Below are 57,671 nucleotides of genomic sequence, written 5' to 3' on the forward strand. Positions count from 1 at the left end.
CGCGTAACTCTTTGTTTACCAAGGAGTTTTCCATTTCGGCTGCGCCGGAAGTGGGGCGAATTATAGACACCTGAGATCTGCCGTCAAGCACTGATTTTGCCTTTCTAGCATGACACTCAAAATCACTGCTTATATATAGACGCGCCGATGACTAATGCGCAACATATTGCCCAAGTACGTAGAAACGCCCTGATTTCCTACCTTGGACGGTGTCACGCAATGAACGACCAGCAACGCAGCCTAGCCTCCACCCTATTCTCGGTTGGGCTGTTACTTATAGCCATGGCCTCGATCCAGACCGGAGCGTCCCTGGCCAAAAGCATGTTCCCGGTCATTGGCCCTCAAGGGACCACCACACTGCGCCTGATTTTCGCCAGCGTGATCATGATGCTGATACTGCGCCCATGGCGCGCGAAACTCACCGCAAAATCCCTGCGTACCGTCGTCGTCTACGGGATGGCACTGGGCGGCATGAACTTCCTCTTCTATATGTCCTTGCAAACCGTTCCCCTGGGTATCGCGGTAGCGCTGGAGTTCACTGGCCCACTGGCGGTTGCGATCTATGCCTCACGCCGTGCAATCGACTTTTTGTGGATCGCGCTGGCAGCGGCAGGATTACTGCTATTAATACCGTCAGGCGAAGCGGCAGCGGGGATGGATCTGACAGGCGTCGGTTATGCTTTGGGCGCCGGGGTATGTTGGGCGCTATACATTCTGTTCGGCCAGAAGGCCGGCGCCGACAACGGAGTTCAGACTGCCGCGCTGGGAGTAATGATTGCCGCGTTGTTTGTAGCACCGATCGGAATCGTCCATGCGGGTTCTGCTCTGTTGACGCCTGCCTTGATCCCGATAGCTCTCGGCGTCGCCATCTTGTCCACCGCCCTGCCCTACACCCTGGAGATGGTCGCATTGACTCGCATGCCGGCCAGAACTTTCGGCACACTGATGAGCATTGAACCTGCCGTCGGAGCGCTTTCGGGGCTACTGTTCCTTCACGAGTTCCTTTCACTGTCACAATGGATGGCCATCATGTGCATCATTTTGGCGTCGGTAGGTGCGACGTTGACCATGGGCAATGCTGCCAAACCAGCGATAGCGGCAGATTGAAGCAGAAATAACGAAGCTCTGGCATTTACCGCTTAATTAGGCCATGTTTAGGCCCGCAACCCAGAGTCAGGCAGGGCGATTTCAGACAGGGATATCAGGACGCTTCAAGTAAAAGCGATTAGAGCCAGACCCGGGCACAAGACCCGGGACGCTATAAGGATAGTAATGAAACGAATTTTGATACTGATCGCCGCTCTTGCAATTGCAGGCTGCGCAGCGACATCAGAAACCAAGATCAAACACGGCAAGAAAGGGCTGCACATCAACTGTTCAGGACTGTCGTCGTCTTGGGACAAATGCTACGCCACCGCTAGCAACTTGTGCGCTCCCAAGGGTTACAAGGTCATCGCCAAGTCGGGGGATACCGTGGAAGAACCTGGCGACTATCCGTTTGGCCTCAATCCCGCGGGCTATACCAGCCGAAGCATGATTGTCATCTGCAAATAGACAGGTCGCCGCGTCAGGTTCTCGGACTTGCGATTTGGCGACCGATTTCATCGTAACTGGACTTCAGCACCTCGCGCTGAACATCCGGAGTTGCGAGCATCCGGGCGACGACCAGTGCACCAATGCATTGCGACAGAATCGCCCAGGCCAAGCTGTCACTGTGCAAAATCTCCGCCCAGCTTTCCTGGAGCCGACAGATCCAGTGTTCCGCCTGTTGGCGAACGCTCACGTCTGACCGGGCGATCTCGGCCCCCAAGGCTGGCAGCGCACAACCGGTTTCCGGATGCTCGACATGGGACATGCTCAGATAAAGTTTGAGACAGCGTTCAAGTTTGTCTCGGTCCTGATCCGCTCCCAATCGTGCCAGGCTTTGGCGTAGCTCACGCTCGACAATGGTTGCGAACAGCTCATCCTTTGACGAGAAGTGGCTATAGAACGCGCCGCCACTCAAGCCGATCGCTTTCATCAAGCCATCGACGCCTACCGTTGAGAAACCCGACTTCTTGGCCGAAACCGCGCTGCTTTCCAGCAGCTTCTCCTTGGTTTCCAATTTGTGGCTGGTCGAATAACGCATAGCCTTCTTCCCGATTTGAATACCTTGACGATTATCGAATCGTAGCATAACGTCCGTTTAGTTAACGATCGTTTACCAAAGGGATCTACCCATGAATAACAAGAAGGTCGTACTGGTTGTCGGCGCTGGTGATGCCACGGGTGGCGCAATTGCCAAACGCTTTGCTCGGGAAGGTTTTGTCGCCTGTGTCACTCGCCGCAGCGCGGACAAGCTTCAACCGCTGGTGGATGCCATCAAGGCCGACGGCGGTGAAGCACACGGGTTCGCTTGCGATGCGCGAAAAGAAGAAGACGTGATCGCGCTGGTCGAACAGATTGAAAACCAGATCGGCCCCATTGAAGCGTTCGTGTTCAATATCGGCGCCAACGTGCCGTGCAGCATTCTCGAAGAAACGGCCCGCAAGTATTTCAAGATTTGGGAGATGGCCTGCTTCTCGGGTTTTCTCAACGCCCGGGAAGTGGCCAAACGCATGGCCAAGCGTCAACGAGGCACGATTCTGTTCACGGGTGCCACGGCGGGTATGCGTGGCGCCGCCGGATTCGCCGCGTTTGCCGGCGCCAAGCATGGGATCCGGGCACTGGCCCAAAGCATGGCCCGTGAGTTGGGACCGATGAACATTCACGTTGCCCATGTGGTCGTCGATGGCGCCATCGATACCGATTTCATCCGCGAGAGCTTCCCCGAGAAGTATGCGACCAAGGATCAGGACGGCATTCTCAACCCCGAGCACATCGCCGAGAACTACTGGTATCTGCACGCCCAGCCCCGCGACGCCTGGACTTTCGAGCTCGATCTGCGTCCCTGGAGCGAACGCTGGTAAGCCCTTCCCCACAACAATAAAACGAGCACCTTCGACCATGAGCAAAACCGTGGAGTTCTACTTCGACCTCGGCAGCCCCGCCACTTATCTGGCCTACACCCAGCTACCGAAGATCTGCGCGCAGACTGACGCGCAGTTGATCTACATTCCAATTCTGCTGGGCGGAGTATTCAAAGCCACCGGCAACGCCTCGCCAGCGACCGTTCCGGCCAAGGGTCGTTACATGTTCCAGGACCTGGATCGCTACGCGAAACGCTACGGTGTGCCGCTGAAGTTCAATCCACACTTTCCGATCAACACGCTGATGTTGATGCGTGCGGTGACCGGCATCCAGATGCGTGATCCTGAACGTTTTTGCGCATTCATCGAATGCCTGTTCAAGGCGCTGTGGGTCGACGGCCGCAGCCTGAATGAGCCTGCCACCGTTGCGGCGGTGTTGATCGAAAACGGTTTTGATCCTCAAGCGATACTGGCTCTGACCGCCGATGAAGAAGTCAAAGCCACACTCAAGGACAACACCGAGAAAGCAGTGCAACGGGGAGTGTTTGGTGCACCGAGCATGTTTGTCGGCAATCAGCTGTACTTCGGTCAGGACCGCTTGGAATTCGTCCTTGAAGCCCTGAGCTGATTTCTCGGTAACCCGCCACTCCAGGGTTCAGGGTGGCGGGCAATGCCCTTGATCAACCGAATCGCATTACAACAACCTGCTAAACCGCCGCCGTACGAGCATTCAACCACGCAAGGGCTGCCCCCTCGACCAACGGACTCAAGCGCTCGCGCACTTCGGCGTGATAGGCGTTGAACCATTGCTTCTCGTCTTCAGTCAGCAAAGACGTTTCCAGGCAACGCGTGTCGATCGGGCACAGGGTCAGGGTTTCGAACTTGAGGAACTCGCCGAATTCGCTTTTGCCCGCCTCACGGTTCATCGCCAGGTTTTCGATCCGCACGCCCCAGCGGCCCGGACGGTAGGTGCCAGGCTCGATGGACGTGATCATCCCCGGCAGCATCGCTGTCTGTGGTGCAGGTGCAGCCTGATAGGCAATCACTTGCGGACCTTCGTGCACATTAAGGAAATAGCCCACACCATGACCGGTGCCGTGACCGTAATCGACGCTTTCCGCCCAGATCGGTGCGCGAGCGATGGCATCGAGCAACGGCGACAGGATGCCTTTCGGGAACTGTGCACGGGACAAGGCAATCACGCCTTTGAGCACACGAGTGCAATCGCGCTTCTGTTCCGCGGTCGGTGTGCCGACCGGCACCATCCGCGTGATGTCGGTAGTACCGCCCAAGTATTGACCGCCGGAGTCGATCAACAACAGACCGTCACCTTCAATCACCGCGTGCTCTTCCTCGGTGGCGTGGTAATGCGGCATCGCACCGTTGGCGTTGAACGCAGCAATGGTGTTGAAGCTCAACGACACGTAATCGGGACGGCGCTCACGAGCAGCGGTCAGGTGTTCGTCGATGGTCAGTTCGGTGATGCGTTCGCGACCCAATGCCGAGTCCAGCCAGGCGAAGAACTCGCACAGCGCCGCGCCGTCCTGCTCCATGGCCTGGCGGATATGCTCGGCATCCGCCAGGCTTTTCTGCGATTTGGCCAGGGTGGTCGGATTCAAGCCTTCGATCAGCTTGACGCCGCTGCCCAGGTTTTCCAGCAGGCCGGCCGTGACCCGTGCCGGGTCGACTTGCAGGCTTGCTCCTTCTGGAACAGCCTTCAGCGCCGCAGCCACTTCACTGTAATCGCGCAGGGTCACGCCATCCTGTTCAAGGATTGCGCGCAACTCGGCGCTCACTTTACTCAGCGCCACGAACAGCGTGGCCTGCTGCTGGCTGATCAAGGCGAAGGAAACGAACACCGGGTTAAACGACACATCGCCGCCACGCAGATTGAACAGCCAGGCGATGTCATCGAGGGTGGCGATAAAATGCCAGTCGGCGCCACGGGACTTCAGGGTTTCACGCAGCTTGGCGAGCTTTTCGCCACGGCTGACGGTCGCTTGCGGCGGCAAGTGTTGATAGATCGGTTCATTGGGCAACTGCGGACGGTCACTCCAGACATCGCTCAACAGGTCGATGTCCGTGCGCAATCGGGCGCCGCGCTCTTCAAGCTTGCGTCCCAATGTCCGCGCCGAAGCCACGGCCATCACCGCGCCATCGACCGCGACAACGCCACCCTCTGGAGTTTGTTCGGCCAACCATTCCAATGGGCCGGGTTGACCCGGTTGCAGCTTGACCAGTTCGATACCGCTGCCATTGAGCTCTTTGGTCGCCTGCTCCCAGTAACGGCTATCGGCCCAGACGCCGGCAAAGTCCGGAGTCACGATCAAAGTGCCGACAGAACCATGGAAACCCGACAACCATTGGCGTCCTTGCCAGTAACCCGGCAGGTATTCCGACAGGTGCGGGTCGGCCGACGGCACCAGCAAGGCATGAATGCCCTCCCGGCTCATCAGTTCGCGGGTTTGCGCCAGGCGCTGGGGCACCGATCCATTGATCGAAGACTGCATATTCATCATGACTCCTGCTAACCACTCATCATTATTGTTGCGCGCCGATCAGCGTCGGCACTTTATCGCCCTATTGCCAGAATGCCGGAGCACTGGCGCAGGCTGTTCTGATCAGTTCTACCGCTTGGTCGATATCCTGTTCGGTCGTGAAACGCCCCAGGCTCAAGCGAATCGTGCGACCGGCCGCGTGGGCATCAAGCCCCAAGGCCAGCAGCACGTGGGATGGGGTATTGCTCGCGGAATTGCAGGCCGAGGTCGCGGAAAACGCGATCGAATGGCTCAACGCCGCCGAGTTGAACTCGCCTTCGCCGAAAGTCAGGCTCAGGGTATGGGGAATGCGTCGGGTCGGGCTGCCATTGAGGCGCACGCCGGGCAGGCTCAGCAGTTGCTCCAGCAGGCGTTCACGCAAGCGCACGATCTGGGCTTTTTCTGTTTCGAACAGCTTCGCCGCCAATGTGAAAGCCTCACCCATGGCAACGATCTGATGGGTCGCCAAGGTACCGGAACGCAAACCGCCTTCGTGGCCGCCGCCGTGGATCTGCGCCTGCAATTTTTGCTGCGCGCGCGGGCCGACGTACAACGCGCCGATACCTTTGGGACCGTAGAGTTTGTGAGCGGAGAACGACATCAGGTCCACCGGCCACTGCGCCAGGTCGATCGCCACTTTACCCGTGCCCTGTGCGGCGTCGACATGGAACAACGCAGCGCGCCCGCGCACCACTTCTCCGATCGCCGGGATGTCATTGAGCGTGCCCAGTTCATTGTTGACCAGCATCAGCGACACCAGGAACGTGTCCTCGCGCATGGCTTCGCTGACGGCTTGCGGAGTAATCAGACCTTCGGCGTCCGGCACCAGATAGGTCACCGCAACGCCGGCATCCTGCAATTGCCGGGCAGTGTCGAGAATCGCCTTGTGTTCGATCTGACTGGTAATGATGTGGCCGCCGGAAATCCCGCGAGCCTGGGCCACACCCTTGAGCGCCAGATTGTTGGATTCGGTGGCGCCGGATGTCCAGACGATCTGTTCAGGTGTCGCGCCGACCAGCTCGGCGACCTGACATCGCGCCTGTTCGACCGATTGCCGGGCCTGCTGGCCGAACGCGTGGGAGCTTGAAGCCGGGTTGCCGAAATTGCCGGTAAAGCCCAGGCACTCGACCATGACCTTGATGACCCGCTCGTCCACCGGCGTGGTGGCGGCGTAATCGAAATACAACGGACGTTTATTCATAAAAGACTCGCAGAGCGTGTTCCGGGATCAGGAAGCTCGTGGCTGGAAACGGCAAGGCGCAGCCTCGTGAGCTGCGCGCAGTTTTCAGAACGTTACCAATACCTGATCGGATGCCGTTAAAGAAGTACAACTTCATTTAAAAGTGCGTAGGAACGCTCCTGAAAAGCCAGCTTAACAGGCATCGGGCGACCGGTCGAAGCAGCGCGTCAGCTGAAGCTTTCGAGCAACAACGGATATAGCGAAACCACCAGCAACGCGGCCATCCCCCAATTGAACAGACGCAACCAGCGGCGGTCTTTCAAAACATTGCGCAACAACGTGCCGCACGCGGCCCAGACACCGACACTCGGCAGGTTGATGATCGCGAACACGGCCGCAATCACGATCACATTGGTGAAATAACCCTGCATCGGCGTGTAGGTGCTGATGGCACCGATGGCCATGATCCAGGCCTTGGGATTGACCCACTGGAACGCGGCGGCGCCCAGATAGCTGATCGGTTTCGCTTCGCCGTGCTGACTGTCCGACACCGGCCCGGAATGAGCGATTTTCCACGCCAGGTACAACAGGTACGCCGCACCGACGTAACGCAGAACGGTGTAAAGCAAAGGGTAAGTCTGGAATACCGCTCCCAACCCGAAACCCACCGCGACGACGAGCACAAAGAAGCCGCAGGTGATACCCAGCATGTGCGGAATGGTACGGTTGAAGCCGAAGTTCACGCCGGATGCCAGCAACATGGTGTTGTTCGGGCCGGGGGTGATTGAGGTGACAAGGGCAAACAGGGCGAAGCCCAGCAGCAGATCAAGTGAGAGCGTCATGAGTGGCAGTCCATCTGGGTCAGTCAGGTGTTGACCCTATCGCACACCTTGGGTGAAACCCACGGACAGTTGCGTGAACTTCAAGCAGTACAGTTCTGACTCAGCTTGAGCGACCGTGAAGCTGTACAGATCGCTCGGCGTTCATTTCGCCCTGGCTGTCGAAGCGGAACGACTTCTGCGGTTCACCGAGCAATTCGGCTTTTTTCGCGTGGTACTCGTCAAAGGACAAACCGCGACGATTCAACGCCTCCAGCGCCAGTTCCTTGCTTTCCTCTGCGGTGTAGGGCCGCAGTTCAGGAGAAACATGACTGGCACACCCGGCGAGTACGCAAAGGGCAAACAGCAGGAAAGTGGCGATTAGAGGTTTCATTTCTGGCGTCCGGCATCTGGGTTCGGGGGCAATGAACACAGGCTACCCGTGCCGTCGAACGGGTAGAAATCAACACGTTCGATAGTGGCTATCAGGTTTACAGCATCCGCTGGAACGTTCGCCACACCACGGACCACTGCTGCTCGTCGGGCGTTCAGTAGCGCAAAAGTAGCTGGCCTATATTTATCCAGCCGGCTAACGGCATAGAACCTCTTTCTCACAACAAAAACAGGGAGATTCATCATGAGCGTCAAACCGATTCCAGAGGGTTATCACAGCATCACCCCCTATCTGGGCATTCAAAAAGCCGCTCAGGCTATCGACTTCTACAAGAAAGCCTTTGGTGCCATCGAAGTGATGCGGCTGGCCATGCCTGATGGCGGCATCGGTCATGCCGAGCTGCGCATCGGCGATTGTCCGATCATGTTGGGCACACCCTGCGATCAAGGGCCGTTGAGCAATCCGGACAACTCGCCGTCCGTGGGCCTCCATCTGTATGTGACGGATGTCGATAAATCCTACAAACAGGCCATAGAGGCCGGTGCAACCGTCATATCCGAGGTCAAGGATCAGTTTTACGGCGACCGTTCCGGGACGTTGAGGGACCCCTATGGGCATCTGTGGTTCCTGGCCACGCGTAAGGAAGACCTGACCCAGGAACAGATTGAGCAACGGGCCAAAGAGATGTTCAGTCAGGGTTGAAGCACGAAAAGGTCGCAGCCTGTGACAGCAGCGATGACCTGCGGCAGCAATCGCAGGCTGCAACCCTTTGCGTCAATTGATCATTGTGGCAATAATAAGAAACATTTACTTTTGCATTGCCGTTCGGGTTTTTCGGTCATCATTCGTCTTATCTAGATGCAGTCGGTCGCGTAGGCAAAAGCCACGACCGAACTTTCCAGGGACATCGTCGCTGTGAAACCCGCAGCAGAGCCCCTCTCATCCAGGCAAGACCTCACATCATGTCAAAGAAGTCCCGTTCAAAAATCTGGTTTCTGGTCCATAGCTGGCTGGCGTTGCCGATCTGGTTTTTCGTACTCATCGTTTGTGTAACCGGCACTCTGGCCGTCGTCAGCCAGGAAATCGTCTGGCTGGCCAACCCGTCGATGCGCGCCAGCCAGCCTTCCGATGATGCACCGCTGCTCAGCTATCAACAGGTCCTCGACGCTATCCACAAGGCTGAACCGCAGACCGTGGTGGAAAGCATCAGCCGACCCGACGAGTCGCATTTTGCCCTCGACGTACAAGTCAGCTACCCCGACGGACGCTCCGTGGTGGTGTACGTCAACCCGTACAGCGGCGTCATTCAGGGGGTAGCGCCGGAATTCAATTTCCAGGCATTCACCCGTGCGTTGCATGGCTGGTGGCTGGTGCCGTTTACCAACGGCTTTAGCTGGGGCTGGTATCTGGTGTCGTTTCTCGGTTTGCCACTCTTGGCTTCGCTGGTGACCGGGCTGGTGGTCTACAAACGCTTCTGGAAAGGCTTTTTCAGTCCGACTCTGCGCATCCGCCATGGCGCACGGATTTTCTGGGGCGACTTCCACCGCTTGAGCGGCATCTGGTCGATCTGGTTCATTGCGGTCATTTCCATCACCGGCACCTGGTTTCTGATCCAGGCATTTCTATTCGATAACCAGGTGTCGATTTCCACCGAGAAAATCATCCCGTCGATGTCCCGTGAAGCCGTACCGATGTCGGCCGACGGTACGCCGCCACCGCGCATCGATCTCGATCGCGCGATTGAAATCGCCTCGCAACAGATTTCCGGGCTTGAGGCCAGCTTTGTCAGCCTGCCGGGCAATGCCTATAGCCATATGGATATCGGTGGACGCGGTTGGTATCCGCTGATGTTCCAGACTGCCACCCTCAACCCGTACAGCGGCGAAATTGCGGCCACGCGACTGATCTCGGACCGCTCGGCGCTGGAGTTCGTCACCGAGTCGATGCGTCCGTTGCACACCGGGGATTTCGGCGGGCTGTGGATCAAGTTGATCTGGGCCTTCTTCGGCCTGTTGTTGAGCATGATGGTCCTGAGCGGCTTGTTGATCTGGACCAAACGCACCGCACTGGCCACCGCCAATGCCTTGAAGCGCAGCAACAAGAAGCAACACGCCACGAAAACCCAAACAGCCCTGAGCAACGAACCGTCGGAGGCTAACCTGTGAGCAACGTCACTGCTGCCCCTCAAGCCTCCCGCCTGCGCGTGTTCTGGCACAAATGGCGCTTCCACCTGAACATCCTGTTACTCCTGATTCCGTTGGGTTTCATGCCCAAGTACTTCGCCGACGAGGCGTTGCAGCGTGGTGACAACGGTCTGGGCGAGCGGGAGGTTGGCGAAGTGCAAGTCGGTCCCTGGAGCCTGCGTCTGGCGGAACTGCGCAATGAAGCTCCGCTCAATAGCCCGTCCGGCCACATGAAGAACTTCAACGCAGCGCTCTGCGACGCCTGTATCGACCAGGTCAAGGCGACTTACCTGCGCATCGGCAAGCCCCGCAGCCTGCGCGCCGCCGGGGTGATTTTCTTCGGCACGCCGTACCGCATGAGCGCCCAGTTGCCGGTGCCGGACAAGACCAAGACCGACGCTCAACTGTGGATCACCATGGAAGGCTGGGACGGCAGCATGCATCAGGCATCCATTCCTTTGAACCAGGCATCCCCCGCCACCGTCGCCTGGCTGAGCAAACAAGGAGGCAAACCATGACCCGTATTTCCCGCCCTCTCCATGCGGTTTTGCTGCTGTGTGCTGGCTTCAGTGCCAGCGCCCTCGCCCACAACCCGATGTGCGAATGCAAAGCCATCGACGCCGAGCAGATCAAATGCACCGGCGGTTTTTCCGATGGCAGCGGTGCTCCGGGTGTCACCCTTGATGTGGTCGGTTACGACGAAACCATTCTCGTGCCAGGCAAGCTCGGCGCCGACTCGACCCTGACCTTCAAGAAACCCGGCGCGGAATTCTACGTGCTGTTCGACGCGGGCCCCGGCCACGTCGTCGAAATCGACCAAGCGGACATCGAGGCACCATGAGTACGCCAACCACCCAGGTCGTCCGCCCGGCTGGGGCCGGTCACGAAACCCTCTACGTCCTGCTGCTGTGCCTGATGATTCTGGCCGTTGCCGGCTCGGTGGTGCTCTGGCGCGGCGAGTCCCATGAGGTGAGCAGCATCAGCAGCCATCAACTGGACGCCCGCCGCGACCTCAGTGCTTCCGAGCAAGGCATCTATGCCGACCTGCGTGTGACGCTGGACGAAATTCACCTGCTGCGTCAGGAACAACAAGCGCTGCCGACGCCCGAAACCCTCGCCGATGAGGGTTTTGCGCCGTTCGCTCAGGACGCCAGTTCCGTCAGTCGCGGCGGACATGCCTGGCAGTTGCTCGATAGCAAAGCCTACTTCGGTCAGAGCCAGGCGAAGGGTGTCGCCGGTTCCTTTCTGATGCGCTTGACCGCTGCGGATGACGCGCCAGACATCTGGCTCAACCGCGCGACCGACCTCAAGGCCCCTGCCGACCTCAGCGACGCCGCGCTTGAAAGTGCCGGCTGGCAGCAGATCGTCGCGCAATTCGATGCCGGCGTGACCCGCCAGCATAAGCATTGAACCCTCGCCTTCACCCGAGAGAAGACCGCTTTCCCATGCCCATTTCATCTCAACGTTCGTTCTTGCGCCTGCTGCTGGTCGGCCTGCTTGCCTGCCTGCTGCCCACCCTGGCCAGTGCCGACGAGGCCAAGCGCCTGCGCATCGGCATCACCCTGCACCCTTATTACAGCTACGTGGCCAATATCGTCGGCGACAAGGCCGAGGTCGTGCCGCTGATTCCGGCCGGGTTCAACCCCCACGCCTACGAGCCGCGCGCCGAAGACATCAAGCGCATCAGCGGGCTGGACGTGATCGTGCTCAACGGCGTCGGTCATGATGACTTCGCCGACCGCATGATCGCCGCCAGCGAAACCCCGAACGTCAAGGTCATCGAAGCCAACGAAAACGTACCGCTGCTGGCCGCCACGGGTGTTGCCGCACGCGGCGCGGGCAAGGTGGTGAACCCGCACACGTTCCTGTCGATCAGCGCGTCCATTGCCCAGGTCAACAACATCGCCCGGGAACTGGGCAGGATCGACCCGGCCAATGCCAAGACCTACACCGAAAACGCCCGAGCCTACGGCAAGCGTCTACGCAAAATGCGCGCCGATGCCCTGGCCAAACTGACCCAGGCACCGAACGCCGAACTGCGCGTGGCCACGGTGCACGCTGCCTACGATTACCTGTTGCGCGAGTTTGGTCTGGAAGTCACCGCCGTGGTCGAACCGGCCCACGGCATCGAACCGAGCCCGAGCCAGCTGAAAAAGACCATCGACCAACTGCGTGAACTGGATGTGAAAGTGATCTTTTCGGAGATGGATTTCCCGTCCTCTTACGTCGACACCATCCAGCGCGAATCCGGGGTGAAGCTGTATCCGCTGTCGCACATTTCCTACGGCGAATACACCGCCGACAAGTACGAAAAGGAAATGACCGGTAACCTCGACACCGTGGTGCGGGCGATCCAGGAGTCGGGCGCATGACTTCGAAAGAAACGATCATCGCCCAAGACGCCGAGAATCCTGTGGGAGCCAGCCTGCTGGCGAAGGGGTCTGGTCAGTCAGCATCTTCCTTGAATGATGCAGCGCAATCGCGAGCAAGCTCGCTCCTACAGGGGGCGGGCCCGACGCTGGATTTCGCCGGGGTCAGCCTGACGCTGGGGCGCACGACAATTCTCGACAACGTGACCTTCAAGGTGCAGCCCGGCAGCGTGCATGCGCTGGTCGGCCCCAATGGTGGCGGCAAGAGTTCGCTGATCAAGACGTTGCTCGGGCAGATGCCGCATCAGGGCCGTTTGAGCCTGCAATGGCCCGCTGAACCGGGCACCATCGGCTACGTGCCGCAAGCGCTGGAGTTCGACCGCGGCCTGCCGATGACCGTCGACGATTTCATGGCCGCCATGTGCCAGCGGCGCCCGGCGTTCCTCGGTTTGAGCAAGCACTACGCGGCGGCGATTGGCGAGGCGCTGGAGCGCGTCGGCATGCAGGACAAACGCAAGCGACGCATGGGCGCGTTGTCCGGCGGCGAACGTCAGCGGGTTTTACTGGCTCAAGGGTTGATCCCTTCGCCGCAATTGCTAGTACTCGATGAACCGATGTCTGCGCTCGATGAGGCTGGCATTCAGGTGTTTGAACGCTTGCTCGGCGACTGGCGTTCAGCCGGAATTACCGTGCTGTGGATCGAACACGATCTGGAAGCCGTCGGGCGTCTGGCCGATCACGTTACAGGGCTCAATCGTCGGGTGCTGTTCGACGCCACGCCGAAACAGGCACTGACCCCGGAGCGTCTGCTGACGCTGTTTTCGACCCATCCCCGGAGCGTTGCCTGATGAGTTACGAAGCTTTCCGTTTGATGGTCCAGGGTTGGGCTTCGTCCGGGTATCTGCCCGAAGCCCTCGCCTACGGATTCGTAGTCAACGCGTTGCTCGCCGGTCTGCTGATCGGTCCGGTGCTCGGCGGCCTGGGCACATTGGTCGTGGTCAAGCGCTTCGCGTTTTTCTCCGAGGCTGTGGGGCACGCGGCATTGACCGGCGTGGCCATCGGCATTCTGCTCGGCGAACCCTACACCGGTCCATATGGCAGCCTGTTCGGCTACTGCCTGTTGTTCGGCATCCTGCTCAACTACCTGCGCAACCGCACGGGCCTGGCGCCGGATACGCTGATCGGCGTGTTCCTCTCGGTCTCTTTGGCGTTGGGAGCCAGCCTGCTGCTGATTCTGGCGGGCAAGATCAATGTGCACATTCTGGAGAACGTGCTGTTCGGCTCGGTACTGACGGTCAATGGCAATGACCTCGCCGTACTGGCGATTGTCGGCTCGCTGGTGATGGCGTTGGCGTTGCCGCTGTATAACCGCATCATGCTCGCCAGTTTCAACCCGCAACTGGCGGCGGTACGCGGTGTGGCGGTGAAGACCCTGGATTACCTGTTCGTGATCCTGGTGACGCTGATCACCGTCGCCGCAGTGAAAGTCATTGGCGCCATTCTCGTAGGCGCACTGTTGGTCATTCCAGCCGCAGCGGCACGCTTGCTCAGCCAATCGTTGAAAGGTTTCTTCTGGTGTTCGGTGCTGATCGCCACGGTCAGCACCCTGTGCGGGATTCTCGCGCCGATTGTCTTCGACCTGCCGATCCCGTCCGGTGCTGCGATCATTCTGGTGTCCGGCATTGCCTTCGCCCTGGCCGCCATCGCACGCGGCGTCGTCCCCAGCCTGAAAGGGAACCTTGGATAAATGTCATTCTCTCTGCGTCAACTGACCCTGGCCGTCGCGCTGTGCGGGGTGTCCACCGCAACCTTCGCCGCCGACAGCGGCAAACCGCTGCGCGTATTGGCGTCGCTGCCAATCACCTACGGACTGGGCGAAGTGCTGCTCAAAGGCACCGATGTCAGCCTCGAACGCGCGGCGCCGGCCAATCTGCCCGGCAGCCGCCAGACCGCCTACTTCACTGGCCGTGGCGCTCCGGCGCTGGCCAAACTGGCGACGGATGCCGATGCGGTAATTGGCCTGCGCTCGCTGTGGCCGGACGATCCGCTGTATCCGATTTCCCGTCGCAGCAATATTCGTATCGTTGAAGTCGATGCTGCCCGCCCGGTCGACGGCGCCCTGCCCGGCATTGCCGTGCAGCCAGGCATCAAGGTCGATGGTCTGAACAGCCAGCCGTGGTTTTCCAGCAACAACATGGGACGCATGGCAGATGTGATCGCGGCGGACCTAGTGCGTCTGGCGCCCGAGGCCAAGCCGAAAATCGAGGCGAACCTGGCGGCACTCAAGCAGCGTTTGCTCAAACTCAGCGCCACCAGCGAAGCGCAGTTGGCCAGCGCGGACAACCTCAGTGTGATGAGTTTGAGCGATCACTTTGGCTACCTGATTGGCGGACTGAACCTGGAACTGGTCGGGCTCGATGCACGACCGGATGCCGAGTGGACACCTGAGGCGCTCAAGGAATTGGGCGTACAGCTCAAAGACAACGATGTGGCGGTGGTGCTGCATCACCGGCAGCCGTCGGAGGCCCTGAAAACGGTGATTACCGAAGCGGGTAGCCGGTTGGTGGTGTTGAGTACCGATGCCGAGGATCCGGTGACTGAGCTTGAGGGGAATGTGGATTTGCTGATCAAGGGTTTGAGCGGCGTTTAAGGTCAGGACCGCGTTATCGTTCATCGCGAGCAAGCTCGCTCCTACAGGGAGCGAGCCTGCTCACGAAGGCAATCCAAATACAGACTCCAGACCTGAAAAAGCCCGCTGACTGTCACCAGTCCAGCGGGCTTCTTTTTGCCGCGACGACTCAGTGCGCCACAGACGCCTGCTCTTCCATTTTCTGACGCAGGCTCAACGGACGCATGTCGGTCCAGGTCTCTTCGATGTAGGCCAGGCATTCCTTTTTCAGCCCGCTTTTGCCCACGGTGCGCCAGCCTTGTGGCACGGCTTTGTAGTCGGGCCAGATCGAGTATTGCTCTTCGTGGTTGACCACGACCTGAAAGAGGATGTCCTCGCGGTCGAATACTGACGTCATGCTATGTCTCCATCGTTGTAGGGCGGGCTGCGCTGTGTGCGCAGCCGGTATGTAGAAGGAACGATGTACGCGCCGGAAAATTTAGAGTGTGCCGGTGGCAGCGGCCAAAGCCCGGCCGAAAATCTCGGCGACCCGATCTATTTCCGCAGCGGTGATCACCAGTGGCGGCAGGAAACGCACCACCGCGCCATGCCGACCGCCGAGTTCCAGGATCAAGCCCCGCTTGAGGCATTCACGCTGAACCAGCGGCGCCAGGCGCGCGAAAGCCGGTGGATGGCCCAGAGCGTCACGCGCCCCGGCCGGATCGACCAGTTCCACTCCCAGCATCAAGCCGCGACCGCGAATGTCGCCCATTTGCGGGAAGTCGCGCTGCAGGATGCGCAAGTGCTCGGTCAGACGCTCGCCCATCGCGGCGGCGTGTTCGCACACCTTGTGCTCAACCAGATAGCGCATGACGGCGGAACCGGCGGCCATCGCCATCTGGTTGCCGCGGAAAGTCCCGGCGTGGGCGCCCGGCAGCCAGGTGTCCAGCCAGTCGCGGTAGACCACCACCGCCAGCGGCAGGCTGCCGCCGATGGCTTTGGACATCACCACCACATCGGGGGTGATCCCGGCGTGTTCGAAGGCAAACATCTTGCCGGTGCGGGCGAATCCGCTCTGGATCTCGTCGACGATCAACGCCACCCCTGCCTTTTCGGTGATCCGGCGCAAACCGCGTAACCAGTCCAGATCGGCCGGAATGACCCCGCCCTCGCCCTGCACCACTTCCACGATCACGGCCGCGGGTAATTGAACGCCAGCCTCGGGATCGTTGAGCAGGTTTTCCAGGTAGTTCAGGTTGGCCTTGATGCCCTGCGTACCGCCCAATCCGAACGGGCAACGGTAATCGTAGGGGTACGGCATGAACTGCACGCCGCTGCTGAGCAACGCGCCCAGTGGTTTTTTCGGACCCAGGCTGCCCATCAGGCTCAGCGCGCCCTGGCTCATGCCGTGATAACCGCCCTGAAACGACAGCACGGTGCTACGACCCGTGGCGGTGCGCACCAGTTTCAGTGCGGCTTCCACGGCATCGGTGCCGGTCGGGCCACAGAACTGGATCTTCGCTTCGGCGGCCAATGCCGGTGGCAGCAGGCCGAACAAATCCTGAACAAACTGATCTTTCACCGGTGTCGTCAGGTCGAGCGTGTGCAGCGGTAGTTCATCGCTCAGCACTTGCTGGATGGCTTCGATCACGACCGGGTGGTTGTGTCCAAGGGCCAGTGTTCCGGCGCCGGCCAGGCAGTCGATAAAAGTGCGGCCTTCGACATCCTCGACATACAGGCCCCTGGCACGCTTGAGCGCCAGGGGTATGCGTCGCGGGTAGCTGCGGGCGTTGGATTCCTGCCGGCTCTGGCGGGCCAGCAAGGGCGTTTCTTCGAATTGATAAAGCGTTTCGGTCGGGGCGACCCGGGCCGGCTGATCTTCGATAAGGCTGGTAGCGACTGACATCTCTCGACCCCTCAATACGCTGTGATAGTGACCAAAACTGCACACCAGGCAGGTGCGCATTCCGCTCACGGGGCGCACTTGTCAGGTTTTCCTGTTCTGGAAACGCATCAGCGTCGAGAGGATTTAGACTTTTGAGCGGCTTTCTCGGAGGCACCCCAAGCCCTTGTAGGAGCGAGCCTGCTCGCGATAGCGGTGTATCAGGCAACATTGATGTCGACTGACACGACGTCATCGCGAGCAGGCTCGCTCCTACAAGGGGTTGGGTGTTTATCAGGCTGGTTGTAGCGGCATGGTCAGCTCAACGCGCAAGCCGTCCGGGCGGCTGTCGAAATGCAGGGTGCAGCCGCAACGCTGGACGATGGCCTGGACAATCGCCAGCCCCAGACCGCAGCCGGTGCTCTGGCCGTTGCGCCAGAAGCGTTGGGTCAGGTTCTGCAAATCTTCTTCGGCAATGCCCGGCCCGTGATCGCGAACCACGAACTGCACGCGATCACCGGTTGTTTCCAGGCTCAACTCCACTGCCTTGTCACCCGGCGTATGGCGCAGGGCGTTATCGAGCAAGTTGCGCAGCGCCGCAATCGACAGCACGGCAGGCATTTGCACCGGTGCACTGGAAGCCTTGGTCGGCGGTTGGAAGCGGATACGCTGGCGATCACCACTGGCCGCGTCCTGAATCGCCAGTTTCGCGACTTGTTCAGCGCTGCATTGCACACCGTCGTCGAACGACAGACTGCCTTCGACCCGTGCCAGCAACAGCAATTGTTCGAGGGTCCGGTGCAGGCGGTCGGCGCCCTCCTCGGCGCGGGCCAGGGACTGATCCCGGGCAGTGCCTTCGGTCATGCGCGCCACTTGCAGGTGGGTCTTGATCGCGGTCAACGGGCTGCGCAGCTCGTGGGCGGCATCACCGGTCAGGCGGCGCTCGCGTTCGATGGTCTTGCCGATGCGCAGCAGCAACTGATTCTGGGTTTCCAGCAAGGGTTGCAGCTCACTGGGCAATGGGTGGACATGCAAGGGTTCCAGGGAGTCGGGGCTGCGGCGCATCAAGGCATCGCGCATGCGGTTGAGCGGCGCGAGCCCCTGGCCGATACCCAGCCAGAGCAGGCACAGGCAACCGAGCAACGCCACGCCCACCGGCACCGAAGCGGCCAGCAGGATCGACATGTTCAACGCTTCGCGCTCGATTTGGCGGTCGGCCGTGGTGATGCGCAAATCGCCCCGGGCCAGGGTGAAACTGCGCCACGGTGCGCCGTCGATCATCTGATCGTGGAAGCCCATTTTCTCGGCTTCCAGGGTTTGCTGCGGATCGGTGTGGCTGCGGGCCAGGATTTCACCGCGCAACGAGCTGACCTGACAGGCCATGCCACCGGGAATGTTCAACTGCTCGGCGCTGAAATGGGTGCCCTCGCCCTTGCTCGACACGGGCGGCAGTTGCTCCATCAGGCCGGCGACCATGCGTGCCGATGCCACCAGCCGCTGGTCGAGGGAAAACATCATCTGATTGCGCAGGTCGCTGAGCATCCAGGCCGCAGCCAGTGCCCAGATCAACGCAAAAGCGGCGCCGAGCGTCAGGCTCAAGCGCAAACGCAGGCTCATCACTTCGACTCTTCTCCCCCATCAGCCGGCCCCAGGCGATAACCCAAGCCGCGCACGGTCTCGACAATCCCGTTGCCGAGTTTGCGCCGCAGGTGATGGATGTGGACGTTGAGGGCGTTGCTTTCCAGTTCGTCGTTGAAACCGTAGACACTGTCCTTGAGCTGCTCGGTCGACAGCACGCGGCCACGGTTGTGCAACAAGGCTTGCAGCAGCGACTGTTCGCGGCGCGAAAGGTCTACGGGCTGACCGGCGAGCAGGGTTTCGCGGCTGCTGGGGTCGTACGTCAACGCGCCATGTTCGATCAGGTTGACGCTGCGCCCCGCCACCCGGCGCAACAGGGTATGCAACCGTGCAGCGAGTTCGCGCAAGTCGAAAGGTTTGAGCAGGTAGTCGTCAGCGCCGGCCTGCAAGCCATCAACACGATCAGTGACCGAGTCCCGCGCCGTGAGAATCAGCACCGGCAATTCCAGACCGTTGTGGCGCAACTGCTGCAACAATTTCAGGCCGTCTTCATCGGGCAATCCGAGGTCGAGCACCATCACGTCGAATTCGGCCACCTTGAGCATGGCCCGGGCCGCCGACGCCGTGGCGACGTGTTCCACCGTCAGGCCCTGGGCGGTCAGGCCGGCAACGATGCCGCTGGCGATCAGCTCATCGTCTTCGCAAACCAGTACGTGCATGGGGAGCCTCTTGTAAATAAAGCAGATTAAGCCTTTGACCGATTAAGCGGACATTATGCCGCAAGCGCCACCGCCACAAGGCCGCCACGGTTAATCATCGGTTAATCGACACCACCCATTGTGCACCTCACTTGCACAGGGCAAAGGCTTACCCATGCGTCGACTGTTTTTACTTTTCGCTTTCTTGATCTCGGGCCTGGCCCAGGCAGGGACCAATCCGTTTGACACAAAACCCGATTTTCTCCCTGTCGAGAAAGCCTTCACGTTTACGTCTGAACGTCTGGAATCTGGTGAAACCCAGCTCTATTGGCAGATTGCCGACGGTTATTACCTGTACCAGCAGCGCCTGAAGTTCGACGGTCTGCCGACCGAACACAAACCGACGTTGCCCGTGGGCGAAGATCACAGCGACGAGTTTTTCGGTCAACAGCAAGTCTACCGCCAAGGCCTGGAGCTGAAGGTTCCGGTGGGTGCCAGCGGTCAGGTCAAAGTGAGCTATCAGGGCTGCGCGGATGCCGGCTTGTGTTATCCGCCGCAAACCAAAGTTGTCGATCTGGGCAACACCAACGTCACGAATGCAGGCGCCGAAGCTCCGGATCAAGCCTTGGCCAGCGGCCTGCAACAGCGTGCTCTGGGCTGGAGCCTTCTGGTGTTTTTCGGCCTCGGCCTGTTACTGGCCTTCACCCCTTGTTCATTGCCGATGCTGCCGATTCTGGCCGGTCTGATCGTGGGCAGTGGCGCCACGCCCAAACGTGGTTTGGCCCTGGCCAGTAGCTATGTGATCAGCATGGCGCTGGTGTACGCGGCGATGGGTGTTTTGGCCGCCATGCTAGGGGCGAATCTGCAAGCGTTGCTGCAGAACCCTTGGTTGCTCGGCAGTTTCGCAGCGATTTTCGTGCTGCTGGCCTTGCCGATGTTCGGTTTCTTCGAATTGCAGTTGCCGGTGGCCGTACGTGATCGCCTGGAAAACGTCTCGCGCAATCAACGCGGTGGCAGCCTGATCGGCGCGGGAGTGCTGGGGGCGTTGTCCGGTCTGCTGGTCGGCCCGTGCATGACCGCTCCGCTGGCCGGTGCCCTGCTCTACATTGCGCAGAGCGGTAACGCGCTGCACGGCGGGTTGATTCTGTTCGCCATGGGGATTGGCATCGGCGTGCCGCTGCTGTTGCTGGTCACTGTCGGCAACCGCTTCATGCCAAAACCCGGCGCCTGGATGAATTTGGTCAAAGGTATTTTCGGCTTCCTGTTCCTCGCCACGGCATTGCTGATGCTGCGTCCGGTACTGGATGAGTCGCTGTGGATCGGACTCTGTGGCGCCCTGCTGTTGGTCGCAGCCTACAGCGCCTGGAAACAATCGGACGGTTTTGGACGGATCGCCCACCTGTTCGGTGCCAGCTCGTTGCTGCTCGGTGTGTGGGGCAGCCTGTTGATGATCGGCGCGGCGGGCGGCAGCGATGATCTGTTCAAGCCGTTGCAGGTGTTTCGCGCTTCAGGCACAGCGGTTGCCGCCGCTCCGGTCGGTCACGACGCCTTCACCACCCTCAAGGATCCACAAGCGTTGCAGCGTGAACTCGACGCTGCGCAGGCTCAGGGTCAATGGGTGCTGCTGGACTATTACGCCGACTGGTGCGTGTCGTGCAAGGTCATGGAGAAACAGGTGTTCGGCAAAGCCAAAGTCATGGAAACCCTGAGCGACGTACGCTTGCTCCGGCTGGACGTCACCGCCGACAATGCCGCCAGCCGCGAACTCCTCAGCCGTTACAAAGTGCCGGGGCCACCGAGCCTGCTGTGGATCGGCGCTGACGGTGAGGAGCGTCGCAGCCAGCGCATCACCGGCGAGGTCGATGCCGATACGTTCCTGCAACGCTGGACCACCACCCGAGACGCCCGTTAATGCTGACACTCACCCTCGGCACCTTTGCCATCGCGCTTAATCACCTGCTGCTGATCAGTGCATTGGCGCTGGCGACTTTTGTCGGCTGGCGGGTGGCCAAGCGTGGCGGCGAGAATCCCGAGTCGGCGCTGTTCAGCCTGTTTCTACTGGGCATGCTCGCGGCCCGGGTCGGTTTCGTGGTTGCTTACTGGATGCACTATCGCAACGATCCGTGGCAGATCATTGACTTGCGTGACGGCGGTTTCCTCGCCTGGCCCGGTGTGATCGTGGTGCTGCTTGCGACCTTGTATCGTGGCTGGCGACGCCCAGGATTGAGACGCCCATTGGGGTTTGGCGTGGCCAGCGGCCTGGCGTTCTGGGTACTCGCAACGTTTTCCCTGTCGATTTACGAACAAGGCACGCGCCTGCCGGAAATCACTTTGCGCAACGCCGCCGGTGAAACCGTGAAACTGGCCGACTACAAGGGCGGCCCGTTGGTGATCAATCTCTGGGCGACCTGGTGCCCACCGTGTCGCCGGGAAATGCCGGTGCTGGAAAATGCCCAGCAAGCCCGGTCGGACCTGACCTTTCTGTTCATCAATCAGGCCGAAAGCATGCAAAGCGTCGCGACCTTCCTGGAAACCCAGGGCCTGAGCCTGTCCAACGTGCTGTTCGACGGCGGTGGTCGTTTGGGTCAGGCCGTTGGCTCCATGGCGTTGCCGACTACGCTGTTCTACAGCCCCGAAGGTCGCCTGCTGGGCAGCCATCTGGGCGAACTCTCGGAAGCCAGCCTGGCTCGCGCCCTGGAAAACTTCGACACTGTCCCCGCCACTTCTTCAAGGAAATTGCCATGCCCCGCCTCCGCCACCTGCTGACCCTGAGCCTCGGTGCCGCCCTGCTGCACCTGCCGTCGGTGCAGGCCGAAGAGCTGCCCGAGGCGATCAAGAAGATCGAAGCCAAAGGCGCGAAAATCGTCGGCCGGTTCGACGCCCCTGACGGCTTGCGCGGTTACGCCGCGCAATACCAGAACCGCGGCATGGCGTTGTACCTGACCCCGGATGGCAAGCATGTGCTGCTGGGCAATCTGTATGACGCCGAGGGCAACGACTTGACCAGCGCGCCGTTGCAGAAGCTGGTGTACGCGCCGATGTCCAAGGAGGTCTGGAGCAAGTTCGAAGCGAGCAACTGGATTGGCGACGGCAACAAGGACGCCCCGCGCGTGGTGTACCTGTTCAGCGATCCGAACTGCCCGTACTGCAATGTGTTCTGGGAACAGGCGCGGCCATGGGTCAAGTCCGGCAAAGTGCAGCTGCGCCACATCATGGTCGGCATCATCCGCGAAGACAGCCCGGGCAAGTCCGCCGCACTGCTCGCCGCCAAAGACCCGCAAAAAGCCCTGCAAGAACATGAAGCGGCGGGCAAGAGCAGCTCGCTCAAGGCGCTGAAGGAAGTGCCGCCAGCCGTTCAGGCCAAACTGGCGGCCAACATGCAGTTGATGGAAGAGTTGGAGCTGCAGGCCACTCCGGCGATTTTCTATATGGACGCCAAGGGCGAGTTGCAACAACAGCAAGGTGCGCCGTCGCCGGAAACGTTGGGGAAGATTCTCGGGCCGAAGTAACACGCATCGACGCCTTCGCTGGCAAGCCAGCTCCTACAAGATCGGTGGTGTTCACTAAATTTGTGTTCACCACCAACCCCGTAGGAGCTGGCTTGCCAGCGAAGAGGCCAATCCAGACGCTAGAGAATCAAAGCCCCTCCAGCTCCGCCATCAAATCATTCAATCGATCCACCTTCTCTTCCGTGATATCGCTGGCCGCCAGCCCTTCGATGTACCCGGCCAGTTCTTCCACCGTACTGCACTCGAACATCGCCCGCAGTGGCACATCCCGTTGCAGGGTTTTCTGCACACGGGAGGCGATCTGCGTGGCCAACAGCGAATGCCCGCCCAGTTCGAAGAAGTTGTCGCGAATGCCGACTTTCTCGACCTTCAGCACCTCGGCCCAGATAGCGGCCAGGGTTTGCTCCAGATCACTGCGCGGCGCTTGATAGTCCTGGCTCTGCGTCTGGCCGATGTCCAGCGCCGGCAGGGCCTTGCGGTCGAGTTTGCCGTTGGCGTTAAGCGGCATTTTGTCGAGCCACAACCAGTGCAGCGGCACCATGTATTCGGGCAGTTCGGCGCGCAGGCGTTGCTTGATGCGCTCCAGTCGTTCGACGGGATTGAGCGTTGAATCAGCCGCCACCAGATAACCCACCAGATGCTTGCCATTCGTGCCTTCCTGCACGCCAACGGCAGCATCACGGACTTCGGCTTGCTCATGCAGGCGCGCTTCGATTTCGCCCAACTCAATGCGGTAGCCGCGAATCTTCACCTGATGGTCGATGCGCCCGACGTATTCCAGTACGCCATCACTGCGCCGACGAGCCAGGTCGCCGGTGCGGTACAAACGATCACCCGGCGCGCCGAACGGGTCCGGTACAAATACCTGCGCAGTGCGCAGCGGGTCACTGACATAACCGCGCCCTACCCCCGTGCCCGCAACGCACAACTCACCCACCGCACCCAGCGGCACCAGCTCCTGCGCGCCGTCCAGCAAGTACAAACGGTTGTTGTCGGTCGGCGTGCCGATCGGCAAGTAGCTGCCGCGTGTCGAGGCGATATCAACACGGAAAAACGCCACGTCATCCGAGCATTCCGCCGGACCGTAGGCGTTCACCAAACCGATCTGCGGGTAACGCAACAGCCATTGATGTGCGAGTTCTGGCGGCATGGCCTCACCGGTCGCCAGCATCCAGCGCAAGCCGTCGAGGCTCATGCGTTCCTGGGCGAGCATGCCCTGGATCAGCGACGGCACGCTTTCCAGCACGGTGATGCCCTGGCTCTGCACGTGCGCCAACAAACCCTGCGGATCATGGGCGATGGTGTTCGGCACAATGTCGACCCGCGCGCCGAACAACGGCGCAGCAAGGAACTGCCAGACGGAAATGTCGAAGCTTTGCGACGCAGTTTGCGCGATCACGTCGGCTTCACTCAGATTCAGATACGGCACCTTGCTCAACTGGTTGTTGAGCATGCCGCGCTGTTCGACCATCACGCCCTTCGGCAACCCGGTAGAACCGGAGGTGTAGATCACGTAGGCGAGGTTGTCCGCCGCGCTGTAGATACCCGGGTTGCTTACCGAAACATCACTGGCCTGCACCTCCTCCCAAACCAACAAGCGAGGGCGATTGGCGCAGCCGAATTCTTCCAGCAGCGCGACAGCCTGCTCGCGACACGCTTCGGTGCAGACCAGCAACGGTGTGCGGCTGAGGTCAATGATGCGGCTCAAACGCTGGCTTGGAAGACCCGGATCCAGCGGCAAGTAACCCGCCCCGGCCTTGAAGCTACCGATGATCATGCCGAGCAGGTCGAGATTACGTTCCGCCAGCAACGCCACCGGTTGATCCAGCCCGACACCGGCGCCGATCAGCGCATGTCCGAGACGGTTGCTGCGCTGGTTCAGCTCGAAATAACTGTGCTGTTGCGTGAGGCAACTGGCGGCAATCCGCTGCGGATGCTCGGCAACCTGCGCTTCGAACAACTCGACGTAACTGGTCTGCAGTGGATACTCGCGGTCGCTCTGGTTACAGCCATGGATCAGAAAATCCTGCTCCTCGACGCCGAGCAACGGCAGGTCAGCCATGTCACCGTGGAAGCCTTCGACCAACGCCAACAGCAACCTTTTGAACTCGCCGAGCATGCGTTCAACCGTCGACTCATCGAAGTAACGCTGGTCGTAGGACAGGTGCAAGCCCAGATCATCCCCCGGATAGCACACCGCTGTCAGCGGGAAGTTGGTGTGAGTGCGGCCCGAATCGGAAGTCGCGTTAAGGCGCTGCGCACGGTCCAGCACCGAGACTTCCACCGGGGCGTTTTCGAACACGAACAAGCTGTCGAACAGCGGCTGGCCCTTGGGCAATTCGCTGTTTTCCTGAATGCTCACCAGCGGCAGGTATTCGTACTCGCGCAGTTGCATGTTGCTGTCGAGCAGCCCGGTCAGCCACTGGCGCACGCTGCAACGCTGATCGTCCTCAGGCATTTTCACCCGCAGGGCGATGCTGTTGATGAACAGGCCGACGGTGCGCTGCATCTGCGGCATGTCCACCGGACGACCCGCCACCGTGACGCCGAACAGCACGTCGCGATCACCGCTCAAGCGGCGCAGCACCAGCGCCCACGCCGCTTGGGCGAAGGTGTTGATGGTCAGTTGATGAGCCTGGGCCAATTCGCGCAACTGTGCACCGTCGCGGGCATCGAGCCTGGTGTAGCGGTCGCCGACGATCATGCCGCCGCTGTCACCGGCATGTTCACGCAGGAACGGCCGGTCGCTCGGGATTGGCGTGGTCCGCTCGAAGCCTTGCAGATTGGTTTTCCACCACTGCCGCGCTTCGGCCAGGCTCTGGCGTTGCAGCCAACCGATGTAGTCGCGATAGCGCGGCGGCACGGCCAATTGCGCCTCGCGGTGTTCACCGAGGGCGGTGTAGATCTCGAAAAAATCGTTCATCAGCAACGAGCGGCACCAGGCATCGATGAGGATGTGGTGATTGCTCATCATGAACCAGTAGCGCGCCGCGCCAACCCGGATCAGGCGCAAGTGGAACGGTGCCTGATTGAGCAGATCGAACCCGGCCTCGCGTTCGGTCTTGAGCAAGGTTTGCAGCTTCGGCTCTTGTTCGGCTTCGGCGATATCACTCCAGTCGAGGTATTCGATCGGCGTACTGCCCGGTTTGTGGATCACTTGCAGCATGTCTTCGCCGACGTTCCAGCAGAACGACGCACGCAGTGCTTCATGGCGGGCGATCACCGCTTGCCAGGCCTGGGCGAAACGCGCCGGTTCGAGCTCGCTGTTGATGCGGTAGCGGTCCTGCATGTAATACAGGCCGGTGCCCGGCTCCAGCAAGGTGTGCAACAGCATGCCTTCCTGCATCGGGGTCAGCGGGTAGACGTCTTCGATGACAGCGGCCGGAATCGGCAGTGCATCCAGTTGCGTCTGGCTGAGTTTCGCCAGCGGGAAGTCCGACGGCGTCAGGCCTCCGGCATCGTCGCGCAGGCAATGTTCGATCAGGCTTTGCAGTTCACCAACGTACGCGTCCGCCAATTCATTGATGGTTTGCGGATCGTAACGTTCAGCGCTGAAGGTCCAGCGCAACAGCAGTTCACCACCGTAAACCTGACTGTCGACACTCAACTCGCTAGGCAGCGGTGCTTTCGGATCGTGGGCCGCGCCGACAGGTTCATCGAGCGGATGGAACAACGCCTCCGCGCCAAAACTCTGGTCGAACTGACCGAGGTAGTTGAAGGTGATCGGCGCCACCGGCAACTTGGCCATGCGCTGGCGACTCAAGTCATCGGCGAGGTAACGCAGCACGCCATACCCCAGGCCTTTGTGCGGCACAGCGCGCAGTTGTTCCTTGATGGCCTTGATCGATGCGCCCTGCCCGGCTGCCTCTTCAATGTTCGAAGGCGTCAGACGCAGCGGGTAAGCACTGGTGAACCAACCAACGGTGCGGGTCAGGTCGATCTCGTCGAACAGCGCTTCGCGGCCGTGGCCTTCCAGTTGAATCAGCGCCGACGCATGACCGCTCCAGCGACACACCACGCGGGCCAACGCCGTCAGCAGCAAGTCGTTGACCTGGGTGCGATAGGCGCTCGGCGCCTGTTGCAGCAATTGCCGGGTGCGCTCGCTGTCGAGGCGTACGCTGACGGTTTGCGCATGCCGGTTCTGCCGACCGCCCTCGGGATGATCACAGGGCAACTCGGCACTCGGCCCCGCCAGTTGAGTCTGCCACCCACCCAGTTCTTCACGCAGGGATTCGCTGCCGGCATACGCGTGCAAGCGTGCGGCCCAGTCTTTGAAGGCGCTGGTTTTGGCCGGCAGTTTCACCGACTGTTGCGTGTCGAGTTGGCGGTACACGGTTTGCAGATCGTCCAGCAGAATGCGCCAGGAAACGCCATCGACCACCAAGTGATGAATCGCAATGAACAGGCGTTGCCGACCCTCGGGGCCATCGACCAGCAGCACACGCATCAACGGTCCTTCGTTGAGGTCGAGGCTGCGCTGGGCGTCGGCGAACAGCGCTGCACATTTGTCCAAGGACGAAACCCGCACCTGCCACAACACCGGGGTATCGGCAATCGCCTGATGGGCCGCATGCCATTGGCCACCCATTTTGTCGAAGCGCAGGCGCAAGGCATCGTGCTGTTCGATCACAGCCAACAGTGCTTGCTCCAGGCGATGCGGCTCCAAAGGCGCGGTCGGTTGCAGCAACAACGCCTGGTTCCAGTGTTGACGCTGCGGGATGTCGGTGTCGAAGAACCAGTGCTGGATCGGCGTCAGACGCGACTCACCGCTGAGCAAACCCTGTTCGGCGGTGATCTGTTCGGTGCGGGTCGCCACGGCGGCGAGGGTCTGCACGGTCTGGTGCTGGAACAGGTCGCGCGGACTGAAATGAATACGCTGCTGCCGCGCCCGGCTGACCACTTGGATCGAAAGGATCGAGTCGCCGCCCAGTTCGAAGAAGTTGTCGTTGAGGCCGACTTGCCCGACGTTCAGCACTTCGCACCAGATCTGCGCCAGCGTGACTTCGAGCTCGTTGCTCGGCGCCACGTAGCGTTGACGGTTCAGCTCCGGATCCGGTGCCGGCAAGGCGCGTCGGTCGAGTTTGCCGTTAGCGGTCAGCGGCATGCTGGCCAACAGGATCAGGTGCGTCGGCACCATGTAGTCCGGCAATTGCGATTTCAGATGCGCCTTGAGGGCTTCGCGCAAAACCGATTGCTGCGCTTCGTCCTGTTCGGCGACGTCCGTCACCAGATAGCCAACCAACTGTTTGCCGCTCGGTGCGTCGAACGCCAACACAACGGCTTCGCGAACCGATTCATGCTCCAGCAGCCGGGCTTCGATTTCGCCCAGCTCGATACGGAAACCACGAATCTTCACTTGATGGTCGATACGACCGAGGTATTCCACCAGGCCATCGGCGCGCTGGCGCACCAGATCGCCCGTGCGGTACATGCGCCCGCCATTGCCGGCAAACGGATCGGCGACAAAGCGTTCTGCCGTAATCCCCGCACGTTGGTGATAACCCTGCGCCAGGCCAGCGCCACCGACGAACAGTTCGCCCGTCGCACCCTGCGGAACCAATGCCATGTCGGCGTCGAGGATGTACGCCACACGATCGCCGATCACGCTGCCGATCGGCACACTGCCCAAGCCTTCTTCCAACACCTCGGGCGCAAGGCTGGCCAGCGGCATGACCACGGTTTCGGTTGGACCGTAAGCGTTGAAAAACAGATTCGGTTTGAACGCTGCACGAATACGCGCCAGGTGTTCGCCGGTCAGCGCTTCGCCACCGGTGATGATCATGCGTACCGGCAAGGTATCGCCCTGAGTCGCCAGCCATTGCGCTAACTGGCTGCCATAGCTTGGAGTGAAACCGAGCACGTTGACGTGGTGGGTACGGATCAGTCCGCAGATTTCTTCGGCATCCCATTGGCCCTGAGCGCGCAAGACGACCTGCGCGCCACAGAGCAACGGCACCAGCAGACGCTCCGTCGCGGCGTCGAAGTTGATCGAATAGAAATGCAGTTCGCAGTCGTCCGGGCGCATGCCGAAGCGCTCGATCACGGCGCGGCAGTGCATGGCGATTTCGCCGTGGGACACCACCACACCTTTCGGCTTGCCAGTGGAGCCCGAGGTGTAGATGAGGTACGCCTGATGCTGCGGCAGGTTGATGTATGGCAGCTCAGTGTCCGGGTAATCGGCCAGTTTTGCCGCGTCTTCTTCCAGGCTCCAGCGACCCACCGTCGGCGGCAATTCCCCCAGGGCTTTGAACATCGCCGCATCACTGAGCAGCAAACCGATGCCACTGTCTTCGATCATGTAATGCAAACGGTCGAGCGGGTATTCAGGGTCCAGCGGCACATAGGCGCCGCCGGCCTTGAGGATCGCCAGCAGACTGACGACCATTTCCAGTGAACGCTCAAGCGCCAGCCCCACGCGCACCTGCGGACCGACGCCACGTTCGCGCAGCATCCACGCGAGACGGTTGGCGCGACGGTCGAGTTCGGCGTAGCTCAGGGTTTGCCCGGCGAAGGTCAGTGCCAGTGCATCGGGGCGCGCCTGGGCCTGCTCGCTGAACAGCTGATGAATGCACTGGTCGAGTCGATGCTCGCCCGGCTCGACGCCAAGACTGTCGAGCAGATGTTGTTGTTCGCTGGCGTCCAACAGCGGCAATTCACTGAGACGCTGCTGCGGACCGGCAATCAGCGCTTCCAGCAGATTGCGCCAGTGCGCGGCCATTTGCGCGATGCGCGGCTCGTCGAACAGATCGGTGCTGTAAGTCAGGCAGCAACCCAGGCGATGGTCGAGATCGGTGACTTCCAGGTTGAGATCAAACTTGGTCGCCCGGGCATCGTTGGCCAAGTACTCGACGGTCATACCCGCCAGGGTGCGGCTTTGCTGGAATTCCCAGCGCTGCACGTTGCACATCACCTGGAACAACGGGTTGTAAGCCGCACTGCGCGGCGGCTGCAAGGCTTCCACCAGATGATCGAACGGCAGGTCCTGATGGGACTGGCCTTCGATCACGGTGTGACGGACCTGCTCGAACAATTCGCCCACGGACATCTGCCCGTCAAGTTGGCAACGCAGCACTTGGGTATTGAGGAACGCACCGATCAGCCCTTCGCTTTCCGGGCGAATTCGGTTGGCCACCGGCGCACCGATGCGCAAATCGGTCTGGCCGCTGTAGCGGTACAGCAAAGTGGCCAACGCAGCGGTCATGGTCATGAACAACGTCAGGCCGTTTTGCGCGTTGAAGGCGCGGACCTTGGCGGCAAGCTCATCGCTGAGGTCGAAACGGTACAGTTCGCCCTGATGGCTTTGCACCGGTGGACGCGGGCGGTCGGCGGGCAACTCCAGCAGCGGATGCTCGCGGCCCAGTTGTGTGGTCCAGTAATCGAGCTGACGCTGACGTTCACCGGATTCCAGCCACTGACGTTGCCACACGCTGTAATCCAGGTATTGCACCGGCAGCGGTTGCAGCGGCGACGCGCGATCATCCACGAACGCTTCGTACAACACGCTCAGTTCGCGGGCGAAGATGTCCATCGCCCAGCCTTCGGTGACGATGTGGTGCAAGGTCAGTACGAAGTAGTGTTCCTGCTCGGCAGTCTTGACCAGGCACGCACGCAGCAGCGGTCCGGTTTCCAGATCAAACGGCTGATGCGCTTCGTCGTCAGCCAATTGCTGGACCTGCCACTCGCGGCCTTCGGCATCCAGCGCGGTGAAATCCTTCCATGCCATGCGCACACCGGTTTGCGCGTGCACGTGTTGGCGAGCGACGCCGTCGATGCTCGGGAACGTGGTGCGCAGGGTTTCGTGACGCATGATCAACGCTTGCAGCGCCGCTTCGAAACGCGCGACATCCAGCACCCCGCGCAACCGCGCCATGCCACCGACGTTGTAGGCCGGGCTGTCCGGCTCCATCAGCCAGAGGAACCACATGCGTTGCTGGGAATAGGACAACGGCAAAGGTTGGCTGCGGTCGACTTTCTCGATGGGCGGCTGCTTGTTGGTGCTGCCGCTGGCGTGGATCCGACGCACCTGTTCGGCAAACTCGCCCAGCTCGCTGTTCTCGAACAATGTACGCAGGGGCAACTCGACGTCGCAGGCCTGGCGAGTGCGGGAGATGATTTGCGTGGCCAATAGGGAATGACCGCCGAGGGCGAAGAAGTCATCGCGCAAACCGACTTGCGCCAGCCCCAGCACTTCGCGCCAGATACCGGCAATCTGTTGCTCCAGTTCCGTCACTGGCTCGACGTGCTCGCGAACCTGCCACTGCGGTACCGGCAAGGCGCGGCGGTCGAGTTTGCCGCTTGGGCTGAGGGGCATTTCGTCCAGGCGCATCAGCTGCGCAGGCACCATGTATTCCGGCAGTTCGGCGGCAAGGGCAATTTTCAGGCGCGCCGTTTGAGCGTCTTCGCTTTCGTCGCCATCCATCGCCGTGTAGTAGCCGATCAGTCGACCTCCCGCCGCGGTTTCGCGCACCAGCACCACGGCTTGGGTGACGCCTGCTTGGGCCAACAAACGCGCTTCGATTTCCTCCGGTTCGACGCGAAAACCACGCAGCTTCACCTGCTGATCGAGGCGACCGAGGTATTCGATCACGCCCTCGGCGGTCCAGCGCGCACGGTCACCGGTACGGTAGAGACGTGCGCCCTGCTCACCCGATGGGTCGACCACGAAACGCTCGGCAGTCAAACCCGCACGGCCCAGGTAACCTCGCGCCAACCCAACGCCGCCGATGCACAACTCACCCGGCACCCCGGCCGGGACAGGGTTGAGATCACTGTCGAGGATTCGGCAGATCACATTCCCCAGCGGCCGGCCAATCGGCGAGCGTTCACCATCGGCGCGGGTGCAATGCCAGTGGGTGACGTTGATCGCCGTCTCGGTCGGGCCGTAGCGGTTGTGTAATTGCACGGCCGGCAGTTGTGCCAGCACGCGGTTGCGCAGTTCGGCGGGCAATGCTTCGCCACCCGAGAACACGCGACGCAGGCTGCTGCATGCAGCGGTCAGCGCTTCGTCGATAAACAGCGAAAGCAGCGGCGGCACGAAGTGCAGCGTGGTCACGCCGAACTGCTGGACCAACTGCGCGATGCGATGGGGATCGCGGTGTTCTCCAGGCCCGGCGATCAACAAGCGTGCGCCCGTGATCAGTGGCCAGAAGCATTCCCACACCGACACGTCGAAACTGATCGGCGCCTTTTGCATCAGCACGTCGGTGTGGTTCAGGCGATAGGTGTCCTGCATCCAATGCAGTCGTTCGGCGAGTGCCGCATGGGTGTTGCCGACGCCTTTGGGTTGCCCGGTGGAACCGGAGGTGTAAATCACATACGCAAGGTTGTCGCCGTGCAGGTGCAAGCCCGGGGCATGGCTCGGCCAGCCGTCCAGATGCAGGGCGTCCATGGCGATCACGCTGACGCCACCGCTGGCCGGCAAGCGGTTGAGCAATGGCGTTTGGGTCAGCAGCAATTGCACGCCGCTGTCGCCGAGCATGTAGGCCACGCGCTCGGCCGGGTAATCCGGGTCCAGCGGCACGTAGGCGCCACCGGCCTTGATGATCGCCAACAGGCCGATGAGCAATTGCGGCGAACGCTCGCAGGCAATCGCCACGCAGACATCCGGGCCGACGCCTTTGTCGCGCAGGTAATGGGCCAGGCGATTGGCCCGAGTGTGCAATTCGGCGAAGTCCATCTGGCCGCCGTCCCACAGCAGCGCAGTACGCTCGGGCGTCTGGCGTGTTTGCTCGTTAAGCAATTCCGGCAACCACAGGCTGGCCGGCGTGCACGGTGCAGCAGCCCAATCCGCTTGCTGATCAATCTCGGACTCAGTCAGCAATCGCAAATCGCCGAGGGCGCTTTGCGGACGCTCACAGACGTCACGCAACAGGTTGTTGAAGTGCACCGCCAAACGCTCGATGGTCACGGCATCGAACAACTCACTGGCGTAGTCGAAGGACAGGCTAAGGCGACCGTTGCGGTCTTCTTCACTGTGCAACTGCAAATCAAACTTGGCTTCGCGGCTGTGCCACGGCAGCTCTTCGGCCAGCAGGCCCGGCAAGCGTTTCAATGCGCTGAGGTCGCGCTGCTGGTAATTGAACATCACCTGGAACAGACCGTGTTCGCGAGCCTGCGGGAACGCTTCGAGCAGTTGTTCGAACGGCAGATCCTGATGGGCTTGTGCGCCCAACGCCGCCAGACGGGTTTGCGCCAGCAGTTCAACGAACGGCAACCGCGGATCCACCTCGGCGCGCAGCACCTGAGTGTTGATGAAGAAGCCGATCAGGCCTTGGGTTTCCAGGCGCGGACGGTTGGCGTTCGGCACGCCGATGCGGATATCGCGCTGGCCGCTGTAGCGGTGCAACAACGTCTGGAACGCGGCGAGCAACAGCATGAACGACGTTGACTCATGAGCCTGCGCAGTCCGACGAATCGCCGCGCTCAGGGCCGAATCCAAGCGCACGGTGTGACGCGCAGCGCTGTGCTGTGGTTGTGCCGAACGGGGATGGTCGGTGGCCAGACTCAAGGTCGGATGTTCATCGCCCAGTTGTGCTTTCCAGTACGCCAGTTGCCGCTCGCCTTCACCCTGCGCCAGCCATTGGCGTTGCCAGCTGCCGTAATCGGCGTATTGCGTGGGCAACGGTGCCAGTGTCGCGGGCTGCCCTTGGCTGGCTGCCGCGTACAAACGGGAAAACTCGTCAATCAACACGTTCAGCGACCAGCCGTCCGCGATGATGTGGTGCATCGTCACCAACAACTGGTGATCCTCGTCGTCGAGACGCACCAGCGTCACCCACAGCAAGGGGCCTTTCTCCAGATCGAACTGGGTGTGTGCTTCGTCCTCGCGGATTTGTTGCGCGCGGGCTTCACGCTCGGCCATCGGCAGATCGCTGATGTCGATCATTTGCAGGTTGAAGTCGCCCGCCGCAATCACCTGCTGCAACGCCACGCCGTCACGCTCGAAGAACCGCGTGCGCAGGGATTCGTGACGCTCGATCAACTGCTGGAAACTGGCGCGCAAGGCGTCTTCATCCAGTTCGCCGCGCAGGCGCAAGGCACCGGGAATGTTGTAAGCGCTGCTGTGCGGGTCGAGTTGCCAGGTGATCCACAGACGGTTCTGGGCCAGGGATTGCGGCATCGCTTCGACGCGTGACAACGGTGTGATCGCGCCTTGGGCCAGTCCGCCATCCTGTTGCTGCCGGGCCACGACCTCGGCGAATGCGCCAAGGGTCGGTGCTTCGAACAACAGGCGCAGGTTCAGCTCCAGAGCGAGTTCTTCGCGCAACCGCGCAACCACTTGGGTGGCCGCAATGGAGTTGCCGCCGAGCAGGAAGAAATGATCATCCGCGCCGATCTGCTCGACCTGCAACTGCTCGCACCAGATCCGGGCGATCAGGGTTTGCAGTTCGGATCCGGATTCGCTGTTGCCGGTGCTTTCAGCCGCCACCGCCGGAAACACTGCGTAGCTGTCGAGGCTGCCGTCCGCCAGGCGGTTGCGGCACGCCGAGCGTTGCAGCTTGCCGCTGGACGTCTTGGGCAATGCGCCCGGATTTAGCAGCACCACCACGCTCGGCGCTTCCTGACAGGCCTCGGCAACGGCCTGACGAATCGCTTTGATCACCGCGTCTGGCGGCAGAATTTTTTGCATGCTGCGACTGATTTCGGCGGCAATGCCGATGCCTTCCAGTCCGTCGATGGAAACCGCAAATGCGGCGACGCGACCTTTGCGCACCACCCCCACTTCACGCTCGATGGTTTGCTCGATGTCTTGCGGATAGAGGTTGTGGCCGCGCACGATCAGCATGTCTTTCAGGCGACCGGTGATGAACAGTTCACCGTTGCGCATGAAGCCCAGGTCACCGGTGCGCAGCCAGGTGCGACCGGCATGCTGGACAAAGGTTTTGGCCGACGCCTCAGGGTTGCGCCAGTAACCTTGGGCGATGCTCGGCCCGCTGGCCCAGACTTCTCCAACGCTGTTGTCCGCCCGTTCACCGAGCGACGCCGGATCGATGATCAACACCGCATGATCCGGCTGATGGATGCCGCAGCTCATGATCGCACTGCCCTCGCCCGGTTCGGCGCGATTTTGCGTCAGGGCCTGATCGTCAACGCGCAGGCTGCCAATACCTTGCCCGCGTGGGGTGCCAGCGACGAACAGCGTGGCCTCGGCCAAACCGTAGGACGCCATGAAGCTGTCCGTGGAAAAACCGCAGGTCGCGAACTTTTCGGCGAAGCTTTCGAGGGTATCGAGACGAATCGGTTCGGACCCGGAATACGCCACGCGCCAGCCGCTCAGGTCGAGGCGTTGCAAGGCCGACTCACTGACCCGTTCGTTGCACAGGCGATAGGCAAAATCCGGCCCGCCGCTGATGGTGCCGCCGTACTCGCTGATCGCTTCGAGCCAGCGCAAGGGTCGACCCAGAAAGTACGCGGGCGCCATCAACACACACGGCACGCCGCTGAAAATCGGTTGCAGCAAACCACCGATCAGGCCCATGTCGTGGTACAGCGGCAACCAGCTGACGATCACGTCGTCAGGGTTGAGGTCGATACCGAAACCGTGACGAATCAACAGCTCATTGGCGACCAGATTGCCGTGGCTGACTTGCACGCCTTTAGGCAGCGCGGTGGAACCTGAGGTGTATTGCAGGAACGCGATGTGATCGTCTTGCAACGGCGGCGCGACCCAGCGCTCGGCCATGTCGGTATCGAGCGTATCGACACACAACAGCGGCGGAGCGCCTTCTATTTTCGACAACGCATCGCGCAGGTCAGCGCTGGTCAGCAGCAGACGCGGCTCGGCATCGCCAATGATCGACAGCAAACGCTCCTGATGATGACGACGGGTCGACTCCGGCGGATAGGCCGGCACGGCGATGACACCGGCGTACAGGCAGCCGAAAAATGCAGCCACGTAATCAGGCCCACTTGGAAACAGCAGTACCGCACGGTCGCCAAAATCAGCCTCGGCCTGCAACGCTCCGGCAATGGTCCGCGCGCGTTGATCCAGTTCGCGATAACTGAGCACCACAGCCTGGTCCGGGGTTTCGGCGAGAAAACGCAAGGCCACCCGATCCGGCGTCAGGGCCGCACGGCGCTGGAGGGCTTGGACCATTGAGCTGGGGAGTTCGAACGCGTCGGTCATGAGGTTTCCTGCCTGATTTCGGCTTGCAATTGGAATCGGTTTTCTGGCGTCGCGCCCCATCGGGAGGCACGCAGGACGCGGTCTTCACCGACCGCGCAAGGCATTGGGAATGCGGTTGTCACCGGGACCGTTGCCCGGGTCCATTCACCAATGAGAACGGATGACGTTCTGAAATAATTAGTCGCCAAGCCTGGACGCCGGACGGGCCGGCCTGCGTCAGCGTGTCGCAGTTCTCACTCTGCACCTTTGCAGCGCATTAGTTCTTCTTCTCATTTGACAATCATTATCATTAAGCCTAATTTGTCGCTCGATGTGTAGGACGGCACCCCCCGATTTACCCCGTCCCACTAACCTTTTGGCAGCAGGGTGATTTCCATGATGGAACCAGTGTCCACAAGCAGGTGCGATACACCGCTACTTCAGGCTTTTGTCGATAATCGATTAATTCTGGTGAAGATCGCAGCGCGAATTACCGGCTGCCGCTCCCGTGCCGAAGATGTTGTGCAGGACGCCTTCTTCCGCTTGCAATCAGCGCCGCAAATCACCAGTTCGATCAAGGCGCAGCTCAGCTATCTGTTCCAGATCGTGCGCAACCTGGCGATCGATCACTACCGCAAGCAGGCGCTGGAGCAGAAGTATTCCGGGCCTGAAGAGGAAGGCCTGAACGTGGTGATTCAAGGCGCATCACCGGAAACGTCACACATCAACTTCTCGACCCTGGAACACATCGCCGATGCGCTGACGGAGCTGCCGAGCCGCACCCGCTATGCCTTCGAGATGTACCGTCTGCACGGCGTGCCGCAAAAAGATATCGCCAAGGAATTGGGTGTTTCGCCGACCCTGGTGAACTTCATGATTCGTGATGCCTTGGTGCATTGCCGCAAGGTGTCGGGCAGTCGTGGTGAGTCTTCTGCCCGCCACTGAATAAAAGATCGCAGCCTTCGGTCCACTTCTGTAGGCGCTGCCGAAGGCTGCGATCTTTTGCTTCTACGTCAATTCGCACCGATCAAAAAACCGCTCCCGCCCCAACACCATCAAGGCCGCGCGCTTGTGCGGGAAGTCGAATTCTTTTTCGCAGCGGAAACCTTGATCCTGCATGTAACCGATCATCTTCGCGTTATCGGCGCGAGGTTCGGCGACGACCCGTTGCGTGCGCGGATCATCGAGAAAAAGGTAATGCACCAGCGCCGATAACCAGCTCGCCACCTTGTGCGGTCCACGGTGATTTTCCTCGCCCACCAGCATGTGAATGCCACGGTCGTAATCGGCTGCGTCATAGAACGGCGCAATGCGATCTTCCTTGGCCCAGTAGGCTTCGAAATAGGCAAACGGCTGGTCGTCAAAGCAGCCAATCAACGTCAGGGTATGGGGATCGGCTTCGAGTTTGCTCAGGTAATCGCGATGCTGTTCGAGGCTGCCCTCCTCCTGCCAGAAACTCGCGACACGCGGGTTGTTCTGCCAACAGTTGAAACGCACCAGATCCTGTTCGATGTCCAATGTGCGCAGGGACACCCACATGCCCAAACGCGCATCGAAGCGGCGATAGACTTCACCATCGGGTTTGACCGGCCGTAGAGGATGTCGCTTGCCAGCGCTCATGATCATTTGCTGCGGACAGCTGCCGGTCGGCAAGTGCAGGGCGTTGAGGTCATTCAAATTGGGCATGGGTCGGGCTCGCGATAATCGTCGACAGTTCAACGATGTGACGTGAGCCGCAGGGGAAAATTTAGGGGAAGTCCGTCAGTTCGCGACTGTGGGGGCCTTTTCAGCGGGAGGGATCGGTACCACCACAATCTTGTACGGGCCGAAGATCTTCAGCATCTGGCCATTCTCGCGCAGGGCTTGCAGCAAGTTGCCGAAGGTCTCGCCGCTGATGGGCGCTGCCGGACGCAGAATGGCGTAGTGGTGATAGATCTGGTCGACGCGCTCGGACACCAGCAACTGTTCGGCGACATGATCGTTGCGCAAAAAATAATCGCTCAGGTATGAGCGCGTCAGCAGTGCAATGTCGGCGCGCCCGCGCAATACCATCAACAGATTGCTGTCGTGGGAATAGGTCAGCGTGGCCTTGTAGTTTTTCGCAAGGTACTGGGGGTCGGCATTGAAATTGGCGAATTCATAATGATAGCCGCTGAACAACGCCAGACGTTTGCCGGTCAGGTCGGCAAAGTAGTTTTGCTGTCGATCGAGCTGGCGTTGCGCGACAAAGACCTCGGCATCTTCCAGCCCCATGTCGACGGCGACGTGGGGAACACTGTCCCAACCCCAGGCGGGATTTTCGAAGATTGCCATGTCGATCCGGCCCTGCAGGAAATCACCGAAACGCCGGGGGATGGAGGTGGGCACCACCACGAACTGGTAGTCGGTTTGTGAAGCGTTGAGCGCCTGGATCAGTTGCGGCAGCAATCCCGTGTCGGCCCCGGACTCCGGGCGTACGGTGTAAGGCGGAAAGTGAGCGGCACCCACGCGCACCAGTTGTGCGGCCTGGGATGGCATCATCGTTAATGCCGCAAGCGTCACCAGCAAAAGCCGCGAGACTGTCCGGATTGGCAACCCCATCAAAACAACCCACTCCCCGATAAAACAGCATCAATGCATTAAAACCAGGCGTTCCGTCCAATTAGCCAGCATTTGGCCAGCCATTACAAGCTTATTGCTTCCCCTCAAGTACAAGAATCAACGCCTCTTCGGCCAATTGATCGAGGCTCATGCTGCCATCGGCGCGAAACCAGGTCGTGGTCCAGGACAAGGCCCCGGTCAGAAACCGTCGCGTGATGAACACATCACCGCGGATAAACCCGGCGCTCTTGGCCTCACCCAGCACTTGCAACCAGATGTCTTCGTAAATATCCCGCAGCGCCAGTACCTTGGCCTGGCCGTCCTCGGACAGCGACCGCCATTCGTAGACCAGCACCGCCATGGCCTCACCGCTGCCGCCCATGATCGACTGCAATTCACAGCGGATCAGCGCCAACACCTGCTCGCGCACATTGCCTGCCTCGGCGATGGCCGCGCGCATCAACGCGGTATTGTAGCGAATGGTCTCCTCCATCACCGCCCGCAGGATTTCGTCCTTGCTCTTGAAGTGATGAAAAATGCTTCCGGACTGAATGCCCACAGCGCCGGCCAGGTCGCGTACCGTCGTGCGTTCATAGCCTTTATTGCGGAACAGATGAGCCGCCACTTGCAGCAGCTTGCCACGGGCGCTGTCCGGATCGGTCAACTGGCCGCTGTCGACCAATTCGCGCATGACGCTCAGGGCTTTTTGCTCGTCCACGCATTCTCTCCTACAGTCGATCAATCCAATACGCCGATCCCCCTGAAACATTGGGGTTGCGCGGGCAATTTAAGCTGACGGCCGCAACCAAGCAAGCGCTTGGGAAGAAGAAACATTCGAGGATTTACAAACCAAGCGCTTGCTTGGTAATGTCGCTGCACTTCGGTTGGAGGTGGCTATGCAACGGACTACGCCTGAAACGATTCGCATTGGTTGTGCCAGCGCCTTCTGGGGCGACACCTCGACCGCGGCCGCGCAACTGGTGGAGCACGGGCACCTGGACTATCTGGTCTTTGATTACCTGGCAGAAATCACGATGTCGATCATGGCCGGTGCCCGCATGAAAGACCCTCAGGCGGGTTATGCGGGCGACTTCATCGAGGTCCTCAGCCCTCTGCTCCAACGGCTTGCCGAACAAAACATCCGCGTCATCAGCAATGCCGGCGGGGTCAATCCACAGGCGTGCGCCGCCGCCCTGCAAGCCGCCTGCGACAAGGCCGGCGTGACGCTGAAAATTGCCGTGCTGCTGGGGGATGACCTGCAACCGCAGTTCAAGCAACTCAGCAGCGTGGGCATTCATGAAATGTTCAACGGCGCGCCATTGCCGCCGATGTGCGTGTCAACCAACGCCTACCTCGGTGCGCCGGGCATCGTCGAGGCCTTGCGCCTGGGGGCGGACATCGTCATTACCGGCCGCGTGGTCGACAGCGCCGTGGTCAGCGCTGCCCTGGTGCATGAGTTCGGCTGGTCGTGGCACGACTACGACAAACTGGCCCAGGCCGCGCTGGCCGGGCATATCATCGAATGTGGCGCCCAGTGCACCGGCGGCAACTTTACCGATTGGCGCGACGTGCCCGATTACGAGCACATCGGCTTCCCGATCGTCGAGGTCAGCGCCGACAGCCAATTTGTCGTCAGCAAACCGGAAGGCTCAGGCGGCTTGATCACGCCGCTGACCGTTGGCGAACAAATGCTCTATGAGATCGGTGACCCACGGGCCTATCTGCTGCCCGATGTGGTCTGCGATTTCACTCAAGTAAAACTACAGCAACAAGGCAAGAACGCGGTCCGGGTCCACGGCGCAAAAGGCTTGCCGCCGACCGCTCAGTACAAGGTCAGCGCGACGTATCCGGACGGCTTTCGCTGCACCGCCAGTTGTCTGATCGCCGGTATCGATGCGCACGACAAGGCCCGTCGGGTCAGCGACGCAATCATCAACAAGACCTCGGACATGTTCAGTCAACGCGGTTGGGCACCGTACAGCGAAGTGAACATTGAACTGCTCGGCAGCGAGGCCACTTATGGCCCCCACGGCCAGCGCCGGGACACTCGCGAAGTGGTGATCAAGCTCGCGGTGCGTCATCCGAACAAGCAGGCGTTGATCATGTTCTCTCGGGAAATTGCTCAGGCCGCTACCGGCATGGCGCCGGGGCTGACCGGGATTGTCGGTGGTCGGCCGACGGTGTATCCGCTGATCCGCCTGTTCTCGTTCCTGATCGACAAAACCGCCTGCACGCTGGACATTGATTTCATGGGCCGTCGTCACCCGTGTGCCTTGCCCGCCCTGGACGCGCTCGACACCCAAGACCTGCCCATCCCGGTCGAGCCACCCAAACCCGATGGTCGCGCCGACGCCAGCGTGGCCTTGATCAAACTCGCGGTCGCGCGCTCCGGCGACAAGGGCAACCACAGCAATATCGGCGTCATGGCCCGCGAGCCCGAATACCTGCCGTGGATCGCCGAAGCCTTGACCCCGGAAGTGATCGTCGACTGGATGAGCCATGTCCTCGACCCGATTTTCGGGCGAGTCGAACGCTGGTATCTGCCCGCTAGCCACAGCCTGAATTTTCTGCTGGAGAACGCCCTCGGTGGCGGTGGCATCGCCAGCCTGCGGATCGACCCGCAAGGCAAGGCCTTCGCCCAGCAATTGCTGGAAATCCAGATTCCGGTGCCGCAGCGCATCGCCGACCAGGTCAACTAGAGGACTGCCGCCATGGCCTACGATTCGATTTTCAAAGCCGACCTGTTTGCTGGCCAAAACATCATTGTCACCGGTGGCGGCAGTGGCATCGGTCGTTGCACCGCCCACGAACTGGCCGCCCTCGGTGCCCATGTTCTGCTGATCGGACGCAAGGCCGACAAACTCAAAAGTGTCGCAACGGAAATCGTCGAAGACGGTGGCAAGGCGGATTGGGCGACTTGCGACATTCGCGATGAAGAAGCGGTTACGCATCTGGTCAGTGAACTGATCCGCCAGCATGGCCCCATTCATGGACTGGTCAATAACGCTGGTGGGCAGTACCCATCGCCCCTGGCCTCGATCAATCAAAAGGGTTTCGAAACAGTGATGCGCACCAACCTGGTGGGCGGTTTCCTGATGGCCCGGGAAGTGTTCAACCAGTCCATGAGCAAGCACGGCGGCGCCATCGTCAACATGCTGGCCGACATGTGGGGCGGCATGCCCGGCATGGGGCACTCCGGCGCAGCACGTTCGGGCATGGACAACCTGACCAAGACCGCCGCGTTCGAATGGGGTTATGCCGGGGTGCGGGTCAATGCCGTGGCACCGGGCTGGATTGCCTCCAGCGGCATGGACACCTATGAAGGCGCGTTCAAAGCCGTGATCCCGACCTTGCGTGAACACGTGCCGCTCAAACGCATCGGGACAGAATCGGAAGTCAGCGCCGCGATTGTTTTTCTCCTCAGCCCGGCCGCAGCGTTCGTCAGCGGCAGCACGTTGCGCATCGACGGTGCCGCCAGCCTTGGCGGGCGTGCCTGGCCGATCCACAAGGCGACTAACAGTGAGTCTTACAACGGTTTCCACCGCGCCTACCTTCCCGATGTCCTCAAGGACAAGGAATAACCCATGCCGGTGATTCAGTCGCAACTCGATCCCCATAGTGAACAGTTCGCCCAGAACCGTGCGGCGATGCTGAGCGCGATAGAGCAGGTGCGCACACTTGAACAGAACCTGCTGAGCAAGGCTGCCGAGGCCAAGCCGAAATTCGAGAAACGCGGTCAGCTGTTGCCCCGGGAACGCCTCAATCTTTTGCTGGACCCTGGCGCGCCGTTCCTCGAGTTGGCGAGTCTGGCCGGTTTCAAGCTGCACGATGACAAGGACGGCAACTCCGCCGGTGGCGGTCTGATCGCCGGTATCGGCTACGTCTCGGGTGTGCGGGTGCTGGTGGTGGCGAACAACAGCGCGATCAAGGGTGGAACCATCTCCCCCAGCGGTCTGAAAAAATCCCTGCGCCTGCAACAGATCGCCATGGAAAACAAACTGCCAGTGATCACCCTTGCCGAAAGCGGCGGCGCCAACCTCAATTACGCAGCGGAGATTTTCGTCGAAGGCGCGCGCAGCTTTGCCAACCAGGCGCGGATGTCGGCGATGGGCCTGCCACAGATCACCGTGGTGCACGGTTCAGCCACCGCTGGCGGCGCTTATCAACCCGGTTTGTCGGATTACGTGGTGGTGGTGCGCGGCAAGGCCAAGTTGTTTTTGGCCGGCCCGCCGCTGTTGAAGGCCGCCACCGGCGAAGTCGCGACGGATGAGGAACTGGGCGGCGCCGAGATGCACGCGCAAACCGCCGGCACCGCCGAGTACCTGGCGGAAAACGACGCCGACGGTGTGCGTCAGGTGCGCGAGATCGTCAGCCTGCTGTCATGGAACGATCAACTGCCCTGGTTACCTGAACCACAATGGGCAGAGCCGCTCTACCCCATCGACGAACTGCTGGGGCTGATCCCGGACGACCCGAAAAAACCTTACGACGTGCGCGAAATCATTGCCCGCATTGCCGATGGCTCGAACTTCCTCGACTTCAAGGTCGAGTTCGATCAGCAGACCGTCTGCGGTCACCTGAAAATCCAGGGACGGACCTGTGGTTTCATCGGCAACAACGGCCCGATCACGCCCAAAGGGGCGAGCAAGGCAGCGCAATTCATTCAGCTGTGCGACCAGAGCCAGACACCGCTGCTGTTTTTCCACAACACCACCGGGTTCATGGTCGGCACCGAATCGGAACAGCAAGGCGTGATCAAGCATGGCGCCAAGATGATACAAGCGGTGGCCAACGCCCGTGTGCCCAAACTGACCGTCGTCGTCGGTGGCTCCTATGGTGCCGGTAACTATGCGATGTGCGGGCGCGGCCTCGACCCGCGCTTCATCTTCGCCTGGCCCAACAGCCGCACTGCGGTGATGGGCGGTGCCCAGGCAGGCAAGGTGCTGCGCATCGTCACCGAGGCCAAACAAGCCAAGGATGGCCTGGTGCCCGACCCGAAAGTGCTCGACATGCTCGAACAGGCCGCCGCGCAGAAACTCGACAGCCAGTCCACGGCGCTTTACGGCAGCGCCAATCTGTGGGACGACGGTTTGATCGACCCACGGGATACCCGAACGCTGCTCGGCTACTTGCTGGATATCTGTCACGAGGCCGAAATACGGTCGCTGCAAACCAACAGTTTTGGCGTTTCGCGTTTTTGAATTGATCGTCAGGAGAACAATAAAAATGATCTTCACCCAGGAACACGAAGCACTGCGCCGCACGGTTCGCCAATTCGTCGAGCACGAGATCAATCCGCACGTAGACGAATGGGAAAAAGCCGGACGCTTTCCGATCCACGAGATTTTCCGCAAGGCCGGCGACCTTGGTTTGCTGGGCATTTCCAAACCGGAAAAATTCGGCGGCATGGGGCTCGACTACAGCTATTCGATCGTCGCTGCCGAGGAATTCGGCACCATCCATTGCGGCGGCATCCCGATGTCCATCGGCGTGCAGACCGACATGTGCACCCCGGCCCTGGCCCGTTTCGGCTCCGATGAGTTGCGTGATGAGTTCCTGCGCCCGGCCATCAGCGGCGAACAGGTCGGCTGCATCGGTGTCTCCGAAGTCGGTGCGGGTTCCGACGTGGCCGGGCTGAAAACCAGCGCACGCAAGGACGGTGACGACTACGTGATCAACGGCAGCAAGATGTGGATCACCAACTCACCGAGCGCTGATTTCATCTGCCTGCTGGCGAACACATCGGACGACAAACCGCACATCAACAAGTCGTTGATCATGGTGCCGATGAACGCGCCGGGCATCAGCCTCAGCTCGAACCTGGACAAACTCGGCATGCGCAGTTCGGAAACCGCCCAGGTGTTTTTCGACAACGTGCGCGTACCGCAGCGCAACCGCATCGGCCATGAAGGCGCGGGCTTCATGATGCAAATGCTGCAATTCCAGGAGGAACGCCTGTTTGGCGCCGCCAACATGATCAAGGGCCTGGAATACTGCGTCGACAGCACCATCGAGTACTGCAAGGAGCGCAAAACCTTCGGCAATGCGCTGATCGACAACCAGGTCATCCACTTCCGCCTGGCCGAACTGCAGACCGAAATCGAATGCCTGCGGGCGCTGGTCTATCAAGCCACCGAGCAATACGTCAAAGGCCAGGACGTTACGCGCCTGGCCTCCATGGCCAAGCTCAAGGCCGGACGGCTGGGCCGCGAAGTCAGCGACAGTTGCCTGCAATACTGGGGCGGCATGGGTTTCATGTGGGACAACCCGGTCGCCCGCGCCTATCGCGATGTGCGACTGGTCTCGATTGGCGGCGGTGCCGACGAAATCATGTTGGGGATCATCTGCAAACTCATGGGCATCCTGCCTGGGAGAAAGAAATGAACAACCTGCCGGTTTGCCAGACCTTGTTGTTGGAACTGCACAACGGCGTGTTGCACGTCACCCTCAACCGCCCGGAAAGTCGCAACGCCATGAGTGTGCAAATGGTCACCGAATTGCGTTCGGTGCTGGCCTCGGTCCGCGATAAACCGGGGGTTCGCGCCTTGGTGATCGGCGGCGTCGGTGGGCACTTCTGTGCCGGCGGCGATATCAAGGACATGGCCAATGCCCGCACTCAGGGTCCGAATGCCCATCGCGATCTGAACCGGGTGTTCGGTGCGCTGCTGCAAGAGATGCAACACGCGCCACAGGTGGTGATCACGATCCTGCAAGGCGCCGTGTTGGGTGGCGGTTTCGGCCTGGCCTGTGTCAGCGATATCGCCATGGCCGATCATTCGGCGCAATTCGGCCTGCCGGAAACCAGCCTCGGTCTGTTGCCCGCGCAGATCGTGCCGTTCGTGGTGCAACGCATCGGCCTGACCCAGGCCCGGCGACTGGCCCTGACCGCGGCCCGTTTCGATGGGATCCAGGCTCGGAAGATGGGGTTGGTGCATTTTGTCGAGCATGATCCACAGGCGTTGGCCGAGCGTCTCGACGAGGTGTTGGCCCATGTGTTGTGTTGCGCGCCGGGGGCCAACGCCGCGACCAAGAAGCTCTTGCTGGCGAGCGCCGGACAACCGACGGATGCCTTGCTGGACGAGGCTGCCGAATGGTTCAGCGAGGCGGTGACCGGGCCTGAAGGGGTCGAAGGAACGATGGCCTTCTTGCAAAAACGTAAACCGGGGTGGGCTTCTTGAAAGCATCGCTGGCAAGCCCGCTCCTACAGGTTCTGTGTGCGACATAAACCCACTGTAGGAGCTGGCTTGCCAGCGATGAGGCCCGATCAGACACCGCAACTTTCAGAGAGCCAACCCATGCCCGGACTCAAAAAAATCCTCATCGCCAACCGCGGTGAAATCGCCTGTCGCATCCAGCGCACCGCGCAGGCGCTGGGCTATCGCACCGTTGCCGTGTTCAGCGATGCCGACGCCGACGCCTTGCATGTGCAGATGGCCGACGAAGCAGTCAACATCGGCCCGGCTCCGGTGCAACAGTCTTATCTGAACATCCCGGCAATCCTCGACGCGGCACGCCGCACCGGGGCGGACGCGATCCATCCGGGTTACGGTTTTCTTTCGGAGAACGCCGGATTCGCCCGCGCCTGCCAGGCAGCCGGCCTCACCTTCATCGGCCCAAGCCCCGAAGCCATCGAATTGATGGGCAGCAAGCGCCTGTCGAAAATCGCCATGTTCGAAGCCGGTGTGCCGTGCATCAACGGCTATCAAGGTGCGCAACAGGACGACGCCACCCTGAGCCGTGAAGCCGAACGAATCGGTTATCCGCTGATGATCAAGGCCAGCGCTGGCGGCGGTGGTCGTGGCATGCGCCTGGTGCATGACGCAGGGGATTTGCTTGCGCAGATTCGCACCGCGCGCTCGGAAGCCTTGAACGGCTTTGGCAGCGATGAACTGATTCTCGAGCAGGCCTTGATCGAGCCTCGTCACGTCGAAATTCAATTGTTTGGTGATCAACACGGCAATCTGATTTACCTCGGTGAGCGCGATTGTTCGATCCAGCGCCGCCACCAGAAAGTCATCGAAGAAGCGCCCTGCCCGGTCATGACCACCGAACTGCGCCAGGCCATGGGTGAAGCCGCGCTCAAAGCCGGGCGAGCAGTGAATTACGTCGGCGCCGGCACGGTGGAGTTTCTGCTGGATGCCCGTGGCCAGTTCTACTTTCTGGAAATGAACACCCGGCTGCAAGTGGAGCACCCGGTGACCGAATTGATCACGGGATTGGACCTGGTGGCCTGGCAGTTGAACGTGGCCGAAGGGCAAGCGCTGCCATTGCGTCAGGAACAAGTGCAGCTCAACGGGCACGCCATGGAAGTGCGCTTGTACGCCGAAGATCCCGCTCAGGGATTCCTCCCGCAAACCGGATGCATCACGGGGTGGGAGCCGGGTCTGCAGGACGGTGTGCGGATCGACCATGGCTTGATCGAAGGCCAGACCATCAGCCCGTTCTACGACCCGATGCTCGGCAAGATCATCGCCCATGGCGCCACTCGCGAAGAGGCGCGGCGCAAGTTGCTGCGCGCGGTGCAAGACACCGTGCTGCTGGGCGTGCACGGCAATCAGCGCTTGCTCGCCAGCCTGCTGGAGCATCCACAATTTGCCAGCGGTGATTTCAGCACCGGGTTCATTCAGCAACATTTCGCCAACGATGCCTGCCTGCAACCGCTGGTGCCGAGCGCCGAACAACTGGCCATTGCTGCGGCGCTGCTTTATCACGCCTCGGCGATGACGCACCCTGCCCCGCTGGCCGGTTGGCGCAACAACGCCAGCGTGCCACTGCACTATCGTGTCGGTGCCGAGGATCAGGACTGGCCGGTGCAATTGCACGCCGTACCTGGCGAGCCATTGCAAATTCAAGCCGCCAGCCGCCATATCAACCTGAAGATCATTCAGTGCGACGGGCGCTGGGCCACCCTGGAAATCGACGGCATCCGTCAACGCCATGCTTATCGCCTGGAGGCCGGGCAACTCTGGTTATCCACCCGTCCGGGCAGTTTGCGCTTGGAGGATCGCACCCAGGCGCCGGTCAGCAGCCGGGCCAGCATCAGCACCGGCACCCTCAAGGCGCCCATGGATGGCGCGATTGTCGATGTGCTGGTCAGCGAAGGCAGCGCTGTGAGCAAGGGGCAACTGCTGGTGGTGCTGGAAGCCATGAAAATGGAACACCCGCTCAAATCGGGTATCGACGGTGTGCTCAAGCGTTTGCAGGTGCAGGTCGGCGATCAAGTCAAAAACCGCCAGATACTGCTGGAGGTCGAATAAGCCTCTAGGCGGAACCGCCGGGTTTGGCTACGCTCAGCGCTATCAAGACGCGGATACCAGGAACCCTGCAATGCCTCACTGGCTGGTCATTGATCTGGAAGCCACCACCGATGAGGGTGGTTGGCCGATAACGGAAATGGAAATCATCGAAATCGGCGCGACCCTGGTGGACCGCAAAGGTCGGGAGCTGGATCACTTCCAGCGCTTCGTCCGGCCGTTGCGGCGGCCCTTGCTGACGCCGTTTTGCCGGGAACTCACGCACATCACCCAGGCCAACATCGATACCGCGCAACCGCTGAGCGAGGTCTGGGCGGATTTTGAGCGCTGGCTTGGCCAACATCACACACACCTTGAAGGCTGGGTCAGCTGGGGCGACTACGATCGCAAACAATTGCTGCTGGAGTGGCAGCAGCTGCAACTCGCCAGCGTATTGGCCAACGTGCCCCACATGAACCTCAAGCAGCGGTTTGCCAAGGTGCGGCGGCTCGAACGTCCGCTGGGCCTCAATGGCGCCCTGCAACTGGCCGGCTTGCAGTTCACCGGCCAGCAACACCGGGCACTGGAAGATGCGCGCAATACCGCACGGCTATTGCCGCTGGTTCTTCCGCTTTAGACAGGTGACGACGCCAAGGGCCTTGTGCATACTGGCCGGCCCTTTTTAGCCCTTTTTAGCCCTTTTCGAGGAATCGCCCATGTTTAAAGTCAACGAGTACTTCGACGGCACCGTCAAGTCGATCGCCTTTGGCACCGCAGAAGGTCCGGCGACCATCGGCGTCATGGCTCCGGGCGAATACGAATTCGGCACCAGCCAGCGTGAAATCATGCACGTCGTGAGCGGCGCACTGACGGTCAAACTGCCGGACAGCAGCGACTGGGAAACCTTTGCCGCCGGTAGCCAGTTCAACGTGCCTGCCAACAGCAAGTTCCAGCTGAAAGTGGCTGTCGACACCGCTTACCTGTGCGAATACCGCGGCTGAAACCACGGTTTTTTTAGCGCAACAAAAAATGCCCGTGTCCTTGGACACGGGCATTTTTCATTCCTGGCACGGCTATTCGAGGATCTCTACCGGCATGCCGACTTCGAGTCGGCCATTGCCATCGTTGACCAGGTTCTGGCCAAACATCGCGCCATCTGCTGTGGAACGGTACTTCTGCAAGGTCGCAAAGGGTTCGCGATCTACACTGCGTTCGCCGGTTTCCGGGTCGATGGTGGTCAGGATGCAGCGTGAGCACGGCTTGACCACGCGGAACTCGACCTCGCCGATACGAATGCGTTTCCAGCCATCCTCGGCGAAGGCTTCGCTGCCCTCGATCACCAGATTCGGTCGAAAACGCAGCATTTCCATCGGGCGGCCGACCTCCTGTGACAAATCCTCCAAAGACGCCTGACCGATCAACAACAGCGGGAAGCCATCGGCAAACGCCACCTGATCATCATCTTTGCCGAAGCCCGCCTGAGTGGTCCGTGCGCGGTCCAGCGGCACTTGCACCAGACGTGTCGGTTGACCGATGAACTTGCTGACCCAGGCCGCCGCCGCATCTCCGGCATCGGGAACACGCAAGGTGTCGCGCCAGATAGTCACGCCACGCAGTTCCGCGTCACTGCCGGGCAGCACCACGTTCATCGGTGAATGGCCGGGAGCACTGAGGGTCAAGCCGCCTTCGGCATTCCACAAGGCCGACAGCTGACTCATCTGCGCCACCGCCCGCTGGGTCAGGAAGCGCCCGCTGGACTCATCCACCAGCATCCAGCGTCGATCTCCGTCCAGCCCCAACTTGTCGAGACCAATCTGTTGCAGGGCTTCACCCCTGGCGGATTTCAACGGATAACGATAAAGCGCGCTTAAACGCAGCATAGCCGGCTCCCTGGATGGCAAAAAAGCCACCCTATACGAGCTTGCTCGACGAATCAAAGAGCAAAAACCTGAAGGAGCGAGCTTGCTCGCGATGGTGTATCAGTTACATCCCTGCCGGATGTGCCGACGCGATCGCGAGCAAGCTCGCTCCAACAGTGGTCGAGGACTTGATCAGGCCGGAACTTCGTCAAGCATCAGACGCTGACGCACCACGTCGACGAGTTTGTCCGGCTGGAATTTGGACAGGAAGTTATCGCAGCCGACTTTCTTCACCATCGAGTCGTTGAAACTGCCGGACAACGAGGTGTGCAGCACCACATACAGCCCACGCAGACGCGGATCGTTGCGGATTTCGGTGGTCAGGCGATAGCCGTCCATTTCCGGCATTTCCGCATCGGTGAAGACCATCAGCAGTTTGTCGGTCATGTCCACGCCGGTGTCCGCCCAGGCCTTGAGCATGTTCAACGCTTTCAGGCCGTCGCTGGCGATGTGCATTTTCACCCCCAACTGCCCCAGGGTGTCGCGCAACTGAGCCAGCGCCACGTTCGAGTCATCCACCAGCAACACTTCACGGCCCCGGGCGCGTTCCAGCACCGGATCGGCCAGTTTTTCGCGGGACACCTTGGCGTTGTACGGCACGATCTCGGCCAGGACCTTTTCCACATCGATGATTTCCACCAGCTGATCATCGACCTTGCTGATGGCCGTCAGGTAATGCTGGCGGCCGGCGCTGGTCGGCGGCGGCAGGATGGCTTCCCAGTTCATGTTGACGATACGGTCCACACCACCGACCAGGAATGCCTGCACCGAGCGGTTGTACTCGGTCACGATGATCGTGCTGCCGGGTCCCGGCACCAACGGACGCATGCCGATGGCCTGGGACAAGTCGATGACCGGCAGTGTCTGACCACGCAGATTGACCACGCCGCACACGAAAGGATGGCGCTGGGGCATCAGGGTCAACTTCGGCAACTGCAGGACTTCCTGCACTTTAAAGACGTTGATCGCGAACAACTGGCGTCCGGCGAGACGGAACATGAGAATTTCCAGGCGATTCTCACCCACCAGTTGCGTGCGTTGGTCTACCGTGTCGAGAATGCCGGCCATCGATGACTCCAGGTCTTGTTCGGATGAATTCACTTAAGGAAGGTTATCGGCAATGTTTGCCGTAGCTTGACCCCTCTAAAATGCCACGCCCAAGCATTGATGTCACATTAACATCATGCTTTACTGGCGCCGTGATTGACCTCTGTCACCTCCGCGCCCCACGACCATCATTTGTGCATTAGGTTCCGCTGCATAAGGGATTCCCCTAGCAACAATCAGGTGCAACCTGATATTCGCAATATCCAATTGCCATTAATGTGACGCCATTCTCATTGCATGAACGGAGTCAGGCTTTTGTGTGCGATCGCAGGTAAGTGGCCAACCACCCTCTCGTCCTTCTCAGGCTGCCTCCAGGCCGGTTCAAAACCGGACTCCTTTCTCGTCGGCACACACGACACCCCCCTCATTTTAATGACGTTGTGGAGATAATCATGCCGAACGACCGTAAAGAGTGGGCTCAACGGATCCCGGAGTTTCTTGTCGAGGCTGAAACGCTCCTGGGTAAAACCGAGGAATGCCTGAGTCATTTGCAACTGATCAGCAATGACAAGGATGCCATCGACTGCATGCTCAGCAACTTGCTCAAGCTGGCCAACAGGGCTGATGCGCTGGCGTTGGCTGCCGTGTCGGAGTTCTCACTGCACATCCATGGCCTGCTGAACCACGCACAGAATCACATGAGCCTGCATGACGAGGCCCTGAGCGCACTGAAAGACTGCCTGACCCTGATTGCCTGGCAACTTGAACTCATCGACCAGACCACAGGCCAGCTCAGTCTCGACGAATCTGAACAGACGACGTTGATCGAAGCCTTTGCCTTTCAGGTCGGACACAGCCAGTTTCAACTACCCGTCAACACCAGGCCATTCACGCGCGTGTCCTACCTGGAACGGCAAGCCTGAAATCATCAACCGATGCTGGGGCGCAATGTTTTAGTGGGCGCCGATATTGGCCTGTGCGGATGTCGCTTTTAAAACCTTCCTGCATAAGCGACTGTTTGTAACTAATCAGTCATTCTTTTAGCCAGTTACATTCTGTATTCCATCTAAGGTTTTGCCTGGCATTAACACTGGCATCGACCACACTTTGTCCATTATGGATCCATAAGCCAAAAGCCCCCTTTCCTGACTTCTGCATCGACCCCACGCGCGACCAACGATTTCTTAAGTGCTATTATGCCGTCCATTAGTTGACGCCAAATAATGGTAGTGTGCGTGCCGACTACACCGGCAAATCAGCTCAGGCTGATGCAAAAATAAAAAACACACCCGTTGAAGTCGACGCGTCACCAGACAAAACAGAGACTTGTCCAATTGGCTGGTCTGCCCGCAGCGAACATCCATTGGCTCCATCCGTTATGCACGCCAGCCTCAAGTCAATCGCCACGTGGCCACCCTCCGGAGAAAATGCCCGCAGGTTCACGTTGTTGCTATGCGCCTGCTCCACAGTCGGTAGTTTGTGGGCTTATAGCCTGTCCATTCGCTTGCCACTGGGTCTGTTGCTTCTCAACGTTGCCGCGCTGACCAGCGTCTGGGTGCAATACCGCCTCTCTCGCAAATCGATAAAATTCCAGCCCCAGGAACTGGCCGACCGCCTGCTGCAGGTTCAGGAAAACGAGCGTCACCGATTGAGCCGGGAATTGCATGACGACATTGGCCAACTGCTGACCGCCGCCAAACTGCAAAGTGACTGGCTCAAACGGCGGATGCCCGAAGAACTCCACGGGCAATGCTCCATCCTGTGCGACACGCTCGAAGAGACGCTGGCCAAAGTCCGTGATGTTTCGGCCATCCTCAATCCCCGGCAACTGGCCAGCCTTGGGCTGGAAGCCAGTCTGCGTGCGCACCTGCTCAAGACCCTGGCCAATACGCCGGTGCACTGGAGCCTGGAATGTCATCAGCGCCTGACCGGCATACCGGAAGAAATCGCCGTGGCGGCATTCCGTATCACCCAGGAAGCGGTCACCAACATCTTGCGGCATGCCCAAGCGAAAAATTTGCAGGTCTGCCTGCAACGTCAGCCCCAAGGCCTGATGCTACAAATCCGCGACGACGGTCTGGGGTTTTCTCCTGCCTCAGATCCCGGCCGTGAAGGTCAACGGGGTATGGCCGGAATGTCGGAACGGATCGATCAATTGGGCGGCACATTGACCGTTGCCAGCGAACCGGGCAAAGGTACTCAAATCGAAGCTCTCTTCCCCTGGGCGCCTCGTGCGCTTGAACGGGCCAGTTCGAATAAGGTTATGCATTGACTTGTAACTTACTTCTGGTGGATGACCACTCGCTGATCAGGGCTGGCGTGCGCGCTCTGGTAATGGATCTTCCCGGCTATGCCGTCATTGGTGAAGCCAATGACGGGTCGCAGTTGCTTGAGCTGGTCGAGCAATTGCTTCCGGATATTGTCTTGCTGGATATTTCCATGCGGCAGACCGGAGGCCTGGAATCCTTGCAGCAGCTCAAACGCGTCCGCCCGCAAAGCAAGGTGCTGATCCTGTCCATGCACACCGACCCGGCTGTCATCATGCAGGCACTGGAATCCGGCGCCCACGGTTACCTGCTCAAGGACACAACCGCCACCGAACTCGAGCATGCTCTGGAGGCTTTGCGTAACAACGAACGCTACCTGAGCCCGGCCATCGCTCACACGGTCATCAATCAGGCGCTCACCCGACACCAGAAAAACCAGCCGGAGCCTTCCGACTCGCACAACCTGACCGCGCGCCAGCTGGAAATCCTGCGACTGATCGTTCGCGGGAAATCCACCCGGGAGATCGCCAACGGCCTGGGCTTGAGCGTCAAGACCGTCGAGACCCATCGCTCGCAGATCATGAAACGCTTGCAGATCTACGACGTGGCAGGTCTGGTGCTGTTTGCAGTGCGTGAACAAATCATCAGCCTGGACGATTAACCTCTGCATTGGCGCTTAACAGCAGCGAGGTCTCAGGCAAATGCACAAGCAGCGCCGCTGGACGCACCGAAAACCGTAGGCTATTCCCTTCCAGTGGCTCACCGTCCAGGTTGATGTAAAGCCCTTCAGACACCTTGATCTCGATCCAGGGCAACCGGGCGCGAACGAACAGGCTGTCGATGCCGAACCCCTCGGTCAGCAGGTTCTTTAATGTGCCCACCACTTCCTGCGGTGCAGGCAAGATACTGATATCCAGTAATCCGTCATCCACCAGGGCTTCAGGACACAGCACCCGCCCTCCACCGGCCTGCCGTCCATTACCGATACCCAACGCCAACAGATCGCCTTGCCAGTGAAAGTCCGGTCCCTGCAACTCACCGTAAGCCGCATGCAGCTCGTTGAAGCGTGAAAGACCGGTAAACAGATAGGCCGCGCCACCGAGGATCTTTTTCAGTTCTTCCGAGGTGTTCGCCGTCACCTGACTGCCAAAGCCTCCCGTGGCCATGTTCAGAAATACCTGCCCATCGACCTCTCCCAGATCGATTGCACTCGGCGCAGACTCCAGAAGCTCCAGCGCCAAAGCGGGTTCAAGCGGGACGCCCGCCGCGCGCGCAAAATCGTTGGCAGTGCCCAGCGGCATCAGCACCAGGCTGGCCTGGGTCGGTTGCATTGCCATGGCTTCGGCGATATCACGCAAGGTGCCATCGCCGCCCCCCGCGATGATCTGCCGATAACCCGCCGCCAGTGCTTGCGTCACCATCCGCTGCGCGTCGCCGGCCTCCCAGGTCAAGCTAACCGCCAACTCCCAACCCTGTTCACGTTTGTTTGCGACAGCGGCACGCACCTCTTCGTTGAGCGCCTGCTTGCCATGCAGAATCAATAGCGCCTTGCGTTCGCTCATGCGGTGTTCCCCCGGAATGAATGCCATCTGGGAAATGTGACCTCGCCACACGCCATAAAAGTCGCCAGGTCGCGAATTAATTCCGGCGGGTAATTTTGTTCGGTATCACATTGCGGGATTTTTCTTACAAAACGTGAGGAATCGGCTCAATTGACCCAGAAAGAGGATTGGTTCACTTTGGGTCGGCGGTTTTCAGTCATCAGGACAAACACAAGGACGTGCCATTGCAAAACCAACACATCGGTTCATCGGTCATTCAGGTTATGGCGCTCGCAGAAAAACGTGCCGACCACCGGGCAGAGCCCAAAGACAGCGCAAAAGCCACTGGAGAAGTTGATATGGAACCTCGCGTCACCGAACTGGAAACACACCTCAAGTACATCCGCAGAGACATGGACGAAGTCCGGGGTGACGTCAAATCCATCAAGCATCGGCTTGCCTACTCGGCTGGAGGTACAGCGGTCGTCCTCGGGCTCCTCGGCTGGATTGCCAATAGTCGATTCGAGCAGGTCATTGCCCTGCTGCTGGCTCATTGACTCGCCATAAGTGCAAAGCCCGGCTCATTCGACCGGGCTTTGCATGTAGGGTGGAGCAGCCGTCAGCCCAATACTTCACTTAACGGAATGAAGTTCACGCTATCACCCTGAACCAAGGTGCGCCCCTCCAGCACCTCAACCAAACCATCGGCCCACGCGGCACTGCGCAGTACGCCGGAACTCTGGTTTCTATAGATAATTGCCCGACCGTTTTCTAGGCGTCCCCGTAGATACTCACGCCGGTTACCGGCCTGTGGCCAGTCAAACCCTGCGGGCACCTGCACGTTTAGCGGCTCAACGTCTTGCACGCCCTGTCGGCGCAGGAGGTAAGGCCTGGCCAGTAACGCGAAGGTCACCAGCGTCGATGCCGGATTGCCAGGCAGACCAATCACGGGCACGCCACGAAAATGCCCGAACGTCAGTGGTTTACCGGGTTTGATCGCAAGTTTCCACAGCGTTAATTCACCTTCTTCACGCAAGGCAATGCCCAAAAAGTCGGCCTCACCTACCGATACTCCGCCTGTCGAGAGAATCAGGTCGACATCCTTCAATTCCCCCAATCGGGCGCGAGTGGTTTCCAGATTATCCGGGAGAATGCCCGCATCAATGACTTCACAGCCCAAACGCTGCAACCAGCTGCAAAGCAATACCCGATTACTGTTATAGATCTGCCCCGGCCCCAACGCTTGTCCTGGCTCAATCAACTCGTCGCCAGTGGACAACACGGCAACGCGCACTTTTCGGATGACATCAAGCTCTGCACAGCCCAAGGAAGCCGCCAATCCTTGTTCGATTGGGCCCAAACGCGTGCCTGCCGACAGAATCAGCTCACCGACCGTGGTTTCCTGGCCTTGCGGACGGATGTTCTGGCCCGGAGTCATGACTTCGGTGAAGCGCACTCGCTCATCGGCCTGAACGTCGGCGTTTTCCTGCATTTCGACACAATCGGCGCCGGCGGGAACAGGTGCGCCCGTGAAGATTCGCGCACAGGTTCCAGGCTCCAGGGGAGCGGGAGCCTGGCCGGCAAAAATCTTCTGGCTGACGGTCAACGGTTCACCCGTCCAGTCCGCCATCCTCAGCGCATAACCGTCCATGGCACTGTTGGGCCAGGGCGGCAGGTCAAGCGTCGACAGTAAATCTTCAGCCAACACTCGACCCTGCGCCTGCGCCAACGGCAAGCGTTCACGCTCGAAAATTCTTGAGGCTTCAGCCATTTCAAGCAAGCGTGCCAATGCCGCTTCGACAGGCATCAGGCTGCCGGTCTTGCCCGGCTTACCCACGGGATTCACAAGGGGCAGCCTGTTTCAAATGCGTCACGAAATTGCACGGGCGATGCCGCGAATCCAGCTGTTCGCCAAGGATGCCATCCCACCCCGTGCGCACGGCATTGGTCGAGCCCGGCAAGCAGCAGACCAGCGTGCCATTGGCCAAACCGGCCAAAGCTCGGGACTGAACGGTCGAGGTGCCAATGTCGGCCACCGATATCTGACGGAACAGTTCACCGAAACCATCCACCTGCTTGTCCAGCAAGCAGCTCACTGCTTCCGGCGTACTGTCACGTCCGGTAAATCCGGTGCCGCCGGTAATCAGCACGACTTGCACGACATCGTCGGCAATCCAGTTGGCCACTTGCGCGCGAATTTTGTAGAGGTCATCTTTGAGCAATACACGGGCAGCAAGGTGATGGCCGGCAGCGGTCAATCGGTCGACAAAAACCTGGCCGGAAGTGTCGGTTTCCAGGGTGCGGGTATCACTGACAGTCAGTACGGCGATGTTCAGCGGTGCGAAAGGCACATCAGCCTTGGCTTTCATAGGCTCGTCCAGTTGTAGGAGAAACAGCCCGGTGTTATATCACAGCGCCCCCTTTTTGCGCCGCTCCCGTGGAGACCTGCCATGACCACCAATACACATTTGCCGCCCTGCTCCATTCTGCTTCTGGCAGGTGGCCGCGGCCAACGTATGGGTGGCCAGGACAAAGGGTTACTGGACTGGCACGGCGAGCCGCTGATTACCCACTTGCATGCCAAGACCCGCGGGATGACCGATGACCTGATCATCTCCTGCAACCGCAATCTGGAGAAGTACGCGCCCTACGCCGATCAGTTGGTCCATGACGATGAAAGGGATTTCCCCGGCCCTCTGGCGGGTATCCGTGCGGGTCTGAACGCGGCTCGCCATACTCATCTGCTGGTTATGCCCTGCGACGTGCCACGTGTAGATGCGGCGCTGCTCACCAGCATGCGCGAAACCGCCAACCTGCATCCGGACAAACCGCTGATGCTGCGTCATGGCGACCATTGGGAACCGTTGTTGTGCGTGATACCGGTGACGCTCAAGGCAGCGTTCGAAGAAGCCTGGAATCAAGGTGAACGCAGCCCGGGCCGACTGATGCGCAAGCTCGGTGCAACGGCGTTGCAATGCCCCGACAATGACCCTCGACTGGCCAACCTCAACACACCGGAACTGTTGAGCACCGACTACACTGTGTCAGACTGACACTATGTGAGGAACTTGCTCGTGCCGTTTACGTCTCAAGCTCGGTAACCAAAAGAATTCCCATTCGGAGACACACCCATGACACAACGGACCCTCGCCACTTTCATGCTTGCCCTCGGCCTTGCGACCCTTGCCGGTTGCGCATCGCCATCGGTGATCACCTTGAATGACGGTCGCGAAATCCAGGCCGTCGACGCGCCACAGTACGACGATGAAACTGGC

Annotated in this window: 48 protein-coding genes and 1 pseudogene (1 of these 49 running past the window's edge); 31 read left to right on the top strand and 18 right to left on the bottom strand. The window is 60.3% G+C overall.

The window, feature by feature from the left end; all coding sequences use genetic code 11:
- Positions 1 to 219 precede the first annotated feature (219 nt).
- Together rhtA and QYH43_RS19205 are read left to right on the top strand one after the other, a co-directional pair.
- Complete coding sequence (gene rhtA / locus QYH43_RS19200; protein ID WP_095060692.1) at positions 220 to 1,107, top strand: threonine/homoserine exporter RhtA; 888 nt, start codon at positions 220 to 222, stop codon at positions 1,105 to 1,107.
- 165 nt (positions 1,108 to 1,272) lie between these two features.
- Positions 1,273 to 1,554, top strand: coding sequence for a hypothetical protein (locus QYH43_RS19205; protein ID WP_095060694.1), 282 nt, complete (start codon positions 1,273 to 1,275; stop codon positions 1,552 to 1,554).
- 13 nt (positions 1,555 to 1,567) lie between these two features.
- Here QYH43_RS19205 and QYH43_RS19210 read toward each other — a convergent pair whose 3' ends face one another.
- On the bottom strand, positions 1,568 to 2,128 hold the full coding sequence (locus tag QYH43_RS19210) for a TetR/AcrR family transcriptional regulator (protein WP_301157828.1): 561 nt from the start codon (positions 2,126 to 2,128) through the stop codon (positions 1,568 to 1,570).
- 91 nt (positions 2,129 to 2,219) lie between these two features.
- On the opposite strand from QYH43_RS19210, the gene QYH43_RS19215 reads away from it, so the two are divergent.
- Positions 2,220 to 2,948 (top strand): SDR family oxidoreductase, encoded by a 729-nt coding sequence (locus QYH43_RS19215; RefSeq protein ID WP_095060698.1) that lies wholly within the window; start codon positions 2,220 to 2,222, stop codon positions 2,946 to 2,948.
- 37 nt (positions 2,949 to 2,985) lie between these two features.
- The gene (locus tag QYH43_RS19220; RefSeq protein WP_301157829.1) at positions 2,986 to 3,576 is read left to right on the top strand and encodes a 2-hydroxychromene-2-carboxylate isomerase; all 591 of its coding nucleotides are present in this window, start codon (positions 2,986 to 2,988) and stop codon (positions 3,574 to 3,576) included.
- Positions 3,577 to 3,655: 79 nt separating this feature from the next.
- Here QYH43_RS19220 and QYH43_RS19225 read toward each other — a convergent pair whose 3' ends face one another.
- From QYH43_RS19225 to QYH43_RS19240, 4 genes are all read right to left on the bottom strand, one after another.
- Complete coding sequence (locus tag QYH43_RS19225) at positions 3,656 to 5,464, bottom strand: aminopeptidase P family protein (RefSeq protein WP_301157830.1); 1,809 nt, start codon at positions 5,462 to 5,464, stop codon at positions 3,656 to 3,658.
- A 64-nt stretch (positions 5,465 to 5,528) separates the two neighbouring features.
- Positions 5,529 to 6,686, bottom strand: a complete 1,158-nt coding sequence (locus QYH43_RS19230; protein WP_301157831.1) for an aminotransferase class V-fold PLP-dependent enzyme — start codon at positions 6,684 to 6,686, stop codon at positions 5,529 to 5,531.
- A 206-nt stretch (positions 6,687 to 6,892) separates the two neighbouring features.
- The gene (locus QYH43_RS19235; RefSeq protein WP_301157832.1) at positions 6,893 to 7,507 is read right to left on the bottom strand and encodes a LysE family translocator; all 615 of its coding nucleotides are present in this window, start codon (positions 7,505 to 7,507) and stop codon (positions 6,893 to 6,895) included.
- Between the two features lie 100 nt (positions 7,508 to 7,607).
- A complete protein-coding gene (locus QYH43_RS19240; RefSeq protein ID WP_095060708.1) occupies positions 7,608 to 7,877 on the bottom strand; it encodes a hypothetical protein in 270 nt (89 codons plus the stop codon).
- Between the two features lie 243 nt (positions 7,878 to 8,120).
- Here QYH43_RS19240 and QYH43_RS19245 point away from each other — a divergent pair, with 243 nt between their 5' ends.
- The 9 genes from QYH43_RS19245 to QYH43_RS19285 all read left to right on the top strand — a co-directional run bounded on the left by QYH43_RS19245 (position 8,121) and on the right by QYH43_RS19285 (position 15,079).
- On the top strand, positions 8,121 to 8,579 hold the full coding sequence (locus tag QYH43_RS19245; protein WP_301157833.1) for a VOC family protein: 459 nt from the start codon (positions 8,121 to 8,123) through the stop codon (positions 8,577 to 8,579).
- 260 nt (positions 8,580 to 8,839) lie between these two features.
- On the top strand, positions 8,840 to 10,042 hold the full coding sequence (locus QYH43_RS19250) for a PepSY domain-containing protein (protein WP_301157834.1): 1,203 nt from the start codon (positions 8,840 to 8,842) through the stop codon (positions 10,040 to 10,042).
- Complete coding sequence (locus QYH43_RS19255) at positions 10,039 to 10,578, top strand: thiamine pyrophosphate-binding protein (protein ID WP_301157835.1); 540 nt, start codon at positions 10,039 to 10,041, stop codon at positions 10,576 to 10,578. The genes QYH43_RS19250 and QYH43_RS19255 overlap by 4 nt, the downstream gene beginning before the upstream one ends.
- Positions 10,575 to 10,901, top strand: a complete 327-nt coding sequence (locus QYH43_RS19260; protein WP_301157836.1) for a hypothetical protein — start codon at positions 10,575 to 10,577, stop codon at positions 10,899 to 10,901. The genes QYH43_RS19255 and QYH43_RS19260 overlap by 4 nt, the downstream gene beginning before the upstream one ends.
- Positions 10,898 to 11,470: a DUF6162 family protein gene (locus QYH43_RS19265; RefSeq protein WP_095060716.1), complete on the top strand. Its 573-nt coding sequence runs from the start codon at positions 10,898 to 10,900 to the stop codon at positions 11,468 to 11,470. Before QYH43_RS19260 ends, QYH43_RS19265 begins: the two co-directional genes overlap by 4 nt.
- Before the next feature lie 35 nt (positions 11,471 to 11,505).
- Positions 11,506 to 12,432, top strand: a complete 927-nt coding sequence (locus QYH43_RS19270; protein ID WP_301157837.1) for a metal ABC transporter substrate-binding protein — start codon at positions 11,506 to 11,508, stop codon at positions 12,430 to 12,432.
- On the top strand, positions 12,429 to 13,277 hold the full coding sequence (locus QYH43_RS19275) for a metal ABC transporter ATP-binding protein (protein WP_301157838.1): 849 nt from the start codon (positions 12,429 to 12,431) through the stop codon (positions 13,275 to 13,277). The genes QYH43_RS19270 and QYH43_RS19275 overlap by 4 nt, the downstream gene beginning before the upstream one ends.
- On the top strand, positions 13,277 to 14,176 hold the full coding sequence (locus QYH43_RS19280; RefSeq protein ID WP_034155185.1) for a metal ABC transporter permease: 900 nt from the start codon (positions 13,277 to 13,279) through the stop codon (positions 14,174 to 14,176). Before QYH43_RS19275 ends, QYH43_RS19280 begins: the two co-directional genes overlap by 1 nt.
- Positions 14,177 to 15,079, top strand: coding sequence for a zinc ABC transporter substrate-binding protein (locus QYH43_RS19285; protein ID WP_301157839.1), 903 nt, complete (start codon positions 14,177 to 14,179; stop codon positions 15,077 to 15,079).
- A 148-nt stretch (positions 15,080 to 15,227) separates the two neighbouring features.
- On the opposite strand, the gene QYH43_RS19290 is transcribed toward QYH43_RS19285, so the two are convergent.
- From QYH43_RS19290 to QYH43_RS19305, 4 genes are all read right to left on the bottom strand, one after another.
- A complete protein-coding gene (locus QYH43_RS19290; protein ID WP_095060725.1) occupies positions 15,228 to 15,455 on the bottom strand; it encodes an MbtH family protein in 228 nt (75 codons plus the stop codon).
- An 81-nt stretch (positions 15,456 to 15,536) separates the two neighbouring features.
- The gene (locus QYH43_RS19295) at positions 15,537 to 16,943 is read right to left on the bottom strand and encodes an aspartate aminotransferase family protein (protein WP_301157840.1); all 1,407 of its coding nucleotides are present in this window, start codon (positions 16,941 to 16,943) and stop codon (positions 15,537 to 15,539) included.
- A 270-nt stretch (positions 16,944 to 17,213) separates the two neighbouring features.
- Positions 17,214 to 18,539, bottom strand: a complete 1,326-nt coding sequence (locus tag QYH43_RS19300) for an ATP-binding protein (protein ID WP_301157841.1) — start codon at positions 18,537 to 18,539, stop codon at positions 17,214 to 17,216.
- A complete protein-coding gene (locus QYH43_RS19305) occupies positions 18,536 to 19,216 on the bottom strand; it encodes a response regulator (RefSeq protein ID WP_095060731.1) in 681 nt (226 codons plus the stop codon). Before QYH43_RS19305 ends, QYH43_RS19300 begins: the two co-directional genes overlap by 4 nt.
- A 154-nt stretch (positions 19,217 to 19,370) precedes the next feature.
- On the opposite strand from QYH43_RS19305, the gene dsbD reads away from it, so the two are divergent.
- Genes dsbD through dsbG form a run of 3 tightly spaced genes read left to right on the top strand, consistent with a single transcriptional unit; the run spans position 19,371 to position 22,704 of the window.
- The gene (gene dsbD, locus QYH43_RS19310; RefSeq protein WP_301157842.1) at positions 19,371 to 21,107 is read left to right on the top strand and encodes a protein-disulfide reductase DsbD; all 1,737 of its coding nucleotides are present in this window, start codon (positions 19,371 to 19,373) and stop codon (positions 21,105 to 21,107) included.
- Entirely contained in the window at positions 21,107 to 21,961 is an 855-nt protein-coding gene (locus QYH43_RS19315; protein ID WP_095060735.1) for a TlpA disulfide reductase family protein, read from the top strand. The genes dsbD and QYH43_RS19315 overlap by 1 nt, the downstream gene beginning before the upstream one ends.
- Positions 21,937 to 22,704 (top strand): thiol:disulfide interchange protein DsbG, encoded by a 768-nt coding sequence (gene dsbG / locus QYH43_RS19320; RefSeq protein WP_095060737.1) that lies wholly within the window; start codon positions 21,937 to 21,939, stop codon positions 22,702 to 22,704. Before QYH43_RS19315 ends, dsbG begins: the two co-directional genes overlap by 25 nt.
- A 127-nt stretch (positions 22,705 to 22,831) precedes the next feature.
- Here dsbG and QYH43_RS19325 read toward each other — a convergent pair whose 3' ends face one another.
- Positions 22,832 to 35,830 carry a non-ribosomal peptide synthetase gene (locus tag QYH43_RS19325; RefSeq protein ID WP_301157843.1) on the bottom strand — a complete coding sequence of 4,333 codons (12,999 nt, stop codon included), beginning with the start codon at positions 35,828 to 35,830 and terminating at the stop codon, positions 22,832 to 22,834.
- A gap of 375 nt (positions 35,831 to 36,205) precedes the next feature.
- Here QYH43_RS19325 and QYH43_RS19330 point away from each other — a divergent pair, with 375 nt between their 5' ends.
- Positions 36,206 to 36,754, top strand: a complete 549-nt coding sequence (locus QYH43_RS19330) for an RNA polymerase factor sigma-70 (RefSeq protein WP_301157844.1) — start codon at positions 36,206 to 36,208, stop codon at positions 36,752 to 36,754.
- A 63-nt stretch (positions 36,755 to 36,817) separates the two neighbouring features.
- Here the strand turns inward: QYH43_RS19330 and QYH43_RS19335 are convergent.
- The 3 genes and pseudogenes from QYH43_RS19335 to QYH43_RS19345 form a co-directional block, all read right to left on the bottom strand.
- Positions 36,818 to 37,456, bottom strand: a pseudogene (locus QYH43_RS19335) (GNAT family N-acetyltransferase); the annotation flags it as partial.
- 114 nt (positions 37,457 to 37,570) lie between these two features.
- Positions 37,571 to 38,389, bottom strand: a complete 819-nt coding sequence (locus QYH43_RS19340) for an ABC transporter substrate-binding protein (RefSeq protein ID WP_095060743.1) — start codon at positions 38,387 to 38,389, stop codon at positions 37,571 to 37,573.
- Between the two features lie 91 nt (positions 38,390 to 38,480).
- On the bottom strand, positions 38,481 to 39,107 hold the full coding sequence (locus QYH43_RS19345) for a TetR/AcrR family transcriptional regulator (protein ID WP_301157845.1): 627 nt from the start codon (positions 39,105 to 39,107) through the stop codon (positions 38,481 to 38,483).
- A 178-nt stretch (positions 39,108 to 39,285) separates the two neighbouring features.
- Here QYH43_RS19345 and QYH43_RS19350 point away from each other — a divergent pair, with 178 nt between their 5' ends.
- The 8 genes from QYH43_RS19350 (at position 39,286) to QYH43_RS19385 (ending at position 48,623) form a co-directional block, all read left to right on the top strand.
- Positions 39,286 to 41,088 carry an acyclic terpene utilization AtuA family protein gene (locus QYH43_RS19350; RefSeq protein ID WP_301157846.1) on the top strand — a complete coding sequence of 601 codons (1,803 nt, stop codon included), beginning with the start codon at positions 39,286 to 39,288 and terminating at the stop codon, positions 41,086 to 41,088.
- A gap of 12 nt (positions 41,089 to 41,100) precedes the next feature.
- Entirely contained in the window at positions 41,101 to 41,970 is an 870-nt protein-coding gene (locus QYH43_RS19355; protein ID WP_095060746.1) for an SDR family oxidoreductase, read from the top strand.
- A 3-nt stretch (positions 41,971 to 41,973) separates the two neighbouring features.
- Positions 41,974 to 43,590, top strand: a complete 1,617-nt coding sequence (gene atuC, locus QYH43_RS19360) for a geranyl-CoA carboxylase subunit beta (protein ID WP_301157847.1) — start codon at positions 41,974 to 41,976, stop codon at positions 43,588 to 43,590.
- 25 nt (positions 43,591 to 43,615) lie between these two features.
- Positions 43,616 to 44,773 carry a citronellyl-CoA dehydrogenase gene (gene atuD / locus QYH43_RS19365; protein ID WP_095060750.1) on the top strand — a complete coding sequence of 386 codons (1,158 nt, stop codon included), beginning with the start codon at positions 43,616 to 43,618 and terminating at the stop codon, positions 44,771 to 44,773.
- Entirely contained in the window at positions 44,770 to 45,567 is a 798-nt protein-coding gene (locus QYH43_RS19370; protein ID WP_095060752.1) for an enoyl-CoA hydratase-related protein, read from the top strand. Before atuD ends, QYH43_RS19370 begins: the two co-directional genes overlap by 4 nt.
- A gap of 117 nt (positions 45,568 to 45,684) precedes the next feature.
- On the top strand, positions 45,685 to 47,646 hold the full coding sequence (locus QYH43_RS19375; RefSeq protein ID WP_301157848.1) for an acetyl/propionyl/methylcrotonyl-CoA carboxylase subunit alpha: 1,962 nt from the start codon (positions 45,685 to 45,687) through the stop codon (positions 47,644 to 47,646).
- A 70-nt stretch (positions 47,647 to 47,716) separates the two neighbouring features.
- Positions 47,717 to 48,259, top strand: a complete 543-nt coding sequence (locus tag QYH43_RS19380) for an exonuclease domain-containing protein (protein ID WP_095060756.1) — start codon at positions 47,717 to 47,719, stop codon at positions 48,257 to 48,259.
- Between the two features lie 79 nt (positions 48,260 to 48,338).
- Entirely contained in the window at positions 48,339 to 48,623 is a 285-nt protein-coding gene (locus QYH43_RS19385; protein ID WP_007940055.1) for a pyrimidine/purine nucleoside phosphorylase, read from the top strand.
- Positions 48,624 to 48,695: 72 nt separating this feature from the next.
- Here the strand turns inward: QYH43_RS19385 and QYH43_RS19390 are convergent, their stop codons facing one another.
- Both QYH43_RS19390 and QYH43_RS19395 read right to left on the bottom strand, forming a co-directional pair.
- Positions 48,696 to 49,502, bottom strand: coding sequence for an MOSC domain-containing protein (locus tag QYH43_RS19390; RefSeq protein WP_095060758.1), 807 nt, complete (start codon positions 49,500 to 49,502; stop codon positions 48,696 to 48,698).
- A gap of 171 nt (positions 49,503 to 49,673) precedes the next feature.
- On the bottom strand, positions 49,674 to 50,609 hold the full coding sequence (locus tag QYH43_RS19395) for a chemotaxis protein CheV (RefSeq protein WP_301157849.1): 936 nt from the start codon (positions 50,607 to 50,609) through the stop codon (positions 49,674 to 49,676).
- A 431-nt stretch (positions 50,610 to 51,040) separates the two neighbouring features.
- Here QYH43_RS19395 and QYH43_RS19400 point away from each other — a divergent pair, with 431 nt between their 5' ends.
- The 3 genes from QYH43_RS19400 to QYH43_RS19410 all read left to right on the top strand — a co-directional run bounded on the left by QYH43_RS19400 (position 51,041) and on the right by QYH43_RS19410 (position 53,516).
- Complete coding sequence (locus tag QYH43_RS19400) at positions 51,041 to 51,511, top strand: hypothetical protein (protein ID WP_095060762.1); 471 nt, start codon at positions 51,041 to 51,043, stop codon at positions 51,509 to 51,511.
- 455 nt (positions 51,512 to 51,966) lie between these two features.
- Positions 51,967 to 52,860: a sensor histidine kinase gene (locus QYH43_RS19405; RefSeq protein ID WP_095060764.1), complete on the top strand. Its 894-nt coding sequence runs from the start codon at positions 51,967 to 51,969 to the stop codon at positions 52,858 to 52,860.
- Positions 52,857 to 53,516: a response regulator transcription factor gene (locus tag QYH43_RS19410; RefSeq protein WP_095060767.1), complete on the top strand. Its 660-nt coding sequence runs from the start codon at positions 52,857 to 52,859 to the stop codon at positions 53,514 to 53,516. The genes QYH43_RS19405 and QYH43_RS19410 overlap by 4 nt, the downstream gene beginning before the upstream one ends.
- Here the strand turns inward: QYH43_RS19410 and yegS are convergent.
- Positions 53,500 to 54,417 carry a lipid kinase YegS gene (gene yegS / locus QYH43_RS19415; protein ID WP_095060769.1) on the bottom strand — a complete coding sequence of 306 codons (918 nt, stop codon included), beginning with the start codon at positions 54,415 to 54,417 and terminating at the stop codon, positions 53,500 to 53,502. The two genes, QYH43_RS19410 and yegS, sit on opposite strands and share 17 nt — an antisense overlap.
- 263 nt (positions 54,418 to 54,680) lie before the next feature.
- Between yegS and QYH43_RS19420 the strand changes: the two genes are divergently transcribed.
- A complete protein-coding gene (locus QYH43_RS19420; RefSeq protein WP_095060783.1) occupies positions 54,681 to 54,953 on the top strand; it encodes a hypothetical protein in 273 nt (90 codons plus the stop codon).
- A gap of 62 nt (positions 54,954 to 55,015) precedes the next feature.
- Here QYH43_RS19420 and glp read toward each other — a convergent pair whose 3' ends face one another.
- Together glp and moaB are read right to left on the bottom strand one after the other, a co-directional pair.
- A complete protein-coding gene (glp, locus tag QYH43_RS19425) occupies positions 55,016 to 56,242 on the bottom strand; it encodes a gephyrin-like molybdotransferase Glp (RefSeq protein WP_095060771.1) in 1,227 nt (408 codons plus the stop codon).
- Positions 56,226 to 56,765: a molybdenum cofactor biosynthesis protein B gene (moaB, locus tag QYH43_RS19430; protein WP_095060773.1), complete on the bottom strand. Its 540-nt coding sequence runs from the start codon at positions 56,763 to 56,765 to the stop codon at positions 56,226 to 56,228. Before moaB ends, glp begins: the two co-directional genes overlap by 17 nt.
- An 81-nt stretch (positions 56,766 to 56,846) precedes the next feature.
- On the opposite strand from moaB, the gene mobA reads away from it, so the two are divergent.
- Both mobA and QYH43_RS19440 read left to right on the top strand, forming a co-directional pair.
- The gene (mobA, locus tag QYH43_RS19435; RefSeq protein ID WP_095060775.1) at positions 56,847 to 57,449 is read left to right on the top strand and encodes a molybdenum cofactor guanylyltransferase MobA; all 603 of its coding nucleotides are present in this window, start codon (positions 56,847 to 56,849) and stop codon (positions 57,447 to 57,449) included.
- Between the two features lie 78 nt (positions 57,450 to 57,527).
- Positions 57,528 to 57,671: the 5' portion of a YgdI/YgdR family lipoprotein gene (locus QYH43_RS19440; protein WP_095060777.1), read on the top strand. 78 nt of this gene lie beyond the right edge of the window; the window shows 144 of its 222 coding nt (coding positions 1–144); its start codon is at positions 57,528 to 57,530; its stop codon lies beyond the right edge, outside the window.

The organism is Pseudomonas sp. C32 (assembly GCF_030417915.1).
GTDB lineage: Bacteria > Pseudomonadota > Gammaproteobacteria > Pseudomonadales > Pseudomonadaceae > Aquipseudomonas.

Coding starts and splice junctions, on each gene's coding strand:
- rhtA (WP_095060692.1), top strand. CDS start 220: ATGAACGACCAGCAACGCAGCCTAGCCTCCACCCTATTCTCGGTTGGG.
- QYH43_RS19205 (WP_095060694.1), top strand. CDS start 1,273: ATGAAACGAATTTTGATACTGATCGCCGCTCTTGCAATTGCAGGCTGC.
- QYH43_RS19210 (WP_301157828.1), bottom strand. CDS start 2,128: ATGCGTTATTCGACCAGCCACAAATTGGAAACCAAGGAGAAGCTGCTG.
- QYH43_RS19215 (WP_095060698.1), top strand. CDS start 2,220: ATGAATAACAAGAAGGTCGTACTGGTTGTCGGCGCTGGTGATGCCACG.
- QYH43_RS19220 (WP_301157829.1), top strand. CDS start 2,986: ATGAGCAAAACCGTGGAGTTCTACTTCGACCTCGGCAGCCCCGCCACT.
- QYH43_RS19225 (WP_301157830.1), bottom strand. CDS start 5,464: ATGAATATGCAGTCTTCGATCAATGGATCGGTGCCCCAGCGCCTGGCG.
- QYH43_RS19230 (WP_301157831.1), bottom strand. CDS start 6,686: ATGAATAAACGTCCGTTGTATTTCGATTACGCCGCCACCACGCCGGTG.
- QYH43_RS19235 (WP_301157832.1), bottom strand. CDS start 7,507: ATGACGCTCTCACTTGATCTGCTGCTGGGCTTCGCCCTGTTTGCCCTT.
- QYH43_RS19240 (WP_095060708.1), bottom strand. CDS start 7,877: ATGAAACCTCTAATCGCCACTTTCCTGCTGTTTGCCCTTTGCGTACTC.
- QYH43_RS19245 (WP_301157833.1), top strand. CDS start 8,121: ATGAGCGTCAAACCGATTCCAGAGGGTTATCACAGCATCACCCCCTAT.
- QYH43_RS19250 (WP_301157834.1), top strand. CDS start 8,840: ATGTCAAAGAAGTCCCGTTCAAAAATCTGGTTTCTGGTCCATAGCTGG.
- QYH43_RS19260 (WP_301157836.1), top strand. CDS start 10,575: ATGACCCGTATTTCCCGCCCTCTCCATGCGGTTTTGCTGCTGTGTGCT.
- QYH43_RS19265 (WP_095060716.1), top strand. CDS start 10,898: ATGAGTACGCCAACCACCCAGGTCGTCCGCCCGGCTGGGGCCGGTCAC.
- QYH43_RS19270 (WP_301157837.1), top strand. CDS start 11,506: ATGCCCATTTCATCTCAACGTTCGTTCTTGCGCCTGCTGCTGGTCGGC.
- QYH43_RS19275 (WP_301157838.1), top strand. CDS start 12,429: ATGACTTCGAAAGAAACGATCATCGCCCAAGACGCCGAGAATCCTGTG.
- QYH43_RS19280 (WP_034155185.1), top strand. CDS start 13,277: ATGAGTTACGAAGCTTTCCGTTTGATGGTCCAGGGTTGGGCTTCGTCC.
- QYH43_RS19285 (WP_301157839.1), top strand. CDS start 14,177: ATGTCATTCTCTCTGCGTCAACTGACCCTGGCCGTCGCGCTGTGCGGG.
- QYH43_RS19290 (WP_095060725.1), bottom strand. CDS start 15,455: ATGACGTCAGTATTCGACCGCGAGGACATCCTCTTTCAGGTCGTGGTC.
- QYH43_RS19295 (WP_301157840.1), bottom strand. CDS start 16,943: ATGTCAGTCGCTACCAGCCTTATCGAAGATCAGCCGGCCCGGGTCGCC.
- QYH43_RS19305 (WP_095060731.1), bottom strand. CDS start 19,216: ATGCACGTACTGGTTTGCGAAGACGATGAGCTGATCGCCAGCGGCATC.
- dsbD (WP_301157842.1), top strand. CDS start 19,371: ATGCGTCGACTGTTTTTACTTTTCGCTTTCTTGATCTCGGGCCTGGCC.
- QYH43_RS19315 (WP_095060735.1), top strand. CDS start 21,107: ATGCTGACACTCACCCTCGGCACCTTTGCCATCGCGCTTAATCACCTG.
- dsbG (WP_095060737.1), top strand. CDS start 21,937: ATGCCCCGCCTCCGCCACCTGCTGACCCTGAGCCTCGGTGCCGCCCTG.
- QYH43_RS19325 (WP_301157843.1), bottom strand. CDS start 35,830: ATGACCGACGCGTTCGAACTCCCCAGCTCAATGGTCCAAGCCCTCCAG.
- QYH43_RS19330 (WP_301157844.1), top strand. CDS start 36,206: ATGATGGAACCAGTGTCCACAAGCAGGTGCGATACACCGCTACTTCAG.
- QYH43_RS19340 (WP_095060743.1), bottom strand. CDS start 38,389: ATGGGGTTGCCAATCCGGACAGTCTCGCGGCTTTTGCTGGTGACGCTT.
- QYH43_RS19350 (WP_301157846.1), top strand. CDS start 39,286: ATGCAACGGACTACGCCTGAAACGATTCGCATTGGTTGTGCCAGCGCC.
- QYH43_RS19355 (WP_095060746.1), top strand. CDS start 41,101: ATGGCCTACGATTCGATTTTCAAAGCCGACCTGTTTGCTGGCCAAAAC.
- atuC (WP_301157847.1), top strand. CDS start 41,974: ATGCCGGTGATTCAGTCGCAACTCGATCCCCATAGTGAACAGTTCGCC.
- atuD (WP_095060750.1), top strand. CDS start 43,616: ATGATCTTCACCCAGGAACACGAAGCACTGCGCCGCACGGTTCGCCAA.
- QYH43_RS19370 (WP_095060752.1), top strand. CDS start 44,770: ATGAACAACCTGCCGGTTTGCCAGACCTTGTTGTTGGAACTGCACAAC.
- QYH43_RS19375 (WP_301157848.1), top strand. CDS start 45,685: ATGCCCGGACTCAAAAAAATCCTCATCGCCAACCGCGGTGAAATCGCC.
- QYH43_RS19380 (WP_095060756.1), top strand. CDS start 47,717: ATGCCTCACTGGCTGGTCATTGATCTGGAAGCCACCACCGATGAGGGT.
- QYH43_RS19385 (WP_007940055.1), top strand. CDS start 48,339: ATGTTTAAAGTCAACGAGTACTTCGACGGCACCGTCAAGTCGATCGCC.
- QYH43_RS19390 (WP_095060758.1), bottom strand. CDS start 49,502: ATGCTGCGTTTAAGCGCGCTTTATCGTTATCCGTTGAAATCCGCCAGG.
- QYH43_RS19395 (WP_301157849.1), bottom strand. CDS start 50,609: ATGGCCGGCATTCTCGACACGGTAGACCAACGCACGCAACTGGTGGGT.
- QYH43_RS19400 (WP_095060762.1), top strand. CDS start 51,041: ATGCCGAACGACCGTAAAGAGTGGGCTCAACGGATCCCGGAGTTTCTT.
- QYH43_RS19405 (WP_095060764.1), top strand. CDS start 51,967: ATGCACGCCAGCCTCAAGTCAATCGCCACGTGGCCACCCTCCGGAGAA.
- yegS (WP_095060769.1), bottom strand. CDS start 54,417: ATGAGCGAACGCAAGGCGCTATTGATTCTGCATGGCAAGCAGGCGCTC.
- QYH43_RS19420 (WP_095060783.1), top strand. CDS start 54,681: ATGGCGCTCGCAGAAAAACGTGCCGACCACCGGGCAGAGCCCAAAGAC.
- moaB (WP_095060773.1), bottom strand. CDS start 56,765: ATGAAAGCCAAGGCTGATGTGCCTTTCGCACCGCTGAACATCGCCGTA.
- mobA (WP_095060775.1), top strand. CDS start 56,847: ATGACCACCAATACACATTTGCCGCCCTGCTCCATTCTGCTTCTGGCA.